Annotated in this window: 51 protein-coding genes, 2 pseudogenes and 1 other annotated feature (2 of these 54 running past the window's edge); of the genes and pseudogenes, 42 read left to right on the plus strand and 11 right to left on the minus strand. The window is 49.7% G+C overall.

Annotated features, from left to right (window positions below; genetic code table 11):
• The 12 genes and pseudogenes from ACOZB4_RS14345 to lysS all read left to right on the plus strand — a co-directional run.
• Positions 1–266 carry the 3' end of a cobyric acid synthase gene (locus ACOZB4_RS14345; protein WP_379406429.1) on the plus strand. It extends 1,366 nt beyond the left edge of the window, so 266 of the gene's 1,632 nt are visible here — the last part of the coding sequence; its start codon lies beyond the left edge, outside the window; it ends in the stop codon at positions 264–266.
• Between the two features lie 192 nt (positions 267–458).
• Complete coding sequence (locus tag ACOZB4_RS14350; RefSeq protein ID WP_379406428.1) at positions 459–1,331, plus strand: hypothetical protein; 873 nt, start codon at positions 459–461, stop codon at positions 1,329–1,331.
• 23 nt (positions 1,332–1,354) lie between these two features.
• A complete protein-coding gene (locus ACOZB4_RS14355) occupies positions 1,355–1,594 on the plus strand; it encodes a glutaredoxin family protein (protein ID WP_379406427.1) in 240 nt (79 codons plus the stop codon).
• Positions 1,595–1,980: 386 nt separating this feature from the next.
• The gene (locus tag ACOZB4_RS14360) at positions 1,981–2,184 is read left to right on the plus strand and encodes a hypothetical protein (RefSeq protein WP_076321315.1); all 204 of its coding nucleotides are present in this window, start codon (positions 1,981–1,983) and stop codon (positions 2,182–2,184) included.
• A 24-nt stretch (positions 2,185–2,208) separates the two neighbouring features.
• Positions 2,209–2,889: a hypothetical protein gene (locus ACOZB4_RS14365; RefSeq protein WP_339272064.1), complete on the plus strand. Its 681-nt coding sequence runs from the start codon at positions 2,209–2,211 to the stop codon at positions 2,887–2,889.
• On the plus strand, positions 2,886–4,085 hold the full coding sequence (locus tag ACOZB4_RS14370; protein WP_379406426.1) for a glutathionylspermidine synthase family protein: 1,200 nt from the start codon (positions 2,886–2,888) through the stop codon (positions 4,083–4,085). Before ACOZB4_RS14365 ends, ACOZB4_RS14370 begins: the two co-directional genes overlap by 4 nt.
• Complete coding sequence (locus tag ACOZB4_RS14375; protein ID WP_379406425.1) at positions 4,086–4,757, plus strand: signal peptide protein; 672 nt, start codon at positions 4,086–4,088, stop codon at positions 4,755–4,757.
• Positions 4,754–5,146 carry a DUF350 domain-containing protein gene (locus tag ACOZB4_RS14380; RefSeq protein WP_215156138.1) on the plus strand — a complete coding sequence of 131 codons (393 nt, stop codon included), beginning with the start codon at positions 4,754–4,756 and terminating at the stop codon, positions 5,144–5,146. Before ACOZB4_RS14375 ends, ACOZB4_RS14380 begins: the two co-directional genes overlap by 4 nt.
• 34 nt (positions 5,147–5,180) lie before the next feature.
• Positions 5,181–6,203 carry a potassium channel protein gene (locus ACOZB4_RS14385; protein WP_379406424.1) on the plus strand — a complete coding sequence of 341 codons (1,023 nt, stop codon included), beginning with the start codon at positions 5,181–5,183 and terminating at the stop codon, positions 6,201–6,203.
• Between the two features lie 166 nt (positions 6,204–6,369).
• Positions 6,370–6,468, plus strand: a pseudogene (locus tag ACOZB4_RS14390) (fructokinase); the annotation flags it as partial.
• Positions 6,469–6,641: 173 nt separating this feature from the next.
• Positions 6,642–7,946, plus strand: coding sequence for a Gfo/Idh/MocA family protein (locus tag ACOZB4_RS14395; RefSeq protein ID WP_379406579.1), 1,305 nt, complete (start codon positions 6,642–6,644; stop codon positions 7,944–7,946).
• Positions 7,947–8,071: 125 nt separating this feature from the next.
• Positions 8,072–8,340: a binding site (T-box leader), on the plus strand.
• A 63-nt stretch (positions 8,341–8,403) separates the two neighbouring features.
• Entirely contained in the window at positions 8,404–9,963 is a 1,560-nt protein-coding gene (gene lysS / locus ACOZB4_RS14400; RefSeq protein WP_379406423.1) for a lysine--tRNA ligase, read from the plus strand.
• Positions 9,964–10,044: 81 nt separating this feature from the next.
• Here lysS and ACOZB4_RS14405 read toward each other — a convergent pair whose 3' ends face one another.
• A complete protein-coding gene (locus ACOZB4_RS14405; protein ID WP_379406422.1) occupies positions 10,045–11,001 on the minus strand; it encodes a GntR family transcriptional regulator in 957 nt (318 codons plus the stop codon).
• Between the two features lie 148 nt (positions 11,002–11,149).
• Here ACOZB4_RS14405 and ACOZB4_RS14410 point away from each other — a divergent pair, with 148 nt between their 5' ends.
• The 12 genes from ACOZB4_RS14410 to ACOZB4_RS14465 all read left to right on the plus strand — a co-directional run bounded on the left by ACOZB4_RS14410 (position 11,150) and on the right by ACOZB4_RS14465 (position 28,680).
• Positions 11,150–11,671, plus strand: a complete 522-nt coding sequence (locus ACOZB4_RS14410) for an HPP family protein (protein WP_215156132.1) — start codon at positions 11,150–11,152, stop codon at positions 11,669–11,671.
• A gap of 768 nt (positions 11,672–12,439) precedes the next feature.
• A complete protein-coding gene (locus tag ACOZB4_RS14415) occupies positions 12,440–14,698 on the plus strand; it encodes a hypothetical protein (protein WP_379406421.1) in 2,259 nt (752 codons plus the stop codon).
• An 18-nt stretch (positions 14,699–14,716) separates the two neighbouring features.
• Positions 14,717–15,910 carry a HEAT repeat domain-containing protein gene (locus tag ACOZB4_RS14420; RefSeq protein WP_379406420.1) on the plus strand — a complete coding sequence of 398 codons (1,194 nt, stop codon included), beginning with the start codon at positions 14,717–14,719 and terminating at the stop codon, positions 15,908–15,910.
• A gap of 43 nt (positions 15,911–15,953) precedes the next feature.
• Positions 15,954–17,321 (plus strand): glycosyltransferase family 2 protein, encoded by a 1,368-nt coding sequence (locus ACOZB4_RS14425; protein ID WP_244878917.1) that lies wholly within the window; start codon positions 15,954–15,956, stop codon positions 17,319–17,321.
• Positions 17,322–17,382: 61 nt separating this feature from the next.
• Positions 17,383–18,189, plus strand: a complete 807-nt coding sequence (locus ACOZB4_RS14430) for a response regulator transcription factor (protein WP_379406419.1) — start codon at positions 17,383–17,385, stop codon at positions 18,187–18,189.
• A 176-nt stretch (positions 18,190–18,365) separates the two neighbouring features.
• Positions 18,366–19,727 carry a nucleotide sugar dehydrogenase gene (locus ACOZB4_RS14435; RefSeq protein WP_339292919.1) on the plus strand — a complete coding sequence of 454 codons (1,362 nt, stop codon included), beginning with the start codon at positions 18,366–18,368 and terminating at the stop codon, positions 19,725–19,727.
• A gap of 17 nt (positions 19,728–19,744) precedes the next feature.
• Positions 19,745–20,653: a hypothetical protein gene (locus tag ACOZB4_RS14440; protein WP_339292920.1), complete on the plus strand. Its 909-nt coding sequence runs from the start codon at positions 19,745–19,747 to the stop codon at positions 20,651–20,653.
• A 426-nt stretch (positions 20,654–21,079) separates the two neighbouring features.
• The gene (locus tag ACOZB4_RS14445; protein WP_379406418.1) at positions 21,080–22,567 is read left to right on the plus strand and encodes a polysaccharide deacetylase family protein; all 1,488 of its coding nucleotides are present in this window, start codon (positions 21,080–21,082) and stop codon (positions 22,565–22,567) included.
• A 1-nt stretch (position 22,568) separates the two neighbouring features.
• Complete coding sequence (locus tag ACOZB4_RS14450) at positions 22,569–23,882, plus strand: nucleotide sugar dehydrogenase (protein WP_379406417.1); 1,314 nt, start codon at positions 22,569–22,571, stop codon at positions 23,880–23,882.
• A gap of 19 nt (positions 23,883–23,901) precedes the next feature.
• On the plus strand, positions 23,902–25,773 hold the full coding sequence (locus ACOZB4_RS14455; protein ID WP_379406416.1) for a glycosyltransferase family 2 protein: 1,872 nt from the start codon (positions 23,902–23,904) through the stop codon (positions 25,771–25,773).
• Between the two features lie 32 nt (positions 25,774–25,805).
• Entirely contained in the window at positions 25,806–27,563 is a 1,758-nt protein-coding gene (locus ACOZB4_RS14460) for a polysaccharide deacetylase family protein (RefSeq protein WP_379406415.1), read from the plus strand.
• Positions 27,564–27,591: 28 nt separating this feature from the next.
• Positions 27,592–28,680 carry a glycosyl hydrolase family 18 protein gene (locus ACOZB4_RS14465; RefSeq protein WP_379406414.1) on the plus strand — a complete coding sequence of 363 codons (1,089 nt, stop codon included), beginning with the start codon at positions 27,592–27,594 and terminating at the stop codon, positions 28,678–28,680.
• Between the two features lie 205 nt (positions 28,681–28,885).
• On the opposite strand, the gene ACOZB4_RS14470 is transcribed toward ACOZB4_RS14465, so the two are convergent.
• Positions 28,886–31,033 (minus strand): YhgE/Pip family protein, encoded by a 2,148-nt coding sequence (locus ACOZB4_RS14470; RefSeq protein ID WP_379406413.1) that lies wholly within the window; start codon positions 31,031–31,033, stop codon positions 28,886–28,888.
• A gap of 29 nt (positions 31,034–31,062) precedes the next feature.
• On the minus strand, positions 31,063–31,449 hold the full coding sequence (locus ACOZB4_RS14475; RefSeq protein ID WP_379406412.1) for a hypothetical protein: 387 nt from the start codon (positions 31,447–31,449) through the stop codon (positions 31,063–31,065).
• 181 nt (positions 31,450–31,630) lie between these two features.
• Between ACOZB4_RS14475 and ACOZB4_RS14480 the strand changes: the two genes are divergently transcribed.
• Complete coding sequence (locus ACOZB4_RS14480; protein WP_379406411.1) at positions 31,631–32,140, plus strand: Crp/Fnr family transcriptional regulator; 510 nt, start codon at positions 31,631–31,633, stop codon at positions 32,138–32,140.
• 149 nt (positions 32,141–32,289) lie between these two features.
• Here the strand turns inward: ACOZB4_RS14480 and hmpA are convergent, their stop codons facing one another.
• On the minus strand, positions 32,290–33,495 hold the full coding sequence (hmpA, locus tag ACOZB4_RS14485) for an NO-inducible flavohemoprotein (protein ID WP_076320828.1): 1,206 nt from the start codon (positions 33,493–33,495) through the stop codon (positions 32,290–32,292).
• A gap of 489 nt (positions 33,496–33,984) precedes the next feature.
• Between hmpA and ACOZB4_RS14490 the strand changes: the two genes are divergently transcribed.
• A complete protein-coding gene (locus ACOZB4_RS14490) occupies positions 33,985–34,677 on the plus strand; it encodes a YitT family protein (RefSeq protein WP_379406410.1) in 693 nt (230 codons plus the stop codon).
• Between the two features lie 71 nt (positions 34,678–34,748).
• Here the strand turns inward: ACOZB4_RS14490 and ACOZB4_RS14495 are convergent, their stop codons facing one another.
• The 3 genes from ACOZB4_RS14495 to ACOZB4_RS14505 all read right to left on the minus strand — a co-directional run bounded on the left by ACOZB4_RS14495 (position 34,749) and on the right by ACOZB4_RS14505 (position 36,736).
• Positions 34,749–34,931 (minus strand): hypothetical protein, encoded by a 183-nt coding sequence (locus ACOZB4_RS14495; protein ID WP_379406409.1) that lies wholly within the window; start codon positions 34,929–34,931, stop codon positions 34,749–34,751.
• A gap of 136 nt (positions 34,932–35,067) precedes the next feature.
• Positions 35,068–36,033, minus strand: coding sequence for a peptide-methionine (S)-S-oxide reductase MsrA (msrA, locus tag ACOZB4_RS14500; protein ID WP_076320831.1), 966 nt, complete (start codon positions 36,031–36,033; stop codon positions 35,068–35,070).
• Positions 36,034–36,124: 91 nt separating this feature from the next.
• Complete coding sequence (locus ACOZB4_RS14505) at positions 36,125–36,736, minus strand: TVP38/TMEM64 family protein (RefSeq protein ID WP_379406408.1); 612 nt, start codon at positions 36,734–36,736, stop codon at positions 36,125–36,127.
• 518 nt (positions 36,737–37,254) lie between these two features.
• Here ACOZB4_RS14505 and ACOZB4_RS14510 point away from each other — a divergent pair.
• Together ACOZB4_RS14510 and ACOZB4_RS14515 are read left to right on the plus strand one after the other, a co-directional pair.
• On the plus strand, positions 37,255–37,956 hold the full coding sequence (locus ACOZB4_RS14510) for a TerC family protein (RefSeq protein WP_098742919.1): 702 nt from the start codon (positions 37,255–37,257) through the stop codon (positions 37,954–37,956).
• Between the two features lie 92 nt (positions 37,957–38,048).
• A complete protein-coding gene (locus ACOZB4_RS14515) occupies positions 38,049–38,363 on the plus strand; it encodes a hypothetical protein (RefSeq protein ID WP_076320834.1) in 315 nt (104 codons plus the stop codon).
• 101 nt (positions 38,364–38,464) lie between these two features.
• On the opposite strand, the gene ACOZB4_RS14520 is transcribed toward ACOZB4_RS14515, so the two are convergent.
• Positions 38,465–39,283: an AraC family transcriptional regulator gene (locus tag ACOZB4_RS14520; RefSeq protein ID WP_076320835.1), complete on the minus strand. Its 819-nt coding sequence runs from the start codon at positions 39,281–39,283 to the stop codon at positions 38,465–38,467.
• 140 nt (positions 39,284–39,423) lie between these two features.
• Here ACOZB4_RS14520 and ACOZB4_RS14525 point away from each other — a divergent pair, with 140 nt between their 5' ends.
• From ACOZB4_RS14525 to ACOZB4_RS14575, 11 genes and pseudogenes are all read left to right on the plus strand, one after another.
• Positions 39,424–40,524 carry a Gfo/Idh/MocA family protein gene (locus ACOZB4_RS14525; protein ID WP_379406407.1) on the plus strand — a complete coding sequence of 367 codons (1,101 nt, stop codon included), beginning with the start codon at positions 39,424–39,426 and terminating at the stop codon, positions 40,522–40,524.
• Between the two features lie 172 nt (positions 40,525–40,696).
• Complete coding sequence (locus ACOZB4_RS14530; protein WP_213645199.1) at positions 40,697–41,782, plus strand: Gfo/Idh/MocA family protein; 1,086 nt, start codon at positions 40,697–40,699, stop codon at positions 41,780–41,782.
• A gap of 57 nt (positions 41,783–41,839) precedes the next feature.
• A complete protein-coding gene (locus ACOZB4_RS14535) occupies positions 41,840–42,808 on the plus strand; it encodes a sugar phosphate isomerase/epimerase family protein (RefSeq protein WP_076320838.1) in 969 nt (322 codons plus the stop codon).
• A 43-nt stretch (positions 42,809–42,851) separates the two neighbouring features.
• Positions 42,852–43,574 (plus strand): ThuA domain-containing protein, encoded by a 723-nt coding sequence (locus ACOZB4_RS14540; RefSeq protein ID WP_339272084.1) that lies wholly within the window; start codon positions 42,852–42,854, stop codon positions 43,572–43,574.
• A gap of 176 nt (positions 43,575–43,750) precedes the next feature.
• On the plus strand, positions 43,751–44,419 hold the full coding sequence (locus ACOZB4_RS14545) for a uracil-DNA glycosylase (RefSeq protein ID WP_379406406.1): 669 nt from the start codon (positions 43,751–43,753) through the stop codon (positions 44,417–44,419).
• A 147-nt stretch (positions 44,420–44,566) separates the two neighbouring features.
• A complete protein-coding gene (locus ACOZB4_RS14550; RefSeq protein ID WP_076320841.1) occupies positions 44,567–44,887 on the plus strand; it encodes a winged helix-turn-helix transcriptional regulator in 321 nt (106 codons plus the stop codon).
• Between the two features lie 182 nt (positions 44,888–45,069).
• Positions 45,070–45,747 (plus strand): hypothetical protein, encoded by a 678-nt coding sequence (locus ACOZB4_RS14555; protein WP_339272085.1) that lies wholly within the window; start codon positions 45,070–45,072, stop codon positions 45,745–45,747.
• Positions 45,748–45,925: 178 nt separating this feature from the next.
• Entirely contained in the window at positions 45,926–48,364 is a 2,439-nt protein-coding gene (nirB, locus tag ACOZB4_RS14560; protein WP_379406405.1) for a nitrite reductase large subunit NirB, read from the plus strand.
• 95 nt (positions 48,365–48,459) lie between these two features.
• Entirely contained in the window at positions 48,460–48,777 is a 318-nt protein-coding gene (gene nirD / locus ACOZB4_RS14565) for a nitrite reductase small subunit NirD (RefSeq protein WP_379406404.1), read from the plus strand.
• Between the two features lie 47 nt (positions 48,778–48,824).
• Entirely contained in the window at positions 48,825–49,613 is a 789-nt protein-coding gene (locus tag ACOZB4_RS14570) for a formate/nitrite transporter family protein (protein ID WP_379406403.1), read from the plus strand.
• 464 nt (positions 49,614–50,077) lie between these two features.
• Positions 50,078–50,554 (plus strand): annotated as a pseudogene (locus tag ACOZB4_RS14575) (transposase); the annotation flags it as partial.
• A 75-nt stretch (positions 50,555–50,629) separates the two neighbouring features.
• On the opposite strand, the gene ACOZB4_RS14580 reads toward ACOZB4_RS14575, so the two are convergent.
• The 3 genes from ACOZB4_RS14580 to ACOZB4_RS14590 form a co-directional block, all read right to left on the minus strand.
• Positions 50,630–50,770: a hypothetical protein gene (locus ACOZB4_RS14580; protein ID WP_422759556.1), complete on the minus strand. Its 141-nt coding sequence runs from the start codon at positions 50,768–50,770 to the stop codon at positions 50,630–50,632.
• Between the two features lie 46 nt (positions 50,771–50,816).
• Positions 50,817–50,975, minus strand: coding sequence for an asparagine synthase (locus ACOZB4_RS14585; protein WP_071223816.1), 159 nt, complete (start codon positions 50,973–50,975; stop codon positions 50,817–50,819).
• Positions 50,976–51,063: 88 nt separating this feature from the next.
• Positions 51,064–51,792: a Crp/Fnr family transcriptional regulator gene (locus ACOZB4_RS14590; RefSeq protein WP_098742928.1), complete on the minus strand. Its 729-nt coding sequence runs from the start codon at positions 51,790–51,792 to the stop codon at positions 51,064–51,066.
• A 276-nt stretch (positions 51,793–52,068) separates the two neighbouring features.
• On the opposite strand from ACOZB4_RS14590, the gene adhE reads away from it, so the two are divergent.
• The 3 genes from adhE to pflA all read left to right on the plus strand — a co-directional run.
• The gene (gene adhE / locus ACOZB4_RS14595; RefSeq protein ID WP_379414998.1) at positions 52,069–54,678 is read left to right on the plus strand and encodes a bifunctional acetaldehyde-CoA/alcohol dehydrogenase; all 2,610 of its coding nucleotides are present in this window, start codon (positions 52,069–52,071) and stop codon (positions 54,676–54,678) included.
• 319 nt (positions 54,679–54,997) lie between these two features.
• The gene (gene pflB, locus ACOZB4_RS14600) at positions 54,998–57,244 is read left to right on the plus strand and encodes a formate C-acetyltransferase (protein WP_379415000.1); all 2,247 of its coding nucleotides are present in this window, start codon (positions 54,998–55,000) and stop codon (positions 57,242–57,244) included.
• Positions 57,245–57,287: 43 nt separating this feature from the next.
• Positions 57,288–57,671, plus strand: partial view of a pyruvate formate-lyase-activating protein gene (gene pflA / locus ACOZB4_RS14605; RefSeq protein WP_379415003.1) — the 5' portion only. 360 nt of this gene lie beyond the right edge of the window; 384 of the gene's 744 nt are visible here — the first part of the coding sequence; it begins with the start codon at positions 57,288–57,290; its stop codon lies beyond the right edge, outside the window.

Consider the following 57,671-nt stretch of genomic DNA (forward strand, 5'->3'; position numbering starts at 1 on the left):
CAATAGAAGATATTCAGCCGCACATTGAAGGGATTGCTACTTCTGATGGCCGTATATGGGGAAGCTATTTGCATGGCTTGTTTGACAACGATGTCTTCCGCAGGTCCTGGCTGAACGGCATTCGGATAAAGAGGGGTCTGATTCCAATTCCGGAAACGTTTAAAGCAGAAGAACGCAAATTCGCGGAATTTGACCGTGTAGCGGACATCGTTCGTAATCATGTGGATATGAAAAAAATATATGAAATCATCGGTTATGCGCATTGAAAGATGGGGAATGCATCCGATCATTCGGGTAATAATGATGAATAGGAAGATAACACCATGCACACGGCATGGTGTTATTTGCGTGGAGCGAAAAGAAAAAAGTTGATTAATTATAGGATAGGGGGGTATACTAAATATAGGAGCAAATGAAAATTCATCTTGCAGTATAACCCATGATTGGAGTGATAGCCCATGTTGAATAAGAAGGGCACCATACTAGCCTTAACGGGCATACTTGCTTTTGGATTGTTGACAGCATGCGATAACGCGAAGCAGGCCCCTGATACGGGCGGTCATGGCGGAAACCATGAAAAGGAAAGCGGAAGCCAGGAAACGAACGGGCACAGTGAACACGCTGGCGGTCATGAAACGGCCTCAGATCATTACAACGCTGCATTTACATGGAATGAACCGGCAAGAGCAGGTGCTGAATCTGAGTTGACGATCCAAATTACGGATAAAGACGGTGGACCTGTCCAGGATTTTGATGTCAATCATGAGAAACTCCTGCATCTGATCATAGTGAATCGCGATTTGTCCTTCTTCAACCATATACATCCGGATTACAAGGAGAATGGCGTATTTACCGTGAACACGACATTCCCGGCTGGCGGCGAATATAAATTGTTCGCAGATTTTGTGCCTAAGGGTGCTGGAGGGACCACGCTTAGCGAATGGGTTCAGATTGAAGGAGAAGCAGGGAAACCTTCGGCGATTCAACCGGATTCCAGCCTGATCAAACAAGTAAACGGCAAGGAAATTGAGCTGAGTTTAAGCAATACTTTATCGAATGAAGAGGTTGTGCTCACTTATCATATTCAGGATGCGCAGACGAAGCAAGAAATCAACAACCTCGAGCCTTATCTGGGCGCAGTCGGGCACGTTGTCATTCTGTCCGCAGACGCTGAGCAGTACATCCATGTGCATCCTCTAGACGAGCAGAGTACAGGACCCCAAGCGGAATTTGCTACTACCTTCCCCCACAGCGGTATCTACAAGATCTGGGGACAATTTCAGCATCAGGGTGAAGTGATGACCGTGCCTTTTGTCGTTGAGATACAATAATTTCAGTTGAAGGAGTGATCGATATGACAGAACCATTGAAAATCTACACCATCCCGACTTGCAGCGATTGCCATCATGCCAAGCGTTACTTCAAGGAGCAGGAGGTTCTGTATACGGAGTATGATTGCACTCAGAACCCGGAATATCCGGAAGAAGTGCGACGGTTGACGGGAAAACAGATTGTGCCTACGATCGTTATTGGTGACAACGTATTTATTGGATTTGCCGATAACTTTCAGGAAATCCGGGAATTGATGAAATAAATAAGGGTTCATGGAAGTGAAGAAGAAGCATGGATCGTTCCCCGCGGGATGATCTATGCTTCTTTTACGTGCGTCTATTTTCACTCCGCGCCAATGGCCATAATTGCAACTCGGAGATGATGTTCATGAAATTTGATGCTACACCATATAAAACGTAAATAATGAGGTATTGTACGGCCAGAATGTTCGTTTTCATCAGTTTTTTAATGGTAATTCGCAGGTGTAAATAATCAGTAGCGGTGTTATTATATGGGTTGCGTCTTTTGGAAAAGATCATTGTGGCAAGCGTTGATAGCCCATTGAAATTTCTTGAAACGATTCGGAATATAACACGTATCAATACTCACTGCTTAGATGGAAGGGGTAGACACACAGTGGATAATGGAATGAACGTTATTTTGTTTGAAAAGAAGCCGGACGGTGAGCTGGTGCAGATCGAAGAACGGTCATGGACGATGAACATGGTCGCTGCACTGGAGCATGTGAATTATATCGTTGTTGGCGGCCGGGAATATGAAACGATTGAAGGCAGATTAAATGTAGACACGGGCAAACTTGAGCTTCTGCTCGTTCCGATGCGGAACGATTAATCTTGTCCGAAAGGAGAAACCATCTTGAGTAATGAAAAAGACAAAAAAGATCAGCCAACATCCAAATGGCTGACGCCGGAAGGCAAACCGATTCGGGTCCTGTCGAGCTCGCTGGGCATTGCCTTGTTGGCGAACGCATTTCTGGTATCGGGCGCGGCAGCGAAAGACCTTGCTTCGGAAGCGGTTACTTCATCCGAAGAGCCGCAGCTGGTGTCCTGGTCGACAGAAGAAGTGAAGAAGTATTTTGACAAGAATGTGGATTGGAACATTCCGTTTCCTAGTGAGGAAAAATTCCAGGAAGAGCCGGTAGAAGGAGCCGCTGCAGGATCGGGTTCGGGCGGCGGAACAACGATCGTCAACAACTATGGCGGGTACAATTCCGGTTTCGGCTGGGATGACTTGCTGCTCTATCACATGTTGTTTAACAATGGTTCCTATTATTCATCCAGCGGATGGTACAACAATCATCGCGGTTATTATGCGAATAACGGCAAGCCTTATAAACCCCGCACGTATTCGAGTGGTACGTTCCAGAATAAACCGGTGGTGAACTCCAATGTTCGCCCGAAAACCTCCACTTCATCGTCAGGAACGATTACACGCCGCTCCACGTCGTCCAAGTCTGGTGGCATCGGCGGCAATTCCAGCGGGTTCAGTTCCTCGGGTTCGAAATCCAGCTCCAGATCTGGTGGTTTTGGAGGATGAGTCACGACAGCGTATTCACCGTATCGGGACAGCCTAGCCCCAATCGGGATGGGCGGGTATCGGAGCTCGCGGAGCTCGGCTTTACCTGGGCGGATCTGGAAGGGGAAGCCTACTGGATAGACCAGATCGTCACCATACGTCAAGAGACCTATCGTGAGCTGGAAGAAGCAGCCGCGATATTATGGGCCATGTTGGACAAAACCGTTCGTTATATTCATCGCAATCATCATATATACAGCTTGATTGGCATTCCGCCTATCCTGTGGCAGATGCTGGACGAATGTCCGCTGCCGGAAGAGGGATTGATCAGCCGGTATGCCAGGTTTGATTTTGCTATTGCCCATGATGGCAGCATCAAGCTGCTGGAGCTGAATGCGGACACGCCTACAGGTTATGTTGAGGCTTCCATTGCAACGCCGTGGATGTGCCGTCAGGTCGGTATTGTCTCTCCCAACGAACGGATGCAGGAACTGGTCGCACAAGCGTGGGGAGCAGAGCGTCCGGATACGGCTGCCTGCATCGCTTATGGCGAACATAGAGAGGACTCCGGTACGATCGAAGCGTTGGTTCGGCACAGCGGGCTGGATATCCGACTGGTGGATTGTCTTGATCTGTGGGTGGATGAAGGTATGCTGAAGGACGTCGATGGCCGGGAGATTCACCGGATGTTCGCCCTATATCCGAAGGAGTGGATGTCCGTCGATGATGGCGGAGATGCGCTTGCTTATGCCATCGAGACGGGACGCCTGCAGCTGTTCAACTCGCCGCACAGCATTTTACTGCAATCCAAAGGACTGCTTGCCGCCATGTGGGGGATGTATGAGCTGGGCCTTTTGTTCGATGAGACAGAACGGGAAGCCATCGTCAATTATATGCTGCCCACTTACAACAAACCGGTATTCTCCGGTAATTTTGTGTCCAAGTCGATGTTCGGTCGCGAGGGTGGTTCTGTCAAGCTGTACGACCAAGCCGGACAAATCGAGGTAGAGGATCAGGACGGATATGATACAAGTGTCATGTTTCCGACGGTCTATCAGCGGAGGGCAGACCTGGCTCGCATCGAGACGGCGGAGGGCCATTTTCATTTACTGACAGGATTGTTCGTCCTGAATGGCACCCCTTGCGGTTTGCTGGGACGTGCGGGCGGTTTGATTACGGGTAATTCCAGCCATTTTATCGCAATGGGAGTGAAATAAATGCAGTTGAAACAAGATAGAAGGCAGCATAGCGGTGCTCCTAAGGGAAAGAGGAAACCTCCGGTCGTTCTGGCGGTTCTACTATTATCCCTCATGGTCTTGGCGCTGAGTGCATGCTCCAATGGGTCCACGGTATTTCATACCGGATCGGAGGAAGTATCTTCAACCTCTGCTCGCGTGCCTTGGGACTACCGGATCATTGAAGGAACCGTCGGTGATTTGATTGGCGGCGATATGACCGTGCTGCCGGATAACGAGCTCCTGCCGAACGATAACAACTATGCTACCGGGGACAAAATTTGGACGCTTCAATTCATGGATGCGGAGCTTACCACGGATGCGAATCAACGTAATGATATCCGGTTATCGTCTTGGCAGATCCTTAAGTCGTTCAAGGACAAAAAGACGGCAGAATCGGATTTGACCAACCTGAAAGTCACGGTCAAAACTGACGTAAAGCTGGTTGGGGTTTATAAAACAACGTATAAAAAAGACACCAGGCATTTTGCTGTCATCGAACTGCCGACGGGCAATCGGATCAAGCAGCCGATCGATGAGAAGCGTTATGCCGCAATGGAAAAGAAGGACAAGGTTGATGTTGTATTGGAGGAAGTGCATGATTTCGCCGATTACGACTTGGTCTATGCAAAATTTCGGGGGTGGGCGGATTGACGGTCGTCATTAATATTGTAGTAAGTGTAATCTGCATTATCGTGCTTCAATTACTGGGTATGTTGATTTTCAGCTGGATGACCCGATTTAACGACATGGAAGAGCTGAAGAAAGGCAATGTCGCGGTTGGTCTTGCCTTTGGCGGCAAGTTTATGGCAACAGCCATTATTCTGGGCATATCGGCGTATACGAATTCATCGATCTGGCACATGATACTGTGGTTTACCGTTGGGTATGTATGCTTGATCGTTGCCTATTGGGTATTTGAGCTGGCTACGCCGGGTCTTAAACTTTCCGAGCACCTGCAAAAGGGGAACGTAGCGATCGGCATTCTGCTTGCGATGGTGTTTATCGGGACGGCCTTTGCAATCAGCAGTCTGATTATTTAGAACGAATGGCACCATGGAGGAGAGGAGCAGATATGTGCACTTTTTTCTAAGATTATCTTTGAAAATGATGCGTCTGCGCAAAACAACGATCAGCGTTCTTGTGGTACTGTTTGTGGTGCTGTGCTCGACCCTGGCATTTCTGCTGGAGCCCGAAACCTTTCACCATTGGTTTAACGCCCTTTATTGGGTGCTTACCACGATGGCAACCGTAGGTTATGGCGATTACTATGCAGCTACCGTGCCAGGCAAGATATTAACGATATTCATCTATATCTTTGGCATCGGGCTGCTCAGTTTAGTGATCGGTAAGGTGATCGAATCGTTTGGAAGCATGCAGCGGCAGAGAGGAGCGGGCAGGTTGAATTTTAAGGGTAATGGTCATGTCATCATAATCAATTGGAGCAAAAAAGCAATGTCCGCGATCGATGAGATTTTGTCGTATTCGCCGGAGTCCGAGATTGTGGTCATTGATGATACCAGTCAGCATCCTGTCGAACATCTCGAACAGGTTCATTTTGTAAGCGGCGATCCTGCAGCGGATGACGTGCTGATGAGAGCCAACATCATGGAGGCCAAATCGGCCATAGTCTTTGCGGATGCCCGGATTGATGAATCGGCTCTCGTGGACGGCAAGTCGCTGCTGATTGTTTCCAGCATTGAACGGATTGCGCCAAATGTACATACCACAGTGGAGATCGTGCAGGAGAAGCATGTTCAGAATTTCCGCTACAATCATGTGAACGAGTTTGTGCTCTCGCACGATGCCGTGTCCAGATTGGCTGTGCGAGCGGCGCTGCAGGAAGGAAACTCGGATGTGCTGATGCAGCTGCTGAGCCGCCAGCATGGCGATGATATTTACGAAGTGGCGTGGAACCCTGCATGGAAGACCTACGGCGATGCCTTTCAGGATCTGCTGCGGCAAGGAGCGACGCTTATCTCCGATCGCAATGATCTTAGCATTAACCGCAAGCTCGATGTGCCGATTCCGCGGGATGCGAGATTGTATGTGGTTTCGGACGAGGCGACCTATAAGCGGATTACCGGCAAGCTTGCTTGATAGGTGGATAAGTAAAATTTTGAACAATAGGGCTGTCCCAAAAGCAGGTCTACATTCTTGACGAGATAGCTAACCTTATGAAAAAAAACGTTAACAAATAAAGAAATGGCAGTACAGAGGAGAACATCCCTGAACCGTCATTTCTTTGTTTTGGTTTATTGCGCCTCCGGAGGACACCTACGAAGGCACGTGTCCGTACCATAAGGATTGCCTTGAGGGCTTGGCAGCCGGCCCGTCGCTCGGTAGACGCTGGGGCATGGCCGGCGCGGCATGCCTATCCCTTGGTCGCTTGATGGATAAAGGATTTTTCCCTTTATATAAACGCCTATAAAATTTGGATTGTTCTACAATTGACTTAGGCAGAAGTTCGGGTATACCATACTATGGTAGATTGCCCGATGATGTTGTATCCACTTCATAGTTTCACAAGGAGTAATCATTATGACAATAAAGGCTATATTGATCGGCGCCGGTGTCCGCGGTGCGAACGTTTACGCACCTTATGCCAGGAATCACCCGGATCAATTGCAGTTTGTCGCAGTAGCAGAACCGGATCCGATACGAAGATCTTCGTTTGCGATGCAGTACCATATACCGGATGACCAGATCTACGAGGATTGGCGCGATGTGCTTCAGAAGCCTAGGTTTGCCGATGCTGTCTGGATCTGTACCCAAGATCGTATGCATTATGATGTTGCCATGCTTGCTCTTCGGCAAGGGTATCACGTCCTGCTCGAGAAGCCTATTTCCCCTTCCCCGCTGGAATGCCTGGAGCTGGAGGAGACGGCCCGAAAGAGCAACCGTTTATTGACTATCTGCCATGTTCTTCGCTATACCCCATTTTGGTCCGGCATTCACCGGATTATTGAACGGGGCGATATCGGCAGGGTGGTGGATATTCAACTCAGAGAAAATATTGGATACGCGCATATGGCCCACAGCTATGTTCGCGGCAATTGGAATAATACAGCTTCGGCGAGTCCGATGATTTTGGCCAAGTCCTGCCATGACCTGGATTTGATCTCTTGGCTGATGGGGCAGGACTGCGTACGCCTTACTTCTTTCGGATCGCTGTTTCACTTTACCAAAGACCAGGCGCCGGAGGGGGCGACGGAGCGTTGCTCTAGCGGCTGCCCGCATCTGAAGGATTGTTGTTATGTGGATCTCCGCTACTATATGGGAGAAGGCCGGCGGAGAGCCAAGCATTTTTCGGACGATCTGTCCGATGCAATGATTCGGAGACAGCTGCCGAATACGCCGTACGGGCGCTGCGTCTATCACTGTGACAATGACGTCGTCGATCATCAAAACGTCAACATGCAGTTCCAGAACGGCGCAACGGCATCATTCTCGTTGTCCGCGTTTACGCATGACAGCTCCCGCACGGTTCAGATTTCAGGGACGCGCGGCGAGATCCGGGGAAATATGGCAAGACAGGAGTTTACGGTATATTCCTTCGTGGATGGCGGGCGCACGGAGATCCGGGTTGAAGACGAGGGTCGCGAAGGAACCGATTCGATGCTGAACGAGTTTTGCGAGCAGGTCAACTGCTTTACGGGCAGTTCCTTAACCTCGGCATCCGCTTCGATTCAGAGTCACATGATGGCATTTGCGGCAGAGGAATCCCGCTTGAATGAAGGGCAGTGCATTGAGCTAGGAAAGTTGATTACCAATTACAGAGAGGAAGCCAGCATTTTCCGAAACTCGAATGAAAACGGCGCCAATCGTTACTGCACCGTATGAAGACGAGGGGTGCTCCAGAGTCAAACCATGACTTTTGGACATCCCTATTTTTGGTCTGGCTGCCCATTAAGGGATTGACATTCGGATTTGCTTGGATTAATATGGCTTAAATATTACGAACACTTAGAAAAGCGATGAAGAGAAGAGTAGTTAAGATACGTTGTTTGCAGAGAGCTCCTGCCTGGTGAGAATGGAGCAGCAATGTTCTTAATGAACAAAGACTCAGAGCTGCGTATGGAATTGGGCGGTTTGCTCAAGGATGTTACGCCGGGACTCTCCCGTTACAGAGATAGGGTATAAGCATCGTGATGCCGTACCTGAAGAGGTGAAGATGGCGACAAATTCACAAACCGGGGTGGTACCACGAAGCGTTTATAAAGCTCTCGTCCTCAAGATGACAATCTTGCGGATGGGGGCTTTTTTTGGTTGATACTAAAAGTAAAGGCAGGGGATCAGAATGCATTGGTCAGAACAATGGGCAGATCTGTTAATCGAGAGGTTTCCTGACAAACCGACTCTGGTATGCGCAGCCGGCATCAGCCCTTCCGGGGCTGTGCATATCGGCAATTTCCGGGAGATCGTAACGGTCCATTTTGTGGCAAGAGCGCTGGAAAAGAGGGGCAGGGACGTTCGTTTTATTTTTTCATGGGATGACTTCGATCGGTTCAGGAAGGTTCCCGCGGGGCTGGATCCGGCGTTTGAAAAGTTTATTGGCATGCCGTACGTCGAGGTTCCTTGTCCGTTCGGATGCCATTCTTCCTATGCGGCGCATTATGAGCAGGAGTTTGAGGCTTCCCTGGCGGCATTCGGGATCCAGCCCGAATTTATATATCAAAGCCGGGAATATCAGTCTGGACGATATCATCCGTTCATTCTGCATGCGATCAAGCACAGGGCCGAGATTTATAATATACTGCATGCCTTCAAAACGGGCGGAGCCCATGAGTATGAGCGAAATAGTTACTATCCTGTAAACGTGTATTGTCAGGTATGCAGAAGGGATACCACCGTCATACAACACTTCGACGAACCCGGAGAGAGCCTGACCTATGCCTGCCAATGCGGGCATCAAGCCACCTTGCCGATCCTTCGGGCAAACAATATCAAGTTGCAGTGGAAAATCGATTGGCCCATGCGCTGGAAGATGGAATGCGTGTCGTTTGAACCCGGGGGCAGAGACCACTCATCTGAAACGGGCAGTTATAACGTAGCCAAGGTCATTTCGGAGAGAATTTTCGGGAATCCGCCACCGTCGTATGCAGCCTATGAGTTTATTCGGATCAAGGGGAATCAGGCCAAAATGTCCAGCTCGACCGGAACCAATTACACCCCAGGCGATCTGCTGAAAATATACCCGCCTGAAATCATCCTGTATATGTTCGCGAAATATCAGCCGGATGCTTCCTTCCATATTGGACTTGATGAAGACGTGATCCGCAATTACACCGAATATGAACGATATCGGAATCAAGATGGTTCCAAGCACATGAGCGGCGATATTCAAGCAACGCTGGAACTTTCCGGGACAGACGGAAAACCGGGGCCGACTCCGAAATTCGGCCAGATCTCCGGCATACTGCCGCTCGTGGATTTTGACCGGCAGCTTCTGCAGGAGGTTTTGCACCGAGTGGGCGAAAAGGTTGAGCCGGAGCTGCTTGAACCCATTGCACGGCGAGCTGAGCATTGGATCAAATACCATTATCCGCAAAAGCAAATCTCCGTGAACGAAGATCAGGACCATGAGCTGTACGGGACGCTGGATTCAGTGGAGAAGCAATGGCTTCATCACTTTTGCGATCTGTTGAAGGATGACAAGCTCGATGATGCCAGCCGACTGGAGAAGATTTATGCGATCTGCCATCATGATGACAGCAAGACGATGAGGAAAAATCAGAAGAGGTTGTTCGGTCTCATCTACCAGTTTGTCCTTCACCGCCATGAAGGTCCCCGTCTCCCGATCTTGATCCAAGTTGTCGGTGTACATCGACTGCTCGCTCTGCTGGATTTTCGGGAATGACACTTGGGTCAGCGGTCGGATGGATATATTCCAAAGTTAAAAACGCCCCTGTTTAACATTGGGCGTTTTTTCCTATAGAATTCAGACCATCTCTCTCAGAATGCTTTGGCTGCTTTTTTCCAGCGTCATAGGAAACATTTTCACTTTCCCGGGCGATAAGGCTAGAACCTCTTCATATGCGGCGGCAGATGCATAGACCAGATCAGATTCCTCGATTCGTTGCAGTAGGTCCTCCCGATTATCCAGTCCAGCCAAGCTGGCGTAGACCCCTTCAATACCGGCTTCTTCCATGCGGCTGGCCATCCACTGTGCACCTGCCTTACCCAAGCAGACAAAGCTGATATTACTTCCTGGTGTAAGCCGGGCAATATCAAGTAGGACCGACGTTTCCGCATTCGCGCCAATGACGGATACTTTTTTGTCGTATTTGCTGCATAGGGCCTTTACTTCGTTATCGTGGTTTAATGTCGTGATTATGAGGTTTGAGTACTCCAGTGCCTCGAATAAGGCTTGTTTTCCCGTCAACAGATCCTCCAGAAATACCGTCTTCACTTCGGCGCCCGTCATTTGCTCGATTGCTTGCTGATAAAAGGGATAATCATGTTCTTTACATTCGATGAACAAAATCCGCTGTTTCGTGTTCAGGACAGGCTCCTGCAGCAGCGTATAGGCGAGGGATGCGGCAAAGAACTCGCTCGCGGGGATGTTAACGGAGCTAAGCTCCTCCGTCGTTCGCTTTACCAGCTCATGCATGAGCTTTCTGCGAGTTCTGAGCTCTTCTACCTGTGCGTTGTTTAATACCTGCGTTCCTTTACCCTTATGCATCGAGACGATCCCCTCATCCTTCAACTGGTTGTAGACCAGATTTACGGTATTGCGGTTCAGTCCCAGCAGATCCGCCAGCGCACCGGCCGGAGGCAGCATATCAAAGGGTTCGATCTGTCCAATCCCAATCAACCACTTTAATTGCTCTTTGACCTGTGTGCTGACATTAAGGGTGGCGTGCGGGTCGACTCGAAGCATGAGTTTATGCGGCATAACGAAACCTTCTTTCCTAGTCAACTAGTAATTTAACTTTACATAATTATTTGTCAATTATCAAGAAAAGTATTGACATATATGGCTGTAAGTCATTATCTTATATATAACTAAATAACTAGTTAACTATGAATATCGGAGGGTTACGATGAAGGATCAGGCAGCAGCATATGTACAAAAAATGAAAGGTGGAGCTAGAAGTCCGTTGACCGTCCGTCCCATGAATATTGCCATTGGTTTTATCGGCGGCGCTATTTCCATCGGGTTATTAGCTCTTCTGACGTCGCTTGCAGAGAGTATTTGGATCATGGCACCTTTTGGTGCGAGCTGTGTGCTTGCGTTTGCGGTTTGGGATGCGCCGCTATCACAGCCAAGGAACCTCATTGGAGGGCATCTGATTTCCACTTTCACGGGACTTGTAACGCTTGAGGTTCTGGGGGACGGAATCTGGGCTATGGCCATTGGTGTGGGAGCGGCGATCAGCTTGATGGGCATAACCAAGACGACCCACCCTCCGGCTGGTGCAGATCCCTTGGTTGTCATTATGGCTGGCAGCGGCTGGTCATTCTTATTTACGCCGGTGCTTGCCGGCTCGGTCATGATCGTGGTTGTGGCTCTGCTCGTCAATAATGCGGTAAAGGAGCGAAGATATCCGACATTTTGGTGGTGAAGGCAGTTATTTCCTTGATAAATAAACGGTAATCATGGTAATATCTTCAATCTTATATCGTCAACAACAGACTCGGATCTACAAGGGACCGGGTCTAATTTATGTTGTTTGGCCGCGGATCTGAAATTTCCCAAACTAATTCATATACCACGATGCGAGGAAATCCAAACCGAAATCATAAAAAATAGGAGATACTTACCACTTGATCCCGGGTGTCAAATCTATAGAATATTACACAATCCCGGTACAGGACTCTATTCTTATTTTGTATAAAAGGTTAATATTGCCAAACCTTTACAGAATGCGGTTCTCAGCCGTTTTTTTATACGACTTTGGTATCAAATTTGTAATAACTATGGATAATGATGTAAAAATGACCGGAACTTTAGCAATTTTTCTGCGTTTAACCTTATGATTCACGAAAATTTTCTGAAAATCTTCGTCATCTCGCTGCGTTCCTCTGATGGACTGAAGTCATACGGTTCCAGCCTTATCGGGCTGCGATGCTTTCACTGAACACAACTAACATCAGGCTGTGAAGTTGTCAAATGACAGGGACGAGGAGGCAGCGGAACGCTTTATCGGGGGAAAAATGTGGAAGAGGTTTGTTTTACTTCTTTTTGACTACTATCGATATTGGAAAAGTTGGTAAAGAAGGAATATGGTATCGGGAACGCATCGGCTATACAATGACGAGTATGGCTCAGTCGTCATATGTCGGTGCAGCAACAAGCATGTCAAAGAAAGGGCAGGTGAGCAACGAAGACGATGAGCAGGCGAAAATGGTGGGTGATCGCAGCACTTTGCACAATAGTGCTTCTCTGCGGTGCTGCTGTAATTCAAGGATATCTACGGCCGTCATTAAAAACGTATGCGGATGCGGACGGCGTGAAAATGAAATTCAAAACAGAGGGAACCTCCTTTCTGGAATATGAGGATGACGAAGTTTGGAAAGAGGTTTTTGCCAAAGGCGTGAATCTAGGGGCAACCGTACCTGGACATTATCCCGGTGAGCTTCCGGCAACGGAGGAGGATTACCTTCGCTGGTTTAAACAGATTGATGACATGGGAGCGAATGTAATCAGGGTCTACACCGTGCATAATCCGGTCTTTTATTCTGCATTGGTGAAATATAACCGGGATAAAGGCGATGACCCCTTGTACTTCATGCAGGGCATTTGGTCACCGGAGGAGCAGCTAATCGAGCGTAAGGATGCGTATGACGAAGAAATCATCCAGACGTTCAAAGCGGAGATATCGAAGGCTGTTGCTGCTGTCTACGGTGATATCAACGTTGAGCCGAAGCATGGACAGTCGAGTGGCAAATATAAGGTCAATGCCGGCAAGTACCTAATGGCCTGGCATGTGGGAACCGAATGGGACCCTGCCATGGTCGATAACACCAACACGGTACATAAGGATGTTCCTCAGTATGAGGGGGCCTATTTCTCGGGGACGAAGGACGCAAGTCCCTTCGAGAATTGGCTGGCATCTTTATTGGACTATACAGCTGCCGAGGAGCAGAAGTATGGGTGGCAGCATCCGATGACATTTACCAATTGGGTCACAACCGATGTGCTTGAGCATCCGGGGGAACCGCTGTTTGAGGAAGACCTGGTGTCTGTCGATGCGAGGCATGTAGAACCGGTGAACTGGGATGCAGGATATTTTGCCGCATACCATGTGTATCCGTACTATCCGGATTTTTTCCGTACGGACAAAACATTACAGACCATTCCCGATGGGGATGGGGGGTACAACACGTACAAAGCCTACTTGCGAAAATTGAAGGCAGCGTTCGAGGATATGCCGATTATGGTCACCGAATACGGCGTACCGTCATCCATCGGTATTTCACACCATGGTCCTGGAGGTAAGGATCAAGGGGGACACGACGAAGCTGAGCAAGGCTCGGTTAACGTCTCGCTGACCCAGGATATTTACGACGAAGGTTATTCCGGGGCCATCTTGTTCATGTGGCAGGACGAATGGTTCAAGAAGACATGGAATACGATGCCTTTTGAAATACCGGCAGACCGCCGGGCATTCTGGTTGAATGTGCTGACGAATGAGAAGATGTTCGGTGTTCTTGCCATGCAGCCGGGCAAGGCAGAGCAGATCACGATCGACGGAGATCTCAGCGATTGGGATAAGGTCCCCGAAGGGGAAGTCAAGACCTGGTCCGGAACAGCTCCGGGCGTCAAGAGCATGAAGCTGACACATGATGAGGCCTATCTGTATATCGGGATGGAACTGGAAGAAGCATTTGATCCCGAACGTTCCAAGCTCTTTATCGGAGCAGACACGATCCCTGGCGGCGACATTCCCAAGAAAGAGCTAGCTGGACGAACGCTCAAAGGCGGGGCTTTGGAAACATTAATTCAGTTAGGCCAAGAGGATGAGTCCCAGGTCACCATAGCACCATCATACGATTTCCACAGCCGGTTGTACGGTAAGGAGGGATATTGGATGCTGCCAGGTGAGGAAGCCAAGGGGACCAAGGATGATCCTGTAGTGCCTGGAGGTTCGTTTCATTCCTGGAAGCTGGCCATCAGCCTGCTGATGAATCCGCCGGATACCCGCTTCTCCCATCCGTTTGTGGATGAGAGAGTAGGGATGCTGAAACGGGGGACCAGTGATCCGCAATCTCCGGATTTTAATTCTCTTACAGCCTGGCAGTATCAAGACAGATTCGTTGAGATGAGAATCCCTTGGATGCTGCTCGGATTCGGGGATCCGAGTTCGCTGCAGGTGCTGGATTACAGTCCGCTTCAAGACAAGCGTACATTCAGCACGATCACAGCGGAAGGTATCCGGCTGGCTCCGTGGATCGCACAGCGATCTAAGAACAACGGGGATTCAGCGTCAGGATCGGCGGAATCCATCAACCTGGAGGAGATCGAACCCTATACTTGGGAGCTGTGGGAAGCAACCAAGTACAGTGAACGATTAAAACAAAGCTATTATGATATGCAGGACATATACACCCGTCTGCCTGAAACGGAGCGGGAACCAGATGCTAAATAAAAGGAGGAGCCATCGGATATGTTTTCAAATTTAGAAATGGCATACGTCTTCGCCTATGTATGTCTCGGCCTTATTGCAGCCGGCATTATCCTGTTGTTCCAAATGAAGATCAAGCACAATGCCATACAAAGAGAAACGGAACGCTTAACAGAAAAACATCATGATTATTTTGTGTATGTGCAGAGTCATCTGCATGACGATACGACGCTGGAGCTTCCTCCGGGCAAATTGACATCGGCAGAGCGCCGAGTCATTCAAGCCAAGTTCATCGAGTGGATCGAGCAATTCAAAGGGGACGCCAGAGAGAAGCTCCTGCGCTTATGCCGGGAAGCCGGATTTGTGGAAGAGGAGATTCGGGCATTATCCAGCCTGCGGAAAGACCGCTGTATTGAAGCGGTCTACCGCCTTGGGGGGATGCGTGCGGAAGAGGCTGTGCCGCAGCTTCAGCATCTGATGAACCGTACGAAATATGGTCCGATGACCATCATCATTGCACGGGCGATTGCCAAAAGCGCAGTTCAGTCACAGCAAATTCGAGAAATGTTGTCCAAGCTGCTGTCCTACGATAAAGCCATTCATCATATGGCTGCCGATATTTTGCTTGAAACCCGGCTGGATTCGGCCAGCCTTATGCGCAAGCTCTTGGATGATCCCGATCCTGGACTGGTCAAGGTTTCGCTTGTAGCCATGTGGGGGCAGGCCATTCCGGCTGTCGTGCCGGCACTCGATCGATTGGTCGGATCCGAGGAAAAGGACGTGCGTGCGGAGGCGGTCAAGCTGTATCTTGGCTCCTACCCGGCCCTGAAGGATGATACCATTGCGGAGCTCATGAATGATCATGAGTGGGAAGTACGCGCAGCAGCGGCAAAAGCGCTGGGACGGCTTCATGCCGCAGGCAGCATTCCGATTCTGGCTTCCGCCTTGAAGGACGAGAATTGGCATGTGCGCAACAACAGCGCGGAGAGCCTGGCCATGTTGGGAGAACAAGGCTTCGAGACATTGTGCCAAGCCGCGTTGACAGGAGAAGGTCCGGCCAGGGAAACGGCCTTGTACCGGATCGAACGGATCATGTCCAACGAAGTCGAATACGAGCAAGTTGAGCAAATGGTGGCCTTTAATAAAAAGAAACTGGTGTACGATCGTTATTTCGGTGTTCAAACAAACAAACGGATCGGCACAGTTGCAGGAGTAGGAGGAGATTACACTGCTTAGAGATATCCTGCTCACTTACGGTATGGTGGCGATATATTACGTCATGATCGTTAGCGCGCTTTATTTTGTAATTCTGATGTTTTCTTTCAGAAATATTAAAGATATTTTCAGACGCGCGACGTATTCCAAATACAATACGCTCTCGGGTTCGGAACTGGTTCCATCGGTATCTTTGCTGGTTCCGGCCTATAACGAAGAGCTGACCATTGCGGAGAATGTCCGCTGTCTGATGACGCTGAACTATCCAACCTACGAGGTCATCGTCATCAATGACGGGTCCTCCGACGAGACGCTGAAGGTGCTGATTGAGGAGTACGGTTTGACACTGCTGCCCAATCCGGAGGTTCGCGGCAATATCAATACGAACAAGGTTCGCGGCATTTATTATAATCCGCAATACCCGCAGCTTTACCTCATTGACAAAGAGAACGGCGGTAAGGCGGATTCATTGAACGCGGGCATTAACCTGTCCCGTTATCCGCTGATTTCTTCCATCGATGCCGATTCATTGCTGGAGAAGGATGCGCTGATTCGGATGGCCCGCATGTATATGGAGAACCCCGAGGAAACGGTGGCCATCGGCGGGGATGTTCGAATCGCCAATGGCTGCGTGATTGAGAATGGAGAGGTTAAGGACGTATCCTTGCCGCGCCGGATATGGCCGATGTTCCAATCAATCGAATATATGAAAGCTTTCCTGGGAGGACGAATCGGGTGGAGTCATTTCAACGGACTCATCATCGTGTCGGGAGCCTTCGGCTTGTTCCGCAAAGATTATGTCATTGCGGTGGGCGGCTATCGAGGAGGTTACCCCGGGGAAGATATGAACATCATTATCAAGCTGCACCGCTATATGCTGGAAAATAAAATCAAATATCGCGTTTCCTTTTGCCCGGAAGCGGTGTGCTGGACGCAAGCGCCGGACAGCTACAATATTTTGTCCAATCAGCGCAAGCGCTGGGGACGGGGAAACTTGAAGAACATGATCGAGAACCGTGATATGGTGTTCAATCCGAAATATAAAGTCATGGGCTTGTTGACGATGCCCTACAACGTTATTTTTGAAGCGCTAAACCCTTACTTCAGAATTACGGGCCTTCTGGCTCTGCTTGGATATGTTTTGCTGGATATGACAAATTGGCATGTGCTGGTCGTGTTTGGACTCGTCAATTTTTTAAGTGGGTACCTGCTCAGCGTGGGCGCTCTCATCCTGGAGGAGATGGCCTTCCGCCGGTATACCAAATTGTCCGATCTGGTGAAGATGCTCCTCTTCTCGGCACTCAAATTCGTGGGTTACCACCAGTTAGGTGTGCTGTGGAGAGTGCAGGGGCATATTCAATATCTGCAAAACAACAATTCATGGGGTACCATGACCCGGCAGAGCTGGAAAGATAAGAACAAGGCTGCCTGACTTCAAGGCCCGGTTCATATGTAACAGCATCAAAATATAAAGAGAGGTGGGACCTACAGTTATGTCTCAATCCGCAACATTGCAACGCGTGCAGGCCTTTGATTTTTATGGCCGCCTGGAGGAGGAAGTGAGAAACCATAGCCATGGGACAGCATTGCTGTTTCTGTACTGTGCAGGCAATCCGTCCGAGACGGAGGCTGGGCTGGCGGAGGTTCAAAACTTTGTGGACCAGTTGTCCGGCGTGAATGGTGAGGTACTGCAAGACACCAATACCGGTGTATTGGCTGTTACCTTGCCAGGATATTCGCTGGATGCCGCCCATTATCAGGCGCTGCTCCTGAAGCAGCATCTGCAAGGCCGTATGGAGCAAGCAGATCCGCGTATTACGCTTGCCGCGCTTACCGAAGCGCCGTCAGCGTTGACGCTGAAGCAGATGGCGGAAGCGGCCAAGCTCAGCACCTCTTCGGATATTCATATATTTACGCAGGAGGAAGCAGACAGCGGTCAAAACCGCATTCTCATCGTGGATCAAGATGCCACGGTGAGGGAGTTTTTACAGATCCGCTTGACCATGCAAGGTTATGAAACACTTGAAGCGGTAGATGGTCTGGAGGCACTGGATCTTATCCCGAAATGGGAGCCGGATCTTGTGCTGACCGAGCTCAATCTGCATGGCATCGATGGACTGCCTTTCATTCATCATATCCAGCAGCTGGATGTGAAGGAACCGCCGAAAATTGTGGTATTAACCGAAAAACGTGTGGAGCAAACGATCAGCCAATGCTTCCAAAACGGGGTGGATGATTATGTAACCAAACCGTTCTCGCCGGTGGAGCTGGATGCCCGCATCCGCCGCTGCCTTCATTAAACACATCGTTATTAACGCTTTTAGTTTGATCAGAATTGATGAATGATACGTGATTACTTGAGCTGAGAGGTTCTTTAATCGCAAGGAGAGAGTTCAACAAAACGAGGTCTGTCTTTTGGCGAATGGGCAAAAGAAATAGACAAATAGACTATACATCCGATGGAGGTTGAATACTTGTGAATGAGGAATATGAAACTTTATTGAGTGCCATTGAGAATAAGAAAGCCGTTCTGGGTGTTGTGGGACTGGGCTATGTAGGATTGCCGCTGGCTGTAGAAATGGTAAAACAGGGATTCACGGTCATCGGTATCGATCTGGATTCTGACAAAATTGACCGAATTTACCGCGGCGAGTCCTATATTACGGACATCTCGTCCGAAGAGCTTGCGGCATGCATGGAAACCGGACGCTTTAAGCCGACAACGGATTACAGCATGATTGCTGTGATTGACGCGGTCAGCATCTGCGTGCCAACGCCGCTCAGTGAGAATCAGGACCCGGATACTTCCTACATTACAATGGTAGTCGATCAGCTCAAGCGCTTTATGAAGCCTAATCTGTTAATTACGCTGGAAAGCACGACTTATCCGGGAACCACGGAGGAACTGATTCAACAGCCGATTGAGAAGCTCGGTTATAAGGTTGGCCAAAACTTTTATCTGTGCTTCTCGCCGGAACGGGTCGATCCATCCAACAGCCGGTTCAATACACGGAATACGCCGAAGGTCATCGGCGGAACGACGGAAGCCTGCCTAAAGCTCGGCGAAGCGTTGTACAAGCAATACGTGGAGACGGTGGTACCCGTCAGCAACCCGAAGGTGGCGGAAATGTCCAAGCTGCTGGAGAATACGTTCCGTAGCGTGAATATTGCCTTTGTCAACGAGATGGCCATGATGTGTGACCGCATGGGCATTGATGTATGGGAAGTGATCAATGCAGCGGCAACCAAGCCGTTCGGATTCATGCCGTTCTATCCGGGACCGGGCATCGGCGGCCATTGCATCCCGCTGGATCCCATGTATCTGTCCTGGAAGGCCAAGGGCTTTCGCTTCTATAGCAAATTCATTGAGCTGGCACAGTCCACCAACGATAATATGCCTTACTACGTGATCAACAAGGCGGCTACGATTCTGAATGAATATGCCAAATCGATCAAGCGCTCCAATATCCTGCTGTTAGGCATGGCTTACAAACCGGATATCAGCGATTTGCGTGAATCTCCGGGTCTTGAAGTATATGAACAGTTCAAGGAAAATGGTGCCTATGTGGATTATTACGATCCGTATGCCCACAGTTTTGTGGATAAGCAAGGCGGGACGATTCACAGCGTGGAGTATGATCTTGCGAAATTCAGCCGTTACGATTGCATCGTCCTCATCACAAACCACAGCAATCTGGATTATCATTCAATCGCTTCGACCGGTGTGCCGATCTTAGATACGCGAAATGCATTTAAAGCGTTCGCCGAACCTCATATTTACAAGATCGGCCATTCTGTTCAGCATGTAGCTGAGCCGGGTGAGGCTGTCTTGATCTAATGAAATGGACGAGAAGAATGAGGCCTATACATGCAAAAGCGAAGTGGATCATCCTGGTTGCCGGCATCTGTCTTTTGCTGCTGATCCTTTTTCTTCTCCCGTCAGGCAAGGTGAATCAGAACAAGGCTACATGGCTGTGGGATGCAAGTCTGATCCGAAGTGAAACGGAGGAGATTGTAGCCTTTAGCGGCAGTGAAGGCATTACAACGATCTTTTTGCAGATTCAACAAGAGGTGACGGACGAGGAGTACCGCCATTTTGTGGCCGCAGCACATCAGCAGGGCATCAGTGTTCACGCCTTGAACGGTCAGCCGGATTGGGCTTATGAAGAAGGCCGGCGAAAAGGGATGGAGCTGCTGACCTGGCTGGAAGCGTACAATCGTACGGCTGCGCCTGAGGAGAAATTCGAGGGCGTGCAGTTCGATGTCGAGCCCTATGTGCTCCGGAGATGGGGCCGCGAACAGGCACAGGTGGTGGAAGAATGGAGCGCAAACATGGAGGTTTGGGTGCAGGAGGCGAAGCGTCAGGGGCTCTCGTTCAGTGCGGCCGTTCCATTCTGGCTGGACAAGGTACCTGGACCGCGCAGCGCGGATGCTGACTCCTTCAGCCGCTGGATGATCCAGAACACGGACGCGATTGCCGTTATGGCGTACCGGGACAGCGGGGAGCAGATGTATGAGTTGTCCAAGGAAGAGCTGGAGCAGGCGGATGAACTCGGCAAGTCCGTCTGGATCGGCATGGAGCTCGGGGATACGGAGGAAGGCGAGCATCTGACCTTCTTTGCCAAGAGCGAACAGGAGATGGAGGACGAAGCCCTGCGTGCCGCCAAACTTGGCAGCGACCATTCCTCCTTTGCGGGAATGGCCGTCCATCACTACCAAGCTTGGGTTCATAAACGAACCGCGATGGCTGGGGAAGAGCCTTGATTTGCATGAGATTCCATTATGATTTCCAGGTTAAATGGTAACAGCATGAACAACATGAATCATTCACTATTCAACATACCTTCGAAGGTCTTTATAGACTTTCGGAGGTATTTTTTTTGTCTGACAGGGGGGGAGGCCCCGGTTTGAAACGGAAATTGTTTAGAAATTGTATAGAACTGAATTCTATAATGTGAATCATCAAGCGGCAAGGGGTAAGAGTCGGTTTTGAAAAAACATGGGACAACGGATTACATAAGCTGGACGACCGGGGTTCGTTATTGTAATTCAAAGATATGAAAATGATGAAAATCTATGAATATTTCTAAAAAGTTATAGCAATTATGATACGTTGGTGTTATATTCTATTGGTTTATTCAGGAAGGGCTTTAAGAAAAACCCTGTTTGAAATTTAAAAGGAGTATCCAGATGAAAAGAGATTCTAGTAAAACCCGAAAGTTATACATACTTACGAGAATGACCGGACTGTTGTTAACCCTGACGTTATTGGGTGGCTGCGGTCTTTTTGGAGGTAAGCAAGCTCCCGGCGATGAGACGGGCGGTTCGACAGCGACTGTTCAACAAGTGGAACGGTATACGGGAGAGAAGAGTAGGGAAATCCCGTTTGTTTACACGGCCAGGAAAGAACTGGCGCTTACCTTTAACGGCATGGGCGATAAAGCGACCATGATGGCCCTGATCGATGAGCTTGATGCGTACGGAATCAAGGCGACCTTCTTTCTTCCGGGCATCCGAGTGGCGGAGGAACCGGACATTGCCGATGCCATTTTGTCCAGAGGCCATGAAATTGAGAACAATACGCTCAATCAGCTCGATATGAGTCAGCTTGATTACGATCAGATCTATAAGGAGATCAAGCTTGCGAACGATGTCATTGAGCGGGAAACGGGCGTCCAGCCCCGCTATGTTCGGACACGCTCCGGCGATTATCCGGAAGAAGTGCCACTGGCAGCCGCGCATCTCGGGATGAAGGCTGTTGTAAGTTATAACATCAATCCTAAGGACCGCAACATGCAGAGTGCTGAAGAGATTGGAGAGTATGTGACCAGGTTCATCTCCAGAGGCGGCATTATTTCCATGAATACCGACGTCAATCCGGAAGTGATATCTTCTATTAAATACATCGCCCAGGCCGTGGACGATATCGGTTATCGATGGGTCACGCTGGATGAGCTGGTGCGAAATGGCGGCGAGCGAAAACCGCTCGAGTTAATTCCGGGATACGACGCTGCGAGAATGAACCCGGATTATGAACAGGCGAAATATGAACTGGTTTATAAAGTCAATACCAACAAAAAAGAAGTTGCCCTGACGTTTGATGATTTCGGAAGCGACAAAACGGTAACCCGCATCCTTGATATTTTGGAGGAGCATGATGTGAAAGCCACCTTCTTCCTGCGGGCCAAAGGAGTGGAAAGCAACCCGAATTTGGCGCGGGCGATGGTGGAAGGCGGACATGATGTGGCTAATCATTCCTACAGTCATCCCGTCGTGACATCGCTAACGCCCGAAGAGCTGCAGAAGGATGTCGTCAAGGCCCACCAGGTCATTACGGAGGCCATACAGCAGCAACCTGTCATGCTGTTTCGTCCGCCGACCGGTGTGGTTGATGATGAACGGGCCAAAGCGCTGGCGGCTACCGGTTATCCGGTCATTGCGATGTATGATGTGACGACGCTGGATTGGGATGTTTCCAATAGTGCCGACGATATTGTGAACGGGGTAATGACAAAGACACAACGGGGAAGCGTCATTTTGCTGCATATGCTGGATGACATTCATACCATTGAAGCTCTGCCAAGTGTACTGGAAGGGCTGAAGAATAAAGGATATACGTTTGTAAAAATGGCGGACATGATGCAGCTGCAGGACAAAGCCGCAATGGAGATGGAATAAGATGGAATTATATGAAAACATGCTGGACCGCGTAGACAGACTGGCGGTCGTCGGTCTTGGATATGTAGGCCTGCCGCTGGCGGTCGCATTCTCAAGAAAGCTGGATGTCATCGGCTTCGATCTGAGCGAGGCCAAGGTGCAGCAGTATCGCTGCGGATTCGATGCTACTGGTGAGATCGGAGATGCTTTGCTTACGAACTGCACGGCTGCCTTCACTTCGGATCCGGACAAGCTTAAGGAGGCTCGCTGCTTTATTGTGGCTGTTCCGACACCCGTGAAAAGCGGAAATGTCCCGGACCTGAAATTCGTGCGCAATGCCAGCCGGTTGGTCGGCCGCGCATTGACCCGGGGAGCGGTTGTTGTGTATGAGTCAACGGTATATCCGGGCGTTACGGAGGAAGTGTGCATTCCGATTCTCGAAGAGGAGTCCGGCCTGCGCCTGGGCGAAGATTTCAAGGTGGGGTATTCCCCGGAACGGATCAATCCCGGAGACCAGGTGCACCGGCTCGAGACCATCGTGAAAATTGTGTCCGGCAATGATCCGGAGGCGCTGGAAACGGTTGCCAGTCTATATGAGCTGATCATTGATGCGGGGGTCCACCGGGCGGAAAGCATCCGGGTGGCAGAAGCGGCCAAGGTTATCGAGAATGCCCAGCGCGATATCAATATCGCCTTCATGAATGAGCTTTCCATGCTGTTCAACCAGATGGATATCGATACGAATGCCGTGCTGCGGGCAGCGGAAACGAAGTGGAATTTCCTCCCGTTCCGGCCGGGGCTCGTTGGTGGTCATTGCATCGGAATTGATCCTTATTATCTGACGTATAAGGCCGAGGACACGGGATATCATTCCAAGATTATTTTGGCCGGGCGGCATATCAATGATGGAATGGGGAAATACATCGCCCAGCATGTCATTAAACTTGCGGTTCGCCATGGTATTAATCTGATGAAGGCGAAGGTGGCGGTAATGGGTCTGGCCTTTAAGGAGGACTGCCGGGATATCCGCAACTCCAAGGTCATCGATATTATCCGGGAGCTGCAGGACTACGGGATCCAGCCGATAGTGGCAGACCCGCACGTAGACCGACATCAGGCATATGAGGAATATGGTATCGAGCTGTCGGACATGAGTGAACTGAGAGACATCCAGATTGCGGTGGTCGCTGTTGCTCACCGGGAGTTCAAGCAGCTTGGGGTTGCCGAATTCAAGGACATGTTTAGCTCTGCAGAGGCGAAGCTTCTGATCGACGTGAAGGGAGCTTATCCAAAAACCGAATATGAAGCGAATGGCTTTCATTATTGGAGTTTGTAGATAACGATGGGAGAAAGCAATGAGGATTATAAAAAGAAAGCAACCGAAGATCACCAAGGAAGTTCTTGCGGTTCCGCGTACAGATAGACGTACTCTTTCCTATGTACCCGATCCGGAGCGGATCCGTTTGAACGCGGACCGAAGAGGCAACCGAGCACAGCAGCCTGGGGATGATGTGTCCAGCTCTGAATATTCAAATAAGCTGCGTATGCTCAGCTTGCGTTATGAAGCGGAATTCGAAGTATGGATCGTTCCCAAGGGGAAAAAGAAAAAAGCAGGAATTAAGGGACAGGCTGCCGATATTTCGGCCACCGGCCTGCTGCTCAGGCTGCCGGACGACGCTTCTGGCCTTGAAGTGGGTGACACAGTAAAGGCCCGATTCCGTATCCCGCCGGGCTCCATGCCCGAGGGTTTCGAATCGGCCGTAAGGATGGATGCAAGCGTCGTTCGTCGGGCCACGAATTCGGCAGAATCTGGTGAAGAGCATATGCTGGCCTTAGAATTTGAGAAGCCGCTGACGGAATATTTTCAGCGCAAACGGTGGGGCTATTCCGTGTATTCTGCCAGCGCCTTGATGTTCATGGCGGTGCTCTTCATCATACTGATGCGGGCCGAGAGCATTATTTATTTCAAATACAACATGGTGCTGTATTTGTACAGCTTAATCGCAGCTCTGTTTCTGCTGACACGCTACCTGTTCGGGGCGTTATATCGCGATGTGCCGATCAATCCGGATTATACACCGGGGGTTTCGATTATCATCCCCTGCTTCAATGAAGCGGATTGGATCAAACGTACGATTCTCAGCTGTATTAATCAGGACTATCCGGTAGATAAGCTGGAGGTCATTGTCGTTGATGACCGATCGACAGACCAATCGGTACAGCAGATCAAGGATATGATTGAAGTGATTCACTCCGAGGCGGAGCGTTACGCTACCCGCGAACGCTTGTCCTATACGGTGCTGCCGGAGAATGCGGGCAAGCGGGTCGCGCTTGTCAAAGGTGTGGAGATGGCGAAGCATGATTTGGTGGTCTTCGTGGATTCCGACAGCTTTCTGGACCCGATGGCGATGCGCCACCTCGTTCAGCCTTTTCAGGACCCTAAGATGGGTGGCGTTGCCGGCCGAACGGACGTCGAGAATAAATATACCAATAACATGACGAAGCTGCAGACGGTCCGTTATTATATTGCATTCCGGATCATGAAAGCGGCAGAGTCTTGGTTTGACAGCGTGACCTGCCTCTCGGGCCCGTTATCCTGCTATCGAAAAGAGCTCATCATGCAGCATGCGGACGCCTGGCTGAACCAGAAGTTTTTGGGCAGACCCGCCACCTTCGGGGATGACCGAAGCATGACAAACTTTATTTTGAAAACACATCGTACCGGTTACCAGGATTCCGCCATATGCTCGACAATTGTCCCTTCACAGATGAAGGTGTTCCTGAAGCAGCAGATGCGCTGGAAGCGCTCCTGGCTGCGCGAGTCGCTCCGGGCCGGAAGTTTTATTTGGCGCAAAGAGCCGTTTATGGCATTGTTTTTCTACATAGGCCTGATCGTGCCGATTGCCGCGCCTGTGGTGGTTGCCTATAACTTGATGTACGTGCCGATCGTTCATGGCATTTTCCCAGGGACTTTCCTGATGGGCTTGCTGCTGATGGCGCTGCTGATGAGTCTTGCCCACCTGCTGTTTCGCAAGAGCAGGCTCTGGGTGTTCGGCTTCGTGTTCTGTCTGTTCTATGAATTTGTCCTGTTATGGCAGATGCCGGTGGCCTGGTTTACCTTCTGGAAGTCGACATGGGGGACCCGGGAAACGCCGCAAGATATTGAAGCGAGAGAGAAGAAGGAAGCTCGCAAGCGCAAAGGCAAAAAATTCGGATTACCGTTCTGATCGTGTCAAAGCGGTTGAAGTGAGGATGACAAATGGGTAAAAAACGAAATGCAGCCCTCAATGTTCAGCGAAAAAATCGCCGCAAAATCATCAAAGTTACGGCACAGGTTGTTGTATTGGCCGTAGTAGTCGTCCTGCTGGCGAATGCAATTTTCGATTTTCGCACCTATAAGGAGCCGGACAAATCAGCCTGGCGTCAGGATCAGGGCTTTATTGCGCTATCCTATTTTGGAGTCGGTCGCACCGGGACATCCAAGCTCGTATCCAAGAGCCAGCTGGACGCCCAGCTGAGGGCTTTATATGAACAGGGCTACACTACGATTTCGCAGCAAGATATTATGGATTATTATCGTAATGGCAAGAAGCTGCCGGATAAAGCGCTGTACCTGTCCTTTGAAGATGGACGGAATGACTCCGCACTGTTTGCGCAGCCGCTGCTGGAGAAATACAATTATAAGGCCACTTTCCTGTCCTATGCCAACAAAATGGGCAACAGTGAACGGAAATTTCTGCAGCCGAAGGATATGCTGAAGATGACCCGCACCGGTTATTGGGAGCTTGGGACCAACGGCAACCGGCTGACTTATATTAATATTTTTGATCATGAAGGCCGTTATATCGGCGTTAAGGACGAAAGTGAACTGACCAGCAAATCCAACGTGGAGTATTACAACCACTATTTGATGGATTTTATACGTGACGAGAATATGATTCCGCTCGAGAACCGCGCGGAGATGGAAGAACGGATCCAAGCGGACTATGAAGCGATGAATAAGGTTTACACGAAAGCGCTTGGTTACGTTCCAGGCACGTATATGATCATGCACGCCAATGCGCTGGGCGGAGGCATGAATCAGCTTGTAGCCAATGCCAATACGGAGCAGATTCGGCAGTTGTTTGGGATGAATTTCAACCGGGAAGGAATGGCCTTCAACTCGAAGGATAGCGATCTTTATAATCTGACTCGGGTCCAGCCTGCCCCTTACTGGTCTACCAATCACCTGTTGATGAAGCTGCACAAGGACCAAGGACAATCTATGCAGTTTGTGCGAGGGGACAAGCAGCAGGCCGATAAGTGGGAGCTGCTTGGCGGAGCGGCTGAATTTGCGGATAACCGTTTCGTGGTCACATCGCCTCCGGCACAGGCAGGGATCGTTTATTTGAAGGGCGGCGAAGAGTCTGACATAACCGTCTCGGCGAAGGCACTCGGTAATGTGGTAGGACGGCAGTCCATCTATGTCCGTTACGACCGGACGAAGGGCTCTTACTTAAGGCTTCTTCTGGAGAACAATAACGTGGTGGTAGAACAGAAGAGAGCGGGTCAAGCACCCGAGGAGCTGTTCACCTATTCCTTGCCGAAGGTCGAGTGGGGGGAAGAGGACCTGCAATTCGATAAGGCATCGGTATATACCAAGGAGCAGACGCAGTCCGGAGACCGGGATGATGAGAATGAGTATCCGGTCAACATACTTGGCAACCGTTGGCTGGAGATTTCGGTGAAAGGCCATTCCCTGTCCGTGAGTGTCGATCAACAGTTGATTCTGGATCAGCAGTCTGTGGATGTTTCGATTGGTGCAGGGGGCGTGGCGTTTGAATCGCAATATCATGAGCAGAATGAGAAAGATGATATTTATGACGCTGTTTTTGAAGATGTCACCATTAAATCCGAGCCTGCGAGCGGTGATATGAAGCTGCTGTTTACGAACAAGCCGTCCGGACTGACCGGTGTCCTGACAGGCGTGCAGAGAAGTTTGAGCCGGGCGGTTGACTGGGCTGTGGAGACTTTTTAAATTCGGATAGCGTAGGACGTGAACAAGAATGAAGAATCGCAGGAGGAAATGGGCAGGAGCTCTGGTACTGATGGCTTTGTGTGCTGCTGTCTCTTTCTGGTGGCTGCGCACCGAAGAGCAGGAGAAAGCGCTGCAGGTTCAGTTACCGCAAACGGGAGTGAAGCTGTCTGCCTGGATTACGGATTGGCAGTGGAGGACGGGCATTACGGATCTGAAGCAGCTTGGTAGTGAGCTTGAAGAAATCCATTTTTTTGCAGCTTACTTCAATCATAAAGATGAACTCCATTTTACTTCGGATTTTCGGGAGGGGCTGCCTGAGTTTCTGGAGATTTCCCGGAAAGGGAAACAGCTTCGCCGGGTACTGACCATCGTAAACGATCGCTTTGATACCGATGGGACGGCGGACCAGAAGGATCCAGAGCTCATCTCCCGGATCGTGGCTACTCCGGAAAGCCGCAGCCTGCATATCGGGCATATTCTGGCTGTGGTATCCCAGCATGGCTTTAGCGGTGTGGAACTGGATTACGAGAAGGTACGCAAGGAAGATTGGGCGAATCTTTCCACTCTGTACAAGGAGCTGTATGAACGTTTACAAGCGGAGGGTTTCTCTCTTCGAATCGTGCTGGAGCCGGGGATATCCCATTCATCCTTTGAGCTGTTGCCGGCAGGTCCGGATTATGTCCTGATGGCATATAACTTGTACGGAGGGCATAGCGGACCGGGGCCAAAGGCGGATCACGCCATGATAAGGAAGCTGGCAGATAAACTGCAGGGGATTCCGGGAGACCATGCCATCGCATTGTCGGTTGGCGGGTTTGACTGGGCTAATAACGGCAAGGTTGTCTCTTTAACGGAAAAGCGTGCGGTGGAACTGGCGCATTCCATCTCGGACAATCCGAAGCGGGATCCGTCAAGCGGTGCCCTGTATTTTGAATATACGGACGACCAAGGTTTCGGCCATACCGTATGGTATGCGGATGGAATGACCATTGCCGGCTGGATGGATACGGCGAGAGACGCGGGTATATCGAAGATTGCGATCTGGCGGCTAGGGGATATGGAAGAAGATTCGTTGCAACAGTTGAAAGCTTATCATCAGCAATCCAAACATAAGTGAATGTATACGAAAAATAAGGACATCCCATGGCTCCAAGAAGCCGCTTGGGGTGTCCTTTTGCGTAAGGAATGACTCATGTTGTAGTCAAATAGTCTTTCTGTGTGAGTATACGGACCGAAAGGAGGCTAAGATGGCCGACCAGCCATCCAAGCATGCCCCGAACAACGCATCGTGTGCACAAGGAGCAGTGCGCACGATGTACAAATTAATGGATGAGCTTCGAGGCTTTCGCTTTGCGGACGAGACCGCCGCTGGCCCGGTTGATCGGCTTCTTGAGTGCAATCCCGATCATTAGCGCAATTGCCGCGAAGATCAGCATGAACAGGACATCTCGGACGACAATATCCCATAGAATGCCACCAACGGCTTCTCTCATCATGCTGATGGCGTAGGTGAATGGCAGATACGGATGCAATGCTTGGAAGAACGGCGGTGTCATCTGGATCGGAAACGTTCCGCCTGCGCCTGCAAGCTGCAGCACGAGCAGCACGATGGCCATCGCTTTTCCGACATTACCGAATACGGACACCAGCGTATATACAATCAGCATGAAGATGGTGCTAATCAGCAGCGCAAACAAGATGAACCAGCCCGGATTCACCAAATAGGTTCCCAGCAGATAGATATCACCTAGGGTAACGAATAGCGCTTGGAACAGGGCGATGGTCAAAAAGGTTAAATAGCGTCCGAAGTAAACCTCGATGCTGCGGAAGCTTCTCTCTTCATCATGAACCTCAACGGAGAGCAGGGAAACAAGCAGCAGGGCACCTACCCACAAGGATAACGTCGTGAAGAAGGGAGACATGGCGGACCCGTAGTTCGGGATAGGGTAGAGTCGATTCTCTTCCAGCGTAACAGGCTCGGCAAAAAACTGGCTTTCGAGCTCGAAATTATTTTGAAGCAAATCGATAACCTCTTGGATATCCCCTGCAGCTTCCATCTCACGCAGCCGATTCGCCAGCTGTGTAATTCGAAGCTCGGCCTCCGGCAGACGGCTTTGGGCCAGCTGTACTTCTTCGCCGCCTACCTTGAGCCCTTTCTGGGCATCTTTGAGCAAATGCTGAATGTCGGGGACGCTGGCAAGCGCCTGGGTCAGCTCCTGCTGAATACGCTTGGCCGTGCCTGCGCCCTTGGTGAAGGATTTGCTTATCGCTGGACCAATCTCCGTATCGTATCGGCTTAACACCGTGTTGGTTAGTCCCGTAATGTCATCGTTTAGCTTCTTCAGCTTATCGATGGCATCTGCAGGTGTTTCTTCTCCCCGTTCCACGGCTTGCGCTATGGTTTGGAGCACGGTTTGGGCTGAGGTCCATCGTGCGGCAATATCCTCAAGCTTCGCCGCCCCGGAAGCTGCCGCCGGGGAGATCGAGCCCAGTCGCTTGAACAATTGACCCAGCCGGGTCGCGGCTTGCGCTGCTGTCTTGGCGCGTTCCTGCGCAGCGTTCAGGCGGCTGGTCAGCTCCTTCGGGTCGATGTTGGCTTGTCCTAGAGCGTCCAGCACTTGTGAGAGTGCTCCGGTGGTTGCAGCCAGTACCTCCAAGTCCTGACGCAGAGCAGGCTCCAGCGATTTCGAGGCACCAGCGGCCTCATTCGCGAACTCCGCCAGCGCACCGGCCATAGCCTTGCCGTCCGTGGCGATTTCTTCAAGGCGAGGCAGAGCGGTGCCAGCTTGCTGAACCAATCGGTTGGCCAGCTTAATATCCTTTGCGGCTGTGCCCACCGCTTCATTGAGCTCCGGAAAGCTTTTTTCAAGCCGGAACAGAAGATTTCGTACTTTATTGATGGCCGGGAGCTGGTTCTCGATCTCAATCCCGAGTGTGTTGAAAATCTCGAAGATGGTGCCGTTGGCGGTTTTGATGAAGTTTTTGCTGATTTCCTCTACAACACCGGATGCGCCCTTGGCCGTCACTTTGGGAGAAATGGCGTTGATTTTCTCATTTGTATAATAAAGGATCTGAGCTTTGACAGGCTCATTGCTCAGCACGGTGCCGATCCGGGCAGAGAAGTTCTCCGGAATAATGATGGCGGCATAATCATCACCGTGCCGTACACCCTGAATGGCGTTCTCACTATCCTCCGTAAACCGCCACCCCAGCTTCTCATTTTGATGGAGGGACTCCACGATTTCTTTACCCAGGTTAATGGGCTGGTCGCGAAGAGTGGTGCCTTTATCCAGGTTAGCAACGGCAATAGATACACCGGAGGTCTGGCCATAGGGATCCCATGAGGCCTCAATGTTAAACCAGGCATACAGAGAAGGAAGAATAGCAAGCCCGGTAATGATGACGCCTGCAGCCCAATTACGGATGATTCTATGGATATCGGCAGAATATATGTGAAAGATATTCTTCATGCGCGCTCCTATCTTGTACGTAGTTGGTGCTAGTATGCCGCAAAATCCGTGCCAAGATACGAAACGAGCCGATCCTTTATCTCTTCCCTCAGGGAGTGCCATTCGCAGAGAAGACTGCATTCATATCCGCGACACAAATACTGAACCTGCAGCCCTTCCGCGGCTGTACGGCTCTGGCTATGAATCCGGATGCCGCGCCGCCTCATCTGCTGCTGCATGATCCAGGCATGATCCGAATCTTCTTTTTTAATTAGCTGCAGATTTAAGATATAGAGGTCAGCCATTTTGAGTGTAAGGGTCTTGAGAATTTGAATATCCCGCTCGAGAACAGACTGAATGAAGTGATGCAGCAGATAATCTCGAATCAGGGCTTCGTCTTCTAGTGAAGGCGGAGGAGGCGTGGAAGGCTTCATCATAAGAGACACATCCTAAGACATGAAATACATAAGAACATATGTTCTATCATACACATGGTATGCCAACAATATACGGCGTGCAACCATTAAATATTGGCAATTGTTTATTGATCCCAGTGGATTCATGGCGGCATATCGTTTACACTCCTGATAACTGCATTCATCAGGAGGCGATTCATTAATGATTCTTCATAAAGGCGAAATATTGTTCAGGCAAGGGGATAGCGGGGACCATCTATATCACATCCGGAGCGGATTGTTCAAGGTGACCCGTCTCCATCCGAACGGCAATATGGTGCTTTTCAATATTTTATATCCTGGTGAAACGGTGCCGCATCATTCGTTGATCAGCCCGAAGGAGACACATGGAACGGCGATCGCTCTGATCCAGAGCGAAGTGGAGCTCATATCGGCTGAAGCTTGGTACCGCCAGCTCGAGGAGGATCCGCAGAAACCGCTCGAGGTCGCCAGATTGCTGCAGGAAAAGGTGCGGTTCATGCAGATGAGGCTGGATCACTTGACGGTAGGAGGACCTGCGGAGCGGCTTGAACTGCTGATCCAGTGGCTGGATGAGTATTCACAGGGAATACACTTGACCGAGTATCTGACTCAGGAAGAGATCGGACAGCTGATCGGCGTGAGAAGAGAAACGGTAAACCGGCTGCTGCGGGAACAGGACAAGCACATCTAGCCCGAATTGCGAACGATATAAACGGGGCAGGATACATAGGAACTTCTTCGCAGAATAATCATTGACAGCAAGCTTGTTCAACCCAAAAGGGGTGCCTGTCTTTATGCAAGACAGGCACCCTTTGATTAGGCTTGACTCCGTATGGTTAATTAATCTTCCAATGTACCTGCCGGGCCAAAGAATTCATAATGAATCCGGTCGGAAGGTACCTCCATGGATTTCAGTTGACTGTTAACGGCACGCATGAACGGAACCGGACCGCAGAAGTAGAAGTCGGCTTTCGCATCGACGGTTTTGCGAAGGAAATCAAGATCAATATAGCCTGCTTGGTGGCACTGATCCTCGGATTCCGGCTGTTCATAAATGACGTAAGAGGTTAGCTGCGGATGCTTGGAGGCGAGTGCATCGATATGAGACTTCATCGCATGCTGACTACCGCACTTGGCCGCATGAATAAAGGTTACTTTCCGGCCGGGTTGATTCAGCAGCACGGTTTCCAGCATAGCCACCATCGGGGTCAAACCGACACCGCCGCTGATCAAGGCAAGCGGAAGGTCACTGTCCGTATCCAGGGTAAATGTACCGGCCGGAGCCGTGACCTCGAGAACGGTCCCAACCTCAGCCTGACGGTGCAGCCAAGTGGAGACGATGCCGGCAGGTTTTCCTTCTAACTCATCCTCACGCTTGACCGTTATTCTGTAGTAAGGCTGACCCGGTGCGGACGAGAGACTGTAATGACGATTATGATAATAGGTTTCACCTTCAGGTTTTACCCGGAGCGTAATGTATTGACCGGGTTCATAAGCGGAAATCTCACCGCCATCTTGTGGGACCAGATAAAAGGAAGTGATGACAGAGCTTTCTTCCACTTTCCGGTCAATCACGAAATTACGGTATCCGCTCCAACCGCCGGTCTCGTTCGCGGCTTGTTGGTACATATCTGCTTCAATGCCGATGAAGACATCGGCAATGGCGCCGTAAGCTTCGCCCCAGGCCTCGATAATTTCGGGTGTTGCGGCATCTCCCAGCACTTCTTTCATGGCGGCGAGCAGTGTTTCGCCTACGATTGGATAATGCTCGGGCAAAATGTTTAATGCCCGGTGCTTGTGTCCGATCTGCTTAACAACCGGCACGATCGCTTCAAGGCGGTCGATATGGGCTGCGGCAGCGTACACGGCATTGGCAAGGGCAAAGGGCTGTTTTCCTTCTCGTTGATTCGCATGGTTGAATATGTTAAGAAGCTCCGGATGATGATGAAATAATTTTTGGTAAAATGCAGTCGTGATTGCCGTTCCATGAGTTTCAAGAACAGGAACGGTCGATTTAACGACTTCAATCGTATGCTGGCTTAACATGTGGACTCCCCCTGATTCATAAGTCGAATTCGTGTTCAATTTAAGTATAGATAAGGGAAGAAAGGGCACTTGTGATTTTGGTCACATCGGATTTAGCGAATATGTGAACAGAACAGGGGTATTTTTATGGAGGAGAGTTCTGAAAGCGGGTTTTTTTACATATTTCATATATATATTCCAGTTCATTCTAGCCAGCTGTTTAGCTTGTATGCCAACTGTGTTATAATAATATTAGCAGTCTAATTAAAACGAGAAAGGATCAGGATACCATGTGTCCCCGAAGGACGAATCCCCAAAGGACGATTTGGAAACGTTATGATCTCTCATACACATAGCTTCTTTCGTAGAGCGAAGTCGGATGTCTGAAGACAAGGACGGTCTCTCACGAAAGGATGGGAACTATGGTTCGAAGGATGAACTCCTCCAGGTTGCCTCTATGTAGAGATTGGCCTATGTCTGACCAATCTACTACGACAAGAGGGATCCTGTATGAGGAAAAGACAAAACACAATTATCACGATGTCGGCGATGTTGTTCGGAACGTTTTTAATGGCTTTTACGTATTATCACATTAATTTTTACAATCATTTAACTGAAGGCGGCTTTGTCGGCCTTGCGCTGCTTGGCAAATATGCGCTTGATATTCCGCCTGCATTAAGTATGGTCCTCATGGACATACCGGTTCTGCTGATTGCCTTGTTTATCAAAGGTCGGAAGTTCATTATCAATACCGTTGTTGCGGCGAGCATGTTTACGTTGTTCTACGCATTGATCGAGCGGTATTCCACGCTTGTGATCGATCTGAATCATAACTTGCTGGCAGCCGCGCTGCTGTCCGGTTTATTGACGGGCTTTGGCGCTGGCATCGTGCTCCGCTATGGCGGGGCGACAGGCGGTGACGATGTGATCTCCGTGCTGTTCAGCGAGTGGAGCGGGCTTAAGGTAGGGACGGTGTTTTTCCTAATGGATGCCGTAGTTCTGCTATTATCGCTATTCTACATGCCATTGGTTGAAACCTTATATACTATATTAGCCGTATCGATTGCCGGACAAGTGATCACCATCACAGTGACGTACGGTACCGAGAAAACGGAAAAGAAACCGATTCGGAAGGCGGTCCGTGCCCCAAGCACCCCGGTTACTCCGAAGACAGCGCAGCCAACTGTTAGCGGCCGTTCATAATACGGTCCAACTAAGAGAAGCTCACCCGCATGCAGGGTGAGCTTCTTTCGTATATCTATGATGTTGTGGGGTTACTCCTCTTCTTTGGGATGATTCTCATCCCATTCCTGTGCCTTGGCGGTGGCGATAGCGATGGCACGTCCTTCGTCGTAGTCTTCCTCCAGCAGGGCATTGGCAATTTCCACGGCTTTATTCCTAACCCGCGGCTCTAGATTTTTCATGGATGGCGGATAATCATGTTTGTTCCAAGGCATATTGCGATCCCTCCAGTTCAACTGTTATTCGTATGTAGTGTATATTACCCCGTGTAACCAAATTGAATAAGCGTGTTCAATGGCACGAAAAAAGTGCATTGCCCCCTGAAGGACAATGCACTTGGGATACTTCGATTTATTCAAACAGCTGCAAATACTCGCCATAACCTTCCTTTTGCATCTCTTCCTTCGGTACAAACCGCAGTGCCGCGGAATTGATGCAGTAACGAAGTCCGTTCGGTCCAGGACCGTCGTCAAATACATGACCGAGGTGCGAGTCTCCTTTTTTGCTTCTTACCTCGGTACGGACCATCATATGGGTGAGATCCATTTTTTCCTTGATGTTGTATTCGCGAATCGGACGGGTGAAGCTCGGCCATCCGCAGCCGGCATCATATTTGTCCGTAGAGCTGAAGAGCGGCTCGCCGGATACGATGTCCACGTAAATGCCTTCTCCGTGATGGTCCCAGAACTCATTGTGGAACGGAGGTTCGGTTGCGTTATTCTGGGTTACTTCATATTGGATCGGTGTCAGGCGCTGTTTAAGCTCGGCTGGGTCTACCGAATCCGACCAATGCTGCTCAATGAAATCCTCGCGTCCCGAGCCTTTGCGATAGCGTTTGTAATGGCTCGGATTTTTCTTGTGATAATCCTGATGGTATTCTTCAGCTTCATAGAAAGTGCTGGCTGGTATGATAGGCGTTACGATCGGCCCGTCGAATCGTCCGCTGGCAGCTACCTCTTCTTTGGATTGTTCGGCAAGCTTGCGCTGCTCCTCCGTATGGTAAAAAATAGCGGTCCGGTAAGATGTCCCCCGATCATGGAATTGTCCGCCCTCATCCGTAGGATCGATTTGCTGCCAGAAGAGCTCAAGCAGCTTTTCATAAGGGAACACTTCCGGGTTATATGTGATTTGAACGGCCTCGTAATGACCCGTTGTATCAGAGCATACCTCTTCATAGGTCGGATTTTCCTTATGGCCGCCCGTATAGCCGGAAACGACCTTCAGAATGCCCGGCAGCTCATCAAAAGGAGAGACCATACACCAGAAGCAGCCTCCCGCAAAGGTAGCCAATTCACTTGGGGTTGAACGATTATTCATCTATTATCCCTCCATCGTTATAACATTTTAAATGTAAGTCTTACTCTATATTATAATCATTTTGGTCAGGGAAACCAAAATAATGCTCCATTTAATTCTGTCTCCCTTTATACCACCGGATAGCGGCCAGACATAATGCGGTAACTAGCATGAGTCCGCCCGCGATACTCACAAAGAGGAGCGGATGATCGGCAAACCCGCTGCCTAGCCAAGCATACAGGAGAATCGCAGGGATTTTACCGATGGCTGAAGCGGTTGTGTACGTCCAGAATGGTATGGATGCGACACCTGCATAAATATTGACGGCCATTTGCGGTATGATGGGCAGTAGGCGCGCGAGCAGGATCGACTGAAAGGGGCGCCGTTCGACCACGGCTGTAAACCTATTGACAGCCGCATATTTACTGAGCAGTCGCCTGCCGGGCTCCTGGTACAAGGACCGTACAGCCGCGTACAGGATGACGGCCGCTATCGTGGTTCCGAACCACGAAATGGCAGCAGCCCAGACGGTTCCATATGCATAGCCAAGAATAGCGATGATGACTTTGTAGGGTGCAATGGGAAATAAGGCAAGCAGGGTTGCCAGTAGGATCATCAGGTAGAGTGGGGGATTTCCTCCTAACCAGTCCATGATTTCTTGTCGGTATGCAAAAGCCAGCGTCAGTGCTGTTGTATAAATTGCGGGTATGATCCATCTCTTCATGAAGAATCCTCACTTTGCGAAATTCAACCAGAATAGCACCATGATAGCAAAAAAACAGGAATACTGCCCACATTTGAGACAGCTAAGCATCGTATCTAGGGTGGAAAAAATTGAATATACAAGCGATTTTTCATATGTTATAATATGTCCAACCGAATAGTTCCCAAAGGGGAGTAGCTTCATAAGAAAACCTTCTATCGTGGCCTTTTCAAGGATGAGCGACCGCGATTCAAAGGTAGGTTTTCTTGCGATATAGAATTTTATGGGCTCACTGATAACTTATAAATTCTATATCGTAAGTAAAGTCGTCATTACGGGATTAACCATCCCCGGCTTTATTGGCAACGATTATGTTGTTTAGCGAGACCTTTGCCTGATTTATTTATGAATGAGGTGGAGGTCTATTTTTGCGCCCGAAAAACGCTGTAGACCTTATTAACTAAGGCAACAGCGTTTTTTTTTGGATGGAGGACATCGGTAGGTAAATCTAAAGAGAATGAAGAAAGGATGGGAGAAACATGGATTTGATGTCGATGGAATTTTGGACGGCGCTGCTATCAATTGTCCTCATTGACCTTGTGTTGGCAGGCGATAACGCGATTGTTATCGGGCTTGCCGCTCGTAATGTCCAGAAAGCGGACCAGAAGAAGGTCATCCTGTGGGGTACCGTCGGAGCGATTATCATTCGTATCGTGGCCACCCTCCTCGTTGTACAGCTCTTAATGATCCCTGGCTTACGCTTGATCGGTGGGTTTGCTCTGTTGTGGATTGCCTACAAGCTGATAGTGGATGAGAAGCAGCATGAAATTTCCGCTGGCAACCAGATGTGGGCGGCAATCCGTACGATTATTATTGCGGACGCGATGATGGGACTGGATAACGTGCTTGCTGTAGCTGGCGCTGCTGGGGAAAGTTTCATGCTGGTTATTATCGGACTTGCGATTTCGGTTCCAATTATGGTGTGGGGCAGTACCATTATCCTGAAGTTGACGGATCGCTTTCCAATTATCATTACGATCGGTGCTGCGGTGTTAGCCTGGACCGCATCAAAGATGATTGTGGAAGAGCCGATGATTCACAGCTGGTTTGCCAATGGCGTTCTGAAGTATGGTTTTGAAATTCTCGTTATCGCCATAATCATCAGTCTTGGAACTTGGATGAAGAAGAAGAATGACCAAAAAGCGAAAAGCAACCCGGTACAGGTCAAGATGGTCGACTAGTCTAGACTTTGTCTGAGCTCAAAGTAAACGGTATAATGTCTTCATGAACGAAGAGAGCGCCGAAGTCCTTTTCGCATGAGGAGGGGTAATACATGGAATTTACGGAAAAATCCGTAGAAGAACGGATTGCGGAGTCGTACCGCCAGGACGAGGATATGATGATCCTCGTGTTTGCCCAGTGGTGTGTGAATCACGGACTGGACCCAGCGGAACTGTACCGTAAGGCATATCCGAATCAGCCGGATAATGAGCGGCTGGCGCGGGTGCTGGAATTAACGGTGCCCAAGGAAGAAGCTGGTGAAATACCGGATCAGACCCTACTTGGTGTCCTGTCGTTATTTGGTAATGAAGATTTGGCTATCGTTGTAGCCGAGGCAGCGGCCACGCTAGGCCCTGATAAGAAGTAAATGTGGAATCATGGCATATCTTACATGTGATTCAAGAGAGAAGCGGGTCGACCAAGGAAAAACCTTGGTCGACCCGCTTTTTATCCCACAGATAGGACGGCTCAATTTGACGTTCGACTGGCCATGCGGAATTGTTTAGGCGAAACGCCGAATCGGGAGCGAAAAACGCGGTGAAAATAAGTATAGTTGGCAAAGCCGGAAGTTTCGGCGACATCCTCCAGCGAGAGAGGGCTGAACACAATTCGTTCCTTGGCCATGCTCAGGCGAACGTCCATGGTGTATTGCATGATGGTAGTGCCAAACGCTTCTTTGAACAGATGAACTGCCCGGGAGACACTGATGCCGACATGGGCAGCGACATCCTCCAGCTTGAACATCGAGGAGGCATTCTCTTCAATGTAATTTTTCATGCGGTAGGCTAAATACGTCTTGGGCGTGGTCGATGGCTGCTCCGATAACAGGCGATCCACTTCGAGGCACAGAATCCGTACCGTGTAATCTGAAATCTCCGGATAAGGATCCGATACACGACGCTGCTCCAGCAGAATTTGCCGAAACAGACTCAGGTAACGCTCTTCCAGTGGAACCCGAATTTTGGTTGGGCGTTTCTTGGAATTCCACCACGCGTCAGCCCATGCCCCCTTAAAGAAAATATGGTAATCTCCGCTTTCGATGGTTAATTCACCTAAAGCGTTATATTCGTCATCTATTCGTAGTTCATAGGGTTGTCCTGGCGTGAAGATTAACAGATCCCCTGCCTCAACGAGTGACAGCTTGTCATCAATTTTGGCACGGCATTTGCCGTCGGTCTGCCATCGCATCAAGTAGGTATCGAAACCGTCAGCCAGGGACATCTTGAAAGGTTTACGATGAAATGAGAAATCCGCTGCTACGACTTGGTTGGAAAGATTTGAATCCATTGCTAAAGTCCCCTTTGAAGAATAAGAAAATAATGACCAGATTGTTCATGTTTTAATCATATTCTTCATTTTAAACGAAAGCATAAAAGAATACCATGGTACTAGTCCGAGCACATCTAAACACTCAAGGAGTGACAGCGATGAAAAAAATGAAAGCAGGTATAATTGGCTGCGGAACCATCAGCGGCGTATACTTCACGAACTTAGAGAACAGCCCTTGGGTTGAAGTCGTGGCATGTGCTGACCTTATTCCGGACAACGCAAAGAAAAAGGCCGAAGAGTTCAACATCCCGAACGTGTATACCGTCCAGGAGATGCTTGCACAGACTGACATTGAGTTTATTATTAATCTGACCATTCCGGCCAGCCACGCCAATGTGGATATCGCTTCCCTGGAAGCAGGAAAGCATGTGTACAGTGAAAAGCCGCTGGCGATTACCCTTGAGGAAGCTCGCCGTGTGCTAAATATGGCGGATCAAAAAGGACTTCGCGTAGGCTGCGCACCCGATACGTTTTTGGGCTCCGGCGTACAGACGGCTAAAGCCGCTATCGAATCCGGGCTGATCGGCAGACCTGTTGCCGCAACGGCGTTTATGATGGGTTCAGGACCGGAAGCTTGGCATCCTAATCCTGAATTTTTTTACGCGTCGGGTGGAGGTCCAATGATGGATATGGGTCCTTATTATGTATCGGCCCTGGTAGAGCTGCTTGGTCCTGCAAGCCGGATCAGCGCATCCACAGGCATCCAGATTCCAGACCGCGGCATCGGCTCTGGCCCGCGCCAAGGACAACCGATCACGGTTCAGACTCCAACGCATTTGGCAGGAACGCTGGATTTTGAGAACGGTGCCATTGCAACCATGATTACCAGTTTTGATATCTTTGGCGGATCGAATCTGCCTTGGATCGAAATCTATGGCACGCAGGGAAGCCTGAGTCTCGGGGATCCGAACTTCTTTAACAGCGAAGTGAAGCTCCGAAAGCACGGTTCCGATGAATGGGAGCTGCTTGACCCTGCATTTGAATGCGGGAAGAACGAGCGGGGGCTTGGTATCAACGATATGATCCAATCGATTCATGAGCAGAAGGACCATCGCGTCAGTGCCCGTCTGGCATACCACGTGCTGGAGATTATGCAGTCGTTCCAGCAGTCTTCGCTGGAGGGCAGACATATCGTTCTGCAAAGCACATACCGCTACGGCAAACTTCCGGCGCCGCAGCAGATAAACAAGGTGGAGTAGCGAACTGGCAGCCCGGTTCATATTCTTGTACACTGGTTATGAACGACATGCAAACCAGCTTCTGACGGATCTGACAGGATGATGAGTTCTTGGCTAGGATCCGCATGAAAGCGTTGCACTAATATTTGGAGAGTTTTCAAAATGATCAAATGCCTATGGGGAGGAAATGGACATGTCGAAAACATTGAAGATCGGAATTATCGGTTGCGGGGGGATCGCCAATGGCAAGCATATGCCGAGCTTGAAGAAGCAGGCGCAGGCCGAATTGGTAGCTTTTTGCGACATCGTTGAAGAACGCGCGCAGAAGGCGGCTGCTGAATACGGGGTTGAAGGCGCGAAAGTATACACGGATTTCAGAGAACTGCTGCAAGACGGTAGCATCGATGTCATTCATGTGTGTACGCCGAACGATTCGCACTCCGAAATTACCGTTGCATCCTTGGAAGCCGGGAAGCACGTGATGTGCGAAAAACCAATGGCGAAAACCGTTTCCGAAGCCAAAGCCATGCTGGACGCCGCTAAGCGTACAGGAAAAAAACTTACCATCGGTTACAACAACCGTTTCCGTGATGATAGCATGTATCTGAAAGAGGTCTGCGAGGAAGGCGAGCTGGGCGAGATCTACTACGGTAAAGCACTAGCTGTTCGCCGCCGTGCCGTTCCGACCTGGGGCGTATTCCTTGACGAAGAGAAGCAAGGCGGAGGTCCGTTGATCGATATCGGCACCCATGCACTGGATTTAACCTTGTGGTTGATGGACAACTACAAGCCGAAGAGCGTGCTTGGATCCACGTTCCATAAACTGGGTCAACGCGAGAATGCGGCGAATGCGTTCGGTCCTTGGGATCCGAAGGAGTTCAAGGTAGAGGATTCGGCATTCGGGTTCATCACGATGGAGAACGGCGCAACGATTATTCTGGAATCCAGCTGGGCTCTTAACGTCGTTGAGACGGGCGAAGCCAAAGCCGTCCTTGCGGGTACGGAAGGCGGAGCTGACATGAAGGACGGTTTGCGTATTAACGGCGAGAAAATGAGCAGATTGTATGAAACCAAAGTGGATTTGAATGCTGGCGGCGTCGCGTTCTATTCCGGTTCCAAGGAAAATGATGCGGACCGTGAAGCCAGAATGTGGCTGGAAGCCATTATTGAGGATAAGGATCCAGTGGTTAAACCGGAGCAAGCGTTTGTTGTAACGCAAATTCTGGAAGCGATCTATGAATCGGCGAAGACAGGAAAAGCGGTTTATTTCGATAACTAAATATTACATCATTACTAATACTCATTACTAATACTAAGGTAAACCAGGAGGTATACAATGAAATTAGGCGTATTTATGGTATTGCTGAGCGGACGTAAATTGGAGGATGCTTTGGACTATGTGGCATCCAAGGGGCTTAAAGCGGTTGAGATCGGAACAGGCGGTTATCCGGGTAATGCGCATTGCAACCCGGTCGAGCTGCTGGAGAATGAAACCGCGCTGAAGAACTTCAAAAATGCGGTGGAATCCCGTGGGTTGATTATTAGCGCACTGAGCTGCCACGGCAATCCGCTTCATCCGCAAAAAGCAATCGCGAAAGAGTTTCATGACACATACGTAAAAACGGTAGAACTTGCCGAGAAGCTTGAAGTACCTGTTGTTAACACATTCTCCGGCTGTCCAGGCGACCATGAGGATGCCAAATACCCGAACTGGCCCGTTGCGCCTTGGCCTAACGACTACCAAGAGATTCTGACTTGGCAATGGGATAACAAGGTCATTCCTTACTGGACCGAATGGGGTAAATTTGCCGCAGACCGCAATGTGAAGATTGGCTTGGAATTGCACGGCGGCTTCTCCGTCCATACGCCAGGCACGCTGCTCCGCTTGCGTGAAGCTGCAGGCGAAGTGATTGGGGCCAACCTGGATCCGAGTCATATGTGGTGGCAAGGGATTGATCCTGTTCAAGCGATTCAAATTTTGGGCCGCGAAGGGGCAATCCACCACTTCCACGCGAAGGATACAAGCATTGACCCGATCAACGTCAACAAGCACGGTCTGACCGATATGCAGTCTTATGCCAACATGCTGGATCGCGCATGGCAGTTCCGCAGCGTAGGCTATGGACATGATGTGAAGGAATGGGCTGATATGATGAGTGCCCTTCGTCTGGTTGGATATGATTATGTCGTAAGTATTGAACATGAAGATGGATTGATGTCCATCGAAGAAGGCTTCTCCAAAGCGGTGCAAAACCTTCAGCAAGTGCTGATCGAAGAGCCGCTTGGGGACATGTGGTGGGTCTAACAGCGTAGAGTAAGCCGAATAAGCAATTAGGGGGAACAGCAACATGCTTAACGTAACCATTTGGAATGAATTCGTGCACGAGAAAATCCATGACGAGGTTCGCAGCGTTTACCCGACAGGGATTCATACAGCATTGGCAGAGGGTCTGCAAAATCCGGATTTTGTCATCAGAACGGCAACGCTCGACCAGCCGGAGCATGGATTGACGGACGATGTACTGGATTCAACCGATGTGCTGTTGTGGTGGGGGCATATGGCTCATGACCAGGTTAGTGATGAAATCGTAAACAAGGTCGTTAAACGCGTGCAGGATGGGATGGGGCTGATCGTTCTTCATTCCGGACATTTTTCCAAGCCGTTCAAAGCGTTAATGGGTACGAGCTGCGATTTGAAATGGCGCGAAGCAGGGGAACAAGAGATTATTTGGAGCGTGAATCCAACGCATCCGATCGCGGCGGGAATTACAGGTCCGATCATCATCGAGCACGAGGAAATGTACGGGGAATTCTTTGATATTCCAGCCCCAGATGAGCTGGTATTTGTCAGCAATTTCGAAGGCGGCGAAGTATTCCGGAGCGGTTGCACGTTCAAGCGCGGTCATGGGAACATTTTCTACTTCCGTCCGGGGCATGAGACCTATCCAACCTACTACAACCCCGAAGTGCTGAAAGTGATCACCAATGCGATTAACTGGGCTTATTCCACGGCAGGCAAGCAAACCTTCGGCAACAGTCAGCCGGTTCGTGCGCTTCCCGTTTTAGTCTAAGCTATGAGCAGCATTTTTTAAAAAGCAATGAGTTCACGAGTCGTTCAGGGTGTAGTCCTTGAGCGGCTCGTTTTATCGTTAATGATGAATGTTCACGGAAATGTTTTTGCCGGCTAGGGATAGAATATACCTAAGTCTGGGGTATTGTATGATATACAAGAAGGGGGGCTGTACACATGAGTGGAGTACAAAGCGCACCTGTAGATCCCGCAACCATCGCCATATGCCAGGCCAAGCTGGCCCATCAACCCGTTGAGGGCTTCCTGCTCGGAAGAGGAGTCCGCTTCGCCAAAATTATGTTTATTGGAGAAGCACCCGGGGCCCATGAGGTTCTGGAAGGCTTACCTTTTGTAGGGCAGGCCGGACAAGAGATGAACGCCTACCTGGAACGCCTGAACCTGACCCGGGAGCAAGTGTATATTACCAGTGCCATGAGAAGCAGGCCTTATAAGGAAAAGGTAATCGTGAGGTCCACGGGCGAGAGTGTCATCAGCCGTTCCAATCGCACACCGACGAAGGCGGAAATATTGGCCCATGCACCTTTGCTTGATGAAGAGATTCGATGGGTTCGCCCGCACATTATTGCACCCATGGGAAATACGGCGCTGCACCGGTTAATCGGAAGCCATGAAACGGTGACATCGCTGCACGGCAAACTGATGGAGGGGCCGGTCCAGCAAGCAACCGATCCGGAGAATCCAGATAGGGGTTATATGTTCTCGGCGGAAACCTATAAGATATTCCCTCTATTCCATCCAGCGGCGGTACTGTATAATAGGAAATTATCCACTTGGATCGAGAAAGATTTGGATATTTTGGCTCGTATATTATGGGATAAGCGCTGATTTTATGGGAAAAAGGGGCTAGGTGGTTTTCAGTTTCTCGGAAATGTGCTAAAATGAAACATACTTACAATTCGTAAGTTTTCTAGATTTTTAATTAAGCTTATGAATTTCTATAAACAAGGTGACTTCGTAAAGAGGTGAAGGGATATGGAAGTTACAAATGTTACGATGTGTCCCCGTTTTGAATCTGCATTTTCTTTTCTGGGCAAACGGTGGAACGGTTTGATTATTCAAACGTTGATGAGCGGGCCTAAGCGCTTTAAGGATATTTCGAATTTGATTCCGTCCATGAGCGATAAGATGCTCTCTGAGCGGATGAAGGATTTGGAATGCGAAGGCATTTTGATTCGTCATGTTTATCCTGAAACACCGGTACGTATTGAATATGAACTGACTGAAAAAGGCAAGGCACTTCGTCCGGTGATGGAGCAAATTTCATTCTGGGCGGAACAATGGGTCGAAAGATGAGTCATCTTAAGACTCCCCTTGATGATTAAACCCTGGCATGAGACATCCTCATTTCAGGGTTTTTTTCTAAATGGAAGTATGATTCCTGTTTCTTTACGGCAAAAATAGGTGGACATGCACCAAGCGGACGCAGCTGCTATATGATGTAAATACCGAGAGCAGCATATCAAGGAGGCGAGCCCATGACCAAGCGAACGTATATCTCCCGTTTCCATTATGGACAAGAGGACATCTCAGAACTTGAAAACGCTTCATTAAAAGTGCTTCATATTTTTGAGAAGACCAAACGGATGCTGAGCCAGTATGTGCCGGATTCCTTGTGGTTAGCTGCGTCTGGAACAAGCCCGGAATCTGCAGAATCCGTTAGCCATAGCGGTGCCGATGCTGTTGATATGTTTCAGAAATGGGTCAAAGCCCCCGGCGGATGGAAGTTCATTGGTTATGAAACCGATCGATTTCATGCGTCCACCGGGCAGAATATAGGACGTACGGGAAGATTTCTGCAGATGATCATCTGGTCACTCTATGAGAAAATCGTAATGCTGCATCCTTTCCTTGGCAGCGAGCCGTTTTTTGACGGGGAAGAGCTGGATGTGATCGCAAATTATTTTGTGCCTACGTATATCAGCGCCGTACCGTTGGTGGAACAAGGAAAAGCCTTTAAGACTATTCAGGCGGGCATCGTTCTATATCAGGAGCATATCCAGGCACCTGCCGTCATTATGCAATCGGATCGAGGCTTATTGGAGGGGAACTGGATGACCGGGGTGAACCTGGACGCGAAGGGATTTGCCGGGATTCGCCCTTATTTGAAAGTTCCTAGCGGCGAACGAGCCTATATGGAAGCCGATATTATATAGAGAGCATGCCTCCTCATAACCTTGTTCGAAGTGGACAGGGTTATTCGGCATTTTTATTTTAAATTTTAATGATTTATGTGAAAAATATCACAAAAATTAATGCGATCAGACGATATAATTTATGTGAAAGCAACGGAATACCACGATCTAGATAAATGTGTCGGGGAGGAATCAATCGATGTCCAATATAAAGAGAGAAAAGTTAATTGTCATCGGCAACGGTATTGCCGGGATTAGTACGGTCGAGCAAATCATTAAATTGGGTGGGAATTTTGACATCACCGTCATTGGACAGGAGCCTCATCCGAATTATAACCGCATCATGCTGTCGTATGTGTTGGAAGGCAGCAAAACCTTGGATGATATTGTATTGAATGATTGGAAATGGTACGAGGATAACCATATCACTCTGCACACGGATGCCACTGTAACTGCCATCGATGGGGAACGCAAGGTCGTGACCGCCGACAACGGATTGACTGTGCCTTATGACAAAGTCATAATAGCAACGGGCTCGAAGCCCTTTATTTTACCCGTGCCGGGCAGTGACAAAGAAGGCGTTATCGGTTTCCGAAACATTGCCGATTGCACGCAGATGCTTCAAGCCGCTAAGGCGTACAAGAAAGCGGCTGTCATTGGCGGGGGACTTCTGGGTCTGGAAGCTGCCAAGGGATTGGTTAGCCTGGGCATGGAGGTGACGGTGGTTCATCTCATGCAGGATTTGATGGAGAGCCAGTTGGATTCGATGGCATCCGGCATGCTGAAAAGGGAGCTTGAACAGCAGGGCATCAATTTCTTATTAGGCAAACAAACAACCGAAATATTGGGAGATACCAGAGTTACGGGACTCCGCTTCAAGGATGGGGATGAGCTTGATGCCGACCTGGTGGTCATGGCAGTGGGCATCAGAGCGAACACCGAGATCGCTAAAGCGAGCGGGATCGAAGTGAACCGGGGAATCGTCGTTAATGATTATCTTCAGACTTCCTGGCCGGATGTGTATGCGGTCGGCGAATGCTGCGAGCATCGGGGCGCATGCTACGGCCTGGTTGCACCGTTGTTCGAGCAGGGACAGGTATTGGCGAAGCATCTATGCGGTGTGGAAGGCAAGCCTTACGAGGGAAGCATTGTATCGACGAAGTTGAAAATCAGCGGTGTGGATGTATTCTCTGCCGGAGAATTCATGGAGCAAGCCGAGCACTCGGTGATCACCGCAAAAGATGATTGGCGCAAGACCTATAAGAAAATATTAATTCGCGACAATATCATCGTTGGGGCGATATTGTTCGGAGATGTGAGCGATTCGGCAAGCCTTCAATCCATGATTCGGAAAAAGACAGCCATGACGGATGAGATTTACGATTCGATCATGGGTACTGACAGCGCAGGAACAGGAAATGGCAAGGCATTTTCACTGGAGAAGATGCCCGATGATGAAATCGTGTGCGGCTGCAACGGCGTAACCAAAAAAGCCATTGTGGATGCCATTACTCTACAGGGTTTTACGACAGTGGATGAGATTAAAGCTTGCACAGGAGCTACCCGCTCGTGTGGCGGCTGTAAACCTGTCGTGGAGCAAATACTCCAGAGCGTATTGGGCGATGGCTTTAAGGCGGCAGGCAAACAAGGCATATGCTCGTGCACAACGCTTGATCGGGACGAGATTGTCGCCGAAATCCGTGCCAAAGGACTCAAGACAACGAAAGAAGTCATGCATGTTCTAAACTTCAGCAATCCGGAAGGCTGCTCGAAATGCCGCCCGGCCATTCATTATTATCTGGCGATGCTGAACCCGGTAACCCATCAAGAAGAGAGGGAATCCCGTTTTGTCAACGAACGGATGAACGCCAACATTCAGAAAGACGGCACGTACACGGTCGTCCCAAGAATGTACGGCGGCGTTACCACACCGGAGGATTTGAAGAAAATCGCGGATGTATCGCTTAAATATAATGTGAAGGTTGTAAAGGTAACCGGAGGACAGCGTCTGGACCTCATCGGTGTTAAGAAGGAAGATTTACCGAGTGTTTGGGAAGAGCTCGATATGCCGTCGGGTTATGCTTATGCCAAATCGCTGCGGACCGTGAAGACCTGTGTAGGTTCCCAATTTTGCCGTTTCGGTACGCAGGATTCGATGGGCATGGGGGCATTCCTCGAGGAGAAATTCGAGAGACTGGATTTCCCAGCGAAATTTAAATTGGCGGTCAACGGGTGTCCGCGAAACTGTGCCGAGTCGTGCACGAAAGATATCGGGATCGTAGGCAATGACGGTGGATGGGAAATATTCGTTGGAGGCAACGGCGGAACGAAGGCACGTCTGGCTGATTCGTTCTGCAAAGTGAAAACGGATGAAGAGCTGGTCGAAATCTGCGGAGCCTTGATGCAGTATTACCGTGAAACCGGCAAGTACCTGGAGAGAACATCGGAGTGGGTAGAGCGCTTGGGATTGGAACAAATCCGAGCGGTTATCCTGGACGATACCAAGCAGTGTAAGGAACTGGTGGAGAGAATCGAGCTTGCCTTGCAGCAAGTCGAGGATCCGTGGAAGAAAGTGCTGAACGACGAGAAGCTGCGCAATACGTTATTTGAGGATGCAAAACCGGTCAGCAGCAAATAAAAGAGGGAGGAATCTACTTCCCTCTTGCCGCCTGAACATAGAGAGCTTTTCGCAGTATGGATGGGGATAGAAAAGAGAAGTGGAGGTCGAATGTTATGGAAACTGGAAAATTTATTACGGTAGGGAATGAACATGATTTTCTATCACAGATCGGAAGGGTGGTCCAACTCGGAGATCGGGAGATTGCCGTCTTCCGGACTTCGGATCATCAATGGTTTGCGCTGGACAATCAAAGCCCTCATCCCAAAGGTGGGCCACTCTCGGAAGCCATCGTATCCGGGCACTACATCTACGATCCGTTATATGACTGGAAAATTGAGCTTTCAACCGGGCTCGTACAAGCTCCGGATAAGGGTCAGGTTCGTGTATACCCGATTCGCGCCGTGGACGGAAAGGTTGAGGTGGGTGTTTAAGGCCAGCAATCGCATAATAAACAGACGAAATCAAGGGGTGGTATCCCATGTTTAAAACAGATGTGGAAGCCGTTGTCAATGCCGCCGTCGGTAAAAAAGAGCAGATGAAACATAATCTGCTGCGCTATATGGTATCGGCTATGCTGGCCGGCGCGTATGTCGGCATAGGGATTGTATTAATCTTTAAGCTGGGGGCGCCGCTCGCAGCTGCCGGTTCACCCTTCCAATCCCTCGTCATGGGAGCTGCATTCGGGATCGCGCTCACGTTGGTGGTGTTCGCCGGGTCAGAGCTGTTTACCGGAAATCATATGTTTTTTACGATAAGCACATTATCCGGACGCACGACGATGGGGGATACGCTGAAAAACTGGGTGCTCGTGTTTATCGGCAATCTGGCTGGAGCGATTCTGCTCAGCTATCTGGTGTATGCTTCCGGCCTGTTCAAAGGCCTGCCGCCGGACCATCTCATCTTCACGGCTGCTGCCAAGAAAATGAATGATCCGTTTATGGAGCTGTTCTTCAGAGGCATCTTGTGCAACTGGCTTGTCTGTCTGGCCTTGTGGATGGGAATTCGGGCCAAGGGAGAAACGACAAAGCTGATCTTAATATGGTGGTGTCTGTTTGCCTTCATTGCAACAGGGTACGAGCATAGCGTAGCTAATATGACACTTCTGACACTCGCGACGATTTTACCGGGGCATCCCGAGACCATTTCCATTAGTGGATGGATCAGCAACATGGTGCCGGTCACGCTGGGGAACATCCTTGGCGGCGGATTGTTTGTAGGGATGGCTTATTGGTTTATCTCGTCGGGAAAAGGGAGCAAGCAAAAGTAGGTTTTGTAGGCGACATCGATGAGAAGGAGCAGTTCCGTAAGCAGGTTTGCTCACTTGATAGACAGCCGAAAAGAAGGGGGTGTCCCAAAAGATCTTAGATCTGGCGGAATGCCCCCTTTTCCTGTGAGGAGACGCTCCGTGTACGAATCGATCCTCCCATCGCTGTTGCCCCCAAATTTCTTGAAATGGTACTAGGCAAGGATGAAATTCGGGGCCAAAGGCGACCACTCTCGCTTGTCCGGAATCGTTTGGTCCTCTCCGCTACGTTGTGCGAAAACATACTCTAGACATACGAAAAGAAACCGTTTCTTGGTAAAATGGAAGTGCGACCCACCATCTACGAAAGGAACGATTTCTTTGTACATTCCATATACCATGGACCAACTTTATCTGCCAATGGACTTGGAGGATGACATTCCTCCTTATCATCTTGTTCGCATCGTCAATGAATCGGTCAACCGAAGTGGCAACAAGATATCAGCAAGCTAGACAACTGGCAGTACGACGAAGCAGAAGATACATGGACGTGTGTGGCTGGGCGAAAGCTGTGGTTTCGCTATGAAAGTAAGGAAACGATGGTAAGCGGATATGAAATACGGAAGGACACTACCGAAGCGTGAGCTGCGAAGGGTGTTCATGCAAAGCTGCTTGCACGAAAGCTCAAGGGAACCGGGAAATCAGCGTAAGTCTCAGGTATCTTCGTTACAAGCAGCAAGTGAGAGAGAAACTTCGAAGTGAGGAAGGCTATGCGTTGTCGGTGCGGCGAATGGTCGAACCGGAGAGTGTGTTTGGGCAGTTGAAGAATAACCGGGGATTCTGGCGATTTCTGCTTCGAGGACTGACGAAAGTGAGCCTAGAGGTCGATGCCTTTCGCTTGCCATAATCTGCTCAAGCAAGGGGCAACGGACCGAAAAGCAAGAAATGGCGGTGCAAGGAGATAACATCCTGAGCACCGCCATTTCTTTATTTGACACATTTTTTAATCGGACGAACGTCCGTCAAGTGAGCAAACCTATTTATGAGACGGCTCCTTCTTTAACGATATACGAACGAGATGTTTTGGAGGCTTCGCCCTCCAAGCCAATAGCAGATGAAGTTGAACCTAATGAGTAAGCAAAGAAACCGTTCCATTGGTAAATGGTGAGTTGTCCTTCCATTTACCAAGAAACGGTTTCTTTTTGTGTACCTTGTCTTCCAAATCCTTTACCGATGTTCCACCAGGTCAATCGCACCAAGCACAATATGAGCCAGTCCGAAGCCGAGAATACCGGTTGCGGCAAGTTTATACTTGCTGCCAAGCAGAGCGGCACCCGAAGCAGAAACCACAGTTCCAAGAACAGCAGGAATCAATCCTTCACGCATGCTGAGCACTCCCTTTAATTTGGTTTGGAAAGACAAGGTTTATTGTAAGCAGATGACTGTATATTATGCACAGAAGGGAGCAGGCCGATTAAATCCGGCAGATTTCGTTAGGACACAGCTCGCAATGGCAGATTTCCTGCAGCATCGGAAGATCTTTAATGACAATCATTCCGCCGGCATATTCGATGGCATCTTTTTTGCGTAAGTCACTCAGCATCCGGTTCACGCTTTCGCGGGTTGCCCCAATCATGTTCGACAGATCGGTGTGGGTAATCTTCTTGTTGATGAGAATGGTATCATCCGCTTGATGCTGTCCGTAGGTGTTGCTCAGACGGATCAGTGTCGATGTTAAAGCACCGGGCTTACCGTACATCATGAGATCCCGGAATTTGGTCTGGGTGATGCGGTGGTGGATGCCCATCCACTTCATAAAATCAATGGCAAAGTCGCAGTGCTGACAGATCAGCAGCTCCAGATCCTTGTGCTCGATGACACCGACAACGCTATCCTCAAGCACCTCTGCCGAGAAACTGTGATTGTTGCTGAAGAATGGATCGGCTTGCCCGACCATGTCTCCTGGATGGTACATATATAGAATCAGCTCTTTGCCTTCATCAGTCGATTTGGTTAATTTAATTCTTCCTTGTTTAACGTAGTACAGCTTGTCGGCAAAGTCGCCTTCCCAGAACAAATGGGATCCTTCAGGGAGAACCCTTTCCTTCATGCTGACCAGCAGACGGTTGCGGTTTTGTTCCGAGAAGCACTGCGTGTTCCCTAAGTTTTCGATTTCCATTACATGGTCTACAGTAGTGTTCATGTTGGTATCCCCTAACATCCTAAAATTTGATCTGTTTAATCTTTAAATACATTATAACGTGAAAACATTCACTTTTGGGGGAGAATAAGAAGGAAATCGTGGCGAATTTTCAAACTTTGTGATCTCTTTCACTTAAAAGAAGGGAAAGACAGGCATAAATTACACAGAAAAGAAAAATATTTATATTGTGAAATATTTCACATGAATTTAGAGAAGGCTGTGTTACGATCAAAGCGTAGACGAGAAAGAAACATGAACCATGGGAGGATGAGAGATATGGCTGTGAGCAAAGGAACGGTTGAAGTTAAAGGACAAACAGCATCGGAGTACATTCAAGGGCTGATTGACAAGGCGAATCGAGCCAAAGAAAAGTTTATGGAATTGAATCAGGAGCAGGTCGACGGGATTGTACAGGCGATGGCCATGGCAGGCCTTGAGAAGCACATGCAACTGGCGAAGATGGCGGTTGAGGAAACGGGACGCGGCGTGTACGAAGACAAGATTATCAAGAACCTGTTCGCCACAGAGTATATCCACAACAGCATCAAGTACGACAAAACGGTGGGTATTATTGAAGACAACGCCTATGACAGCTTTCAAAAAATAGCAGAGCCGATCGGGATTATCATGGGGATAACACCGGTAACCAATCCGACCTCCACAACCATATTCAAGGCGCTGATCTCCATTAAAACAAGAAACCCGATCATCTTCGGATTCCATCCTTCCGCACAGGCATGCAGCCGGGAAGCCGCGCTGATACTGCGGGATGCCGCCGTGAAACAAGGTGCTCCTGCCGATTGCATCCAGTGGATCGAAGCTCCTTCCATGGATAAAACCAATGCACTCATGAATCATCCTGACGTCGCCTGCATTCTGGCCACGGGCGGTTCGGCAATGGTCAAAGCGGCATACAGCTGCGGCAAGCCGGCCCTCGGCGTAGGACCAGGTAACGTGCCTTGCTTTATAGAGAAGAGCGCGGACCTGGATCAAGCAGTGAACGATTTGATTTTATCGAAGACCTTTGATAACGGCATGATCTGCGCTTCGGAGCAGGCTGTCATTATCGAAGAGCCTATCTATCATACAGTGAAGAAAAAAATGATTGCCAGCGGCTGTTATTTCGTCAACAAGGAAGAGCTGGCGAAACTGACTGCGCATGCGATGGTATCGGAGAAATGTGCGGTTAATCCGTCCATCGTCGGAAAGCCGGCAGCTAAGATAGCTGAGGCTTGCGGTTTCGAGGTACCGGAAAGCACCAAGATCCTGATTGCCGAGCTGGAAGGGGTCGGTCCGGCTTACCCGCTGTCTGCCGAGAAACTGAGTCCGGTTCTGGCCTGTTATAAGGTGAAGGATGCGGAGGAAGGGATAACACGTGCTGAAGAGATGGTTGCTTTTGGCGGAATGGGTCACTCGTCGGTGATCCACTCGCACAATGAGGACATTATTATGAAATTCTCGGATCGGATGAAAACCTGCCGCATCCTGGTGAACCAGCCTTCTTCGCAGGGCGGTATCGGGGATATCTACAACACGAACCTGCCATCGCTGACGCTGGGTTGCGGCTCGTATGGACGTAATTCCACTTCGTCGAACGTGACGGCTGTCAATCTAATCAACGTGAAAAGGGTGAACCGCAGAACCGTGAATATGCAGTGGTTTAAAGTACCGGACAAAATTTACTTTGAAAAAGGCTCCACGCAGTATCTTGCGAAAATGCCGGAAATCACCCGTGTTGCGATCGTTACCGACCCCATGATGGTGAAGCTGGGTTATGTGGAGCGGGTAGAGCATTATCTGCGTCAGCGCAGAGTGCCAGTGGCCATCGAGGTCTTCTCGGAGGTTGAGCCGGATCCTTCAACAACGACAGTAGAACGCGGAACGGAGATGCTTACCCGATTCCAGCCGGACTGCATTATCGCCCTCGGTGGCGGATCGCCAATGGATGCAGCGAAAGCGATGTGGCTGTTCTATGAATACCCGGATACGGACTTTAACAATCTGAAGCAAAAATTTATGGATATCCGCAAGCGGGTCTATAAATATCCGAAGCTTGGACGGAAGGCGAAATTCGTTGCCATTCCAACAACGTCGGGAACCGGCTCGGAAGTGACTTCGTTTGCTGTCATCACGGACAAAGGGCTGGGGAATACCAAGTACCCGCTGGCTGATTATGAGCTGACACCGGATGTGGCGATTATCGATCCGGAATTTGTATACACGCTGCCTAAAACAGCGGTAGCCGATACCGGTATGGACGTTCTGACACATGCTATTGAAGCCTACGTATCGGTGATGGCCAGCGATTATACGGATGGGCTTGCCATCAAAGCCATACAGCTCGTGTTCCAATATCTTGAGCAGTCGGCGCTTACCGGTGACAAACTCGCCCGCGAGAAAATGCATAATGCTTCGACGCTTGCCGGCATGGCTTTTGCGAATGCGTTCCTTGGCATCAACCACAGTCTTGCGCATAAGTGGGGCGGCCAGTATCATACGGCACACGGACGCACCAATGCGATCCTGATGCCTCACGTCATTCGTTACAACGCCAAGAAGCCAACAAAATTCGCGGCATGGCCTAAATATACCCACTTTGTGGCTGATGAGAGATATGCTGAAATCGCACGGATTCTCGGGCTGCCGGCAAGAACAACGGAAGAGGGCGTAAACAGTCTGATTGGCGCGATCCGGGAGCTGAACAGCAAGCTCGGTATCGAGGAGTCGTTCCAGCAGCTTGGCATCGATCCTAAAGATTTCGAGAAGAATGTTGAGCATTTGGCGGACCGGGCTTTTGAAGACCAGTGCACAACGAGCAATCCGAAGCTGCCGCTGGTGACAGAGCTCGCAGAAGTTTACCGCAACGCATTCTACGGTCGGTTCTAAATAGGATAGGCTCTGAATGCCGATCATGAAGATCCGGGAATATGTTGAGGTAAGTGATGCAAGACCAGACTCGGAGTGATAAAAATCACGGGAAAAGATAACTTTGTGATTAATATCACAGATGCGAGGGATCAACAGGACTACAATAAAGGTGTAGCAAGAAGCTGAATCTCAGGTCTTTGATAAAGAAGCTTGAAGGTGCAAGGCGGGGTAGTGGCATCATTGATCGTGAAAATAATCACATTTAAAGATCTGAGATAGATCAAGGTGTGGCCTCGCCTGTCCTTGCAAGCCCCAGCAAATCTAGGAGGGATTCAATATGTCGGTGATTGAAAAAGAAACAGGCTGGAAAGGTTTTAAATCAGGTAAATGGACCAAGCAAATTGACGTTAATGATTTTATTGCAGAGAACATTACTCCCTATTATGGCTCTGATGAATTTTTGGCAGGACCCACGAATAACACCAAAGCACTGTGGGATATCGTATCGGATTTAACCAAGAGAGAACGGGACAACGGTGGGGTACTGGACGTGGATGTCCATACACCTTCAACCATCACTTCTCATCAACCTGGCTATTTGGATAAGGATAAAGAACAGATTGTCGGCGTTCAGACCGATGAGCCGTTCAAGCGTTCGATCCAGCCTTTTGGCGGGATCCGGATGATGATTGATGCGTGCAACGCATACGGCTTTGAAATGCCGCAGGCCGTTGTAGATATCTTTAACGGCATACGCAAAACGCATAACCAAGGCGTGTTTGATGCCTATACTCCAGAGATGAGAGCAGCGCGCAAGGCCGGGATTATTACGGGACTTCCCGATGCGTACGGACGCGGACGTATCATTGGTGACTATCGCAGAATATCGCTATACGGCGTAGATGCTCTTATTCAGGACAAATTGAGAGAACTCGGTGAGCTTGAAGTGGATGCTATGGATGAGCCGGTTATCCGTTTGCGGGAAGAATTGTCTGAGCAAATGCGGGCCCTCAAGGAACTGAAGGAAATGGCGGGTATGCACGGTTTTGACATTTCCAAACCTGCAAATACGGCGAAGGAAGCATTCCAATGGTTGTATTTCGGTTATTTGGCCGCGATCAAGGAGCAGAACGGTGCTGCGATGTCGCTTGGCCGGGTATCTTCTTTCCTTGATATTTATATTCAACGGGATCTGGCTGAAGGCAAGCTAACGGAAGAAACAGCTCAGGAACTGGTCGACCATTTCGTTATGAAACTTCGGATCGTGAAATTCCTGCGTACGCCGGATTATAACGAGCTGTTCAGCGGGGATCCAACGTGGGTAACGGAATCCATCGGCGGCATGTCGATAAACGGTGAGACGAGAGTGACCAAGAACAGCTTCCGTTTCCTGCATACCTTGTATAATTTGGGACCTGCTCCAGAACCGAACTTGACGGTGTTATGGTCGGAGAAGCTGCCGGAAGCCTTCAAAAAATATTGTTCGAAAGTTTCCATCGAAACCAGCTCGATTCAATACGAGAATGATGATCTCATGCGTCCGATTTACGGAGACGATTACGGCATCGCCTGCTGCGTATCCGCCATGCGCATCGGGAAACAGATGCAGTTCTTCGGAGCAAGAGCAAACCTTGCCAAAGCGTTGCTCTATGCGATCAACGGTGGTAAGGATGAGAAATCAGGCGCCCAAGTTGGACCGGAATATCCGGCTATCGCTGCCGAGGTCCTGAGTTATGATGAAGTCATGAAGCGATTCAAGCCGATGATGGAATGGCTCGCGAAGCTCTATATGAATACACTTAACGTTATCCATTACATGCATGACAAATACAGCTATGAACGGATTGAGATGGCGCTTCACGACCGGGATATCCTGCGCACGATGGCATGCGGCATCGCAGGCCTGTCCGTAGCAGCGGATTCACTGAGTGCAATTAAATATGCAAAGGTGAAGCCGGTACGCAATGAGCAAGGAATTGCAGTGGATTTTGAAATCGAAGGCGAGTTCCCTTGCTATGGCAACAACGATGATCGCGTGGATAGCATCGCCGTTGAATTGGTCGAGACCTTCATGAGCATGATTCGCAAGAACAAGGCTTACCGTGACGCAATGCCGACCCAATCGGTGCTCACGATTACGTCGAACGTCGTATACGGCAAGAAAACAGGAACCACGCCGGATGGACGTAAGGCAGGCGAGCCGTTTGCGCCGGGCGCAAATCCGATGCACGGACGCGATAAGAAGGGAGCTCTCGCTTCGCTGACTTCCGTGGCCAAGCTGCCTTATGAGGATAGTCTTGACGGCATCTCGAACACGTTCTCGATCGTGCCGAAAGCCCTTGGTAAAGAAAGTGATATCCGTGTGAACAATCTGGTTGCGATGTTGGACGGTTATTTTGGCAGCAAGGCACACCATCTGAACGTCAACGTATTTGACCGGGAGCAGTTGATCGATGCGATGGAGCATCCGGAGAATTATCCGCAGTTAACGATTCGGGTATCCGGTTATGCAGTTAACTTCGTCAAACTGACGCGTGAGCAGCAGCTCGATGTCATCAACCGTACGTTCCACGGATCGATGTAAGGATGGAAGACAACCCTAGCGGATACAGAAAGGATGACGCACCATGCTAAAAGGTCATGTACACTCCATAGAAACGTTCGGAACGGTGGACGGTCCGGGTATCCGCTTTGTGCTCTTCATGCAGGGCTGTCTCTTGAAGTGTCAATACTGCCATAATCCGGATACCTGGGGACTGCATGAAGGACGCGAGATGACGGTAGAGGACGTGCTGGCTGAGATTGAACCTTATCTGAGCTACTACCGTTCATCGGGCGGCGGGTTAACCGTCTCCGGTGGTGAGCCGACATTGCAGTATCCCTTTGTCACGGAGCTGTTCAAGGAAGTGAAGCGCCGCTGGAATTTGCATACGACGCTGGACAGCAACGGCTATAATGAACCGGAGAAAATCTCGGAATTGCTGGAGTTGACCGACTTGGTGCTGCTTGAT

The organism is Paenibacillus sp. NPDC058898, from assembly GCF_049316025.1.
Lineage (GTDB): Bacteria > Bacillota > Bacilli > Paenibacillales > Paenibacillaceae > Paenibacillus_AQ.

Coding starts and splice junctions, on each gene's coding strand:
- ACOZB4_RS14350 (WP_379406428.1), top strand. CDS start 459: ATGTTGAATAAGAAGGGCACCATACTAGCCTTAACGGGCATACTTGCT.
- ACOZB4_RS14355 (WP_379406427.1), top strand. CDS start 1,355: ATGACAGAACCATTGAAAATCTACACCATCCCGACTTGCAGCGATTGC.
- ACOZB4_RS14360 (WP_076321315.1), top strand. CDS start 1,981: ATGAACGTTATTTTGTTTGAAAAGAAGCCGGACGGTGAGCTGGTGCAG.
- ACOZB4_RS14370 (WP_379406426.1), top strand. CDS start 2,886: ATGAGTCACGACAGCGTATTCACCGTATCGGGACAGCCTAGCCCCAAT.
- ACOZB4_RS14375 (WP_379406425.1), top strand. CDS start 4,086: ATGCAGTTGAAACAAGATAGAAGGCAGCATAGCGGTGCTCCTAAGGGA.
- lysS (WP_379406423.1), top strand. CDS start 8,404: ATGCATTGGTCAGAACAATGGGCAGATCTGTTAATCGAGAGGTTTCCT.
- ACOZB4_RS14405 (WP_379406422.1), bottom strand. CDS start 11,001: ATGCCGCATAAACTCATGCTTCGAGTCGACCCGCACGCCACCCTTAAT.
- ACOZB4_RS14410 (WP_215156132.1), top strand. CDS start 11,150: ATGAAGGATCAGGCAGCAGCATATGTACAAAAAATGAAAGGTGGAGCT.
- ACOZB4_RS14415 (WP_379406421.1), top strand. CDS start 12,440: ATGAGCAGGCGAAAATGGTGGGTGATCGCAGCACTTTGCACAATAGTG.
- ACOZB4_RS14420 (WP_379406420.1), top strand. CDS start 14,717: ATGTTTTCAAATTTAGAAATGGCATACGTCTTCGCCTATGTATGTCTC.
- ACOZB4_RS14425 (WP_244878917.1), top strand. CDS start 15,954: ATGATCGTTAGCGCGCTTTATTTTGTAATTCTGATGTTTTCTTTCAGA.
- ACOZB4_RS14430 (WP_379406419.1), top strand. CDS start 17,383: ATGTCTCAATCCGCAACATTGCAACGCGTGCAGGCCTTTGATTTTTAT.
- ACOZB4_RS14440 (WP_339292920.1), top strand. CDS start 19,745: ATGAGGCCTATACATGCAAAAGCGAAGTGGATCATCCTGGTTGCCGGC.
- ACOZB4_RS14445 (WP_379406418.1), top strand. CDS start 21,080: ATGAAAAGAGATTCTAGTAAAACCCGAAAGTTATACATACTTACGAGA.
- ACOZB4_RS14450 (WP_379406417.1), top strand. CDS start 22,569: ATGGAATTATATGAAAACATGCTGGACCGCGTAGACAGACTGGCGGTC.
- ACOZB4_RS14455 (WP_379406416.1), top strand. CDS start 23,902: ATGAGGATTATAAAAAGAAAGCAACCGAAGATCACCAAGGAAGTTCTT.
- ACOZB4_RS14460 (WP_379406415.1), top strand. CDS start 25,806: ATGGGTAAAAAACGAAATGCAGCCCTCAATGTTCAGCGAAAAAATCGC.
- ACOZB4_RS14465 (WP_379406414.1), top strand. CDS start 27,592: ATGAAGAATCGCAGGAGGAAATGGGCAGGAGCTCTGGTACTGATGGCT.
- ACOZB4_RS14470 (WP_379406413.1), bottom strand. CDS start 31,033: ATGAAGAATATCTTTCACATATATTCTGCCGATATCCATAGAATCATC.
- ACOZB4_RS14475 (WP_379406412.1), bottom strand. CDS start 31,449: ATGATGAAGCCTTCCACGCCTCCTCCGCCTTCACTAGAAGACGAAGCC.
- ACOZB4_RS14480 (WP_379406411.1), top strand. CDS start 31,631: ATGATTCTTCATAAAGGCGAAATATTGTTCAGGCAAGGGGATAGCGGG.
- hmpA (WP_076320828.1), bottom strand. CDS start 33,495: ATGTTAAGCCAGCATACGATTGAAGTCGTTAAATCGACCGTTCCTGTT.
- ACOZB4_RS14490 (WP_379406410.1), top strand. CDS start 33,985: ATGAGGAAAAGACAAAACACAATTATCACGATGTCGGCGATGTTGTTC.
- ACOZB4_RS14495 (WP_379406409.1), bottom strand. CDS start 34,931: ATGCCTTGGAACAAACATGATTATCCGCCATCCATGAAAAATCTAGAG.
- msrA (WP_076320831.1), bottom strand. CDS start 36,033: ATGAATAATCGTTCAACCCCAAGTGAATTGGCTACCTTTGCGGGAGGC.
- ACOZB4_RS14505 (WP_379406408.1), bottom strand. CDS start 36,736: ATGAAGAGATGGATCATACCCGCAATTTATACAACAGCACTGACGCTG.
- ACOZB4_RS14510 (WP_098742919.1), top strand. CDS start 37,255: ATGGATTTGATGTCGATGGAATTTTGGACGGCGCTGCTATCAATTGTC.
- ACOZB4_RS14515 (WP_076320834.1), top strand. CDS start 38,049: ATGGAATTTACGGAAAAATCCGTAGAAGAACGGATTGCGGAGTCGTAC.
- ACOZB4_RS14520 (WP_076320835.1), bottom strand. CDS start 39,283: ATGGATTCAAATCTTTCCAACCAAGTCGTAGCAGCGGATTTCTCATTT.
- ACOZB4_RS14525 (WP_379406407.1), top strand. CDS start 39,424: ATGAAAAAAATGAAAGCAGGTATAATTGGCTGCGGAACCATCAGCGGC.
- ACOZB4_RS14530 (WP_213645199.1), top strand. CDS start 40,697: ATGTCGAAAACATTGAAGATCGGAATTATCGGTTGCGGGGGGATCGCC.
- ACOZB4_RS14535 (WP_076320838.1), top strand. CDS start 41,840: ATGAAATTAGGCGTATTTATGGTATTGCTGAGCGGACGTAAATTGGAG.
- ACOZB4_RS14540 (WP_339272084.1), top strand. CDS start 42,852: ATGCTTAACGTAACCATTTGGAATGAATTCGTGCACGAGAAAATCCAT.
- ACOZB4_RS14545 (WP_379406406.1), top strand. CDS start 43,751: ATGAGTGGAGTACAAAGCGCACCTGTAGATCCCGCAACCATCGCCATA.
- ACOZB4_RS14550 (WP_076320841.1), top strand. CDS start 44,567: ATGGAAGTTACAAATGTTACGATGTGTCCCCGTTTTGAATCTGCATTT.
- ACOZB4_RS14555 (WP_339272085.1), top strand. CDS start 45,070: ATGACCAAGCGAACGTATATCTCCCGTTTCCATTATGGACAAGAGGAC.
- nirB (WP_379406405.1), top strand. CDS start 45,926: ATGTCCAATATAAAGAGAGAAAAGTTAATTGTCATCGGCAACGGTATT.
- nirD (WP_379406404.1), top strand. CDS start 48,460: ATGGAAACTGGAAAATTTATTACGGTAGGGAATGAACATGATTTTCTA.
- ACOZB4_RS14570 (WP_379406403.1), top strand. CDS start 48,825: ATGTTTAAAACAGATGTGGAAGCCGTTGTCAATGCCGCCGTCGGTAAA.
- ACOZB4_RS14580 (WP_422759556.1), bottom strand. CDS start 50,770: ATGGAAGGACAACTCACCATTTACCAATGGAACGGTTTCTTTGCTTAC.
- ACOZB4_RS14585 (WP_071223816.1), bottom strand. CDS start 50,975: ATGCGTGAAGGATTGATTCCTGCTGTTCTTGGAACTGTGGTTTCTGCT.
- ACOZB4_RS14590 (WP_098742928.1), bottom strand. CDS start 51,792: ATGAACACTACTGTAGACCATGTAATGGAAATCGAAAACTTAGGGAAC.
- adhE (WP_379414998.1), top strand. CDS start 52,069: ATGGCTGTGAGCAAAGGAACGGTTGAAGTTAAAGGACAAACAGCATCG.
- pflB (WP_379415000.1), top strand. CDS start 54,998: ATGTCGGTGATTGAAAAAGAAACAGGCTGGAAAGGTTTTAAATCAGGT.